53 protein-coding genes and 2 riboswitches (1 of these 55 only partly in view) are annotated in these 52,551 nt (G+C 52.7%); of the genes, 43 read left to right on the top strand and 10 right to left on the bottom strand.

Going from position 1 to position 52,551, the window contains the following annotated elements; genetic code table 11:
• On the top strand, positions 1 to 471 hold a 471-nt coding region (locus tag ULO1_RS13985; RefSeq protein WP_200806976.1), incomplete at its 5' end, for an L-serine ammonia-lyase, iron-sulfur-dependent, subunit alpha.
• Positions 468 to 971 carry a hypothetical protein gene (locus tag ULO1_RS13980; protein ID WP_079933778.1) on the top strand — a complete coding sequence of 168 codons (504 nt, stop codon included), beginning with the start codon at positions 468 to 470 and terminating at the stop codon, positions 969 to 971. The genes ULO1_RS13985 and ULO1_RS13980, both read left to right, overlap by 4 nt.
• A gap of 406 nt (positions 972 to 1,377) precedes the next feature.
• Here ULO1_RS13980 and ULO1_RS13975 read toward each other — a convergent pair whose 3' ends face one another.
• Positions 1,378 to 2,283, bottom strand: coding sequence for a radical SAM protein (locus tag ULO1_RS13975; RefSeq protein WP_079906594.1), 906 nt, complete (start codon positions 2,281 to 2,283; stop codon positions 1,378 to 1,380).
• Between ULO1_RS13975 and ULO1_RS14860 the strand changes: the two genes are divergently transcribed.
• The gene (locus ULO1_RS14860; RefSeq protein ID WP_159446558.1) at positions 2,276 to 2,413 is read left to right on the top strand and encodes a hypothetical protein; all 138 of its coding nucleotides are present in this window, start codon (positions 2,276 to 2,278) and stop codon (positions 2,411 to 2,413) included. The genes ULO1_RS13975 and ULO1_RS14860 overlap by 8 nt on opposite strands.
• Here ULO1_RS14860 and ULO1_RS13970 read toward each other — a convergent pair.
• Positions 2,376 to 2,915 (bottom strand): DUF362 domain-containing protein, encoded by a 540-nt coding sequence (locus ULO1_RS13970; protein ID WP_143311946.1) that lies wholly within the window; start codon positions 2,913 to 2,915, stop codon positions 2,376 to 2,378. The genes ULO1_RS14860 and ULO1_RS13970 overlap by 38 nt on opposite strands.
• Before the next feature lie 248 nt (positions 2,916 to 3,163).
• Here ULO1_RS13970 and pyrR point away from each other — a divergent pair, with 248 nt between their 5' ends.
• The 10 genes from pyrR to pyrE all read left to right on the top strand — a co-directional run bounded on the left by pyrR (position 3,164) and on the right by pyrE (position 14,863).
• Positions 3,164 to 3,712, top strand: a complete 549-nt coding sequence (gene pyrR / locus ULO1_RS13965; RefSeq protein WP_107753288.1) for a bifunctional pyr operon transcriptional regulator/uracil phosphoribosyltransferase PyrR — start codon at positions 3,164 to 3,166, stop codon at positions 3,710 to 3,712.
• A gap of 130 nt (positions 3,713 to 3,842) precedes the next feature.
• Positions 3,843 to 5,144 carry a uracil-xanthine permease family protein gene (locus ULO1_RS13960; protein WP_078664864.1) on the top strand — a complete coding sequence of 434 codons (1,302 nt, stop codon included), beginning with the start codon at positions 3,843 to 3,845 and terminating at the stop codon, positions 5,142 to 5,144.
• Positions 5,145 to 5,269: 125 nt separating this feature from the next.
• Complete coding sequence (locus ULO1_RS13955) at positions 5,270 to 6,205, top strand: aspartate carbamoyltransferase catalytic subunit (protein WP_078664863.1); 936 nt, start codon at positions 5,270 to 5,272, stop codon at positions 6,203 to 6,205.
• Positions 6,192 to 7,478, top strand: a complete 1,287-nt coding sequence (locus tag ULO1_RS13950; RefSeq protein ID WP_079933777.1) for a dihydroorotase — start codon at positions 6,192 to 6,194, stop codon at positions 7,476 to 7,478. The genes ULO1_RS13955 and ULO1_RS13950 overlap by 14 nt, the downstream gene beginning before the upstream one ends.
• Before the next feature lie 24 nt (positions 7,479 to 7,502).
• On the top strand, positions 7,503 to 8,582 hold the full coding sequence (carA, locus tag ULO1_RS13945) for a glutamine-hydrolyzing carbamoyl-phosphate synthase small subunit (RefSeq protein WP_079933776.1): 1,080 nt from the start codon (positions 7,503 to 7,505) through the stop codon (positions 8,580 to 8,582).
• Between the two features lies 1 nt (position 8,583).
• Positions 8,584 to 11,832 (top strand): carbamoyl-phosphate synthase large subunit, encoded by a 3,249-nt coding sequence (gene carB / locus ULO1_RS13940; RefSeq protein ID WP_079933775.1) that lies wholly within the window; start codon positions 8,584 to 8,586, stop codon positions 11,830 to 11,832.
• Positions 11,833 to 11,850: 18 nt separating this feature from the next.
• Positions 11,851 to 12,630: a dihydroorotate dehydrogenase electron transfer subunit gene (locus ULO1_RS13935; RefSeq protein WP_078664859.1), complete on the top strand. Its 780-nt coding sequence runs from the start codon at positions 11,851 to 11,853 to the stop codon at positions 12,628 to 12,630.
• Positions 12,623 to 13,552 carry a dihydroorotate dehydrogenase gene (locus tag ULO1_RS13930; protein WP_079933774.1) on the top strand — a complete coding sequence of 310 codons (930 nt, stop codon included), beginning with the start codon at positions 12,623 to 12,625 and terminating at the stop codon, positions 13,550 to 13,552. Before ULO1_RS13935 ends, ULO1_RS13930 begins: the two co-directional genes overlap by 8 nt.
• Positions 13,552 to 14,280 carry an orotidine-5'-phosphate decarboxylase gene (gene pyrF / locus ULO1_RS13925; protein WP_079933773.1) on the top strand — a complete coding sequence of 243 codons (729 nt, stop codon included), beginning with the start codon at positions 13,552 to 13,554 and terminating at the stop codon, positions 14,278 to 14,280. Before ULO1_RS13930 ends, pyrF begins: the two co-directional genes overlap by 1 nt.
• A 1-nt stretch (position 14,281) precedes the next feature.
• Positions 14,282 to 14,863, top strand: a complete 582-nt coding sequence (gene pyrE, locus ULO1_RS13920) for an orotate phosphoribosyltransferase (RefSeq protein WP_079933772.1) — start codon at positions 14,282 to 14,284, stop codon at positions 14,861 to 14,863.
• Positions 14,864 to 14,896: 33 nt separating this feature from the next.
• On the opposite strand, the gene ULO1_RS13915 is transcribed toward pyrE, so the two are convergent.
• From ULO1_RS13915 to ULO1_RS13895, 5 genes are all read right to left on the bottom strand, one after another.
• Positions 14,897 to 15,739: a MetQ/NlpA family ABC transporter substrate-binding protein gene (locus ULO1_RS13915; protein WP_078664855.1), complete on the bottom strand. Its 843-nt coding sequence runs from the start codon at positions 15,737 to 15,739 to the stop codon at positions 14,897 to 14,899.
• Positions 15,740 to 15,752: 13 nt separating this feature from the next.
• Positions 15,753 to 16,412, bottom strand: a complete 660-nt coding sequence (locus ULO1_RS13910) for a methionine ABC transporter permease (RefSeq protein WP_079906603.1) — start codon at positions 16,410 to 16,412, stop codon at positions 15,753 to 15,755.
• Positions 16,402 to 17,430: a methionine ABC transporter ATP-binding protein gene (locus ULO1_RS13905; protein ID WP_079906604.1), complete on the bottom strand. Its 1,029-nt coding sequence runs from the start codon at positions 17,428 to 17,430 to the stop codon at positions 16,402 to 16,404. Before ULO1_RS13905 ends, ULO1_RS13910 begins: the two co-directional genes overlap by 11 nt.
• Positions 17,431 to 17,493: 63 nt before the next feature.
• Positions 17,494 to 17,600, bottom strand: a riboswitch (SAM riboswitch).
• 70 nt (positions 17,601 to 17,670) lie between these two features.
• Positions 17,671 to 18,900 (bottom strand): glutamate 2,3-aminomutase, encoded by a 1,230-nt coding sequence (gene eam, locus ULO1_RS13900; RefSeq protein WP_079906605.1) that lies wholly within the window; start codon positions 18,898 to 18,900, stop codon positions 17,671 to 17,673.
• A 108-nt stretch (positions 18,901 to 19,008) separates the two neighbouring features.
• Positions 19,009 to 19,140: riboswitch (cyclic di-AMP (ydaO/yuaA leader) on the bottom strand.
• Between the two features lie 49 nt (positions 19,141 to 19,189).
• The gene (locus tag ULO1_RS13895; RefSeq protein ID WP_079906606.1) at positions 19,190 to 19,993 is read right to left on the bottom strand and encodes a hypothetical protein; all 804 of its coding nucleotides are present in this window, start codon (positions 19,991 to 19,993) and stop codon (positions 19,190 to 19,192) included.
• Between the two features lie 116 nt (positions 19,994 to 20,109).
• On the opposite strand from ULO1_RS13895, the gene ULO1_RS13890 reads away from it, so the two are divergent.
• Positions 20,110 to 20,811 carry a cytochrome c biogenesis CcdA family protein gene (locus tag ULO1_RS13890; RefSeq protein WP_078664850.1) on the top strand — a complete coding sequence of 234 codons (702 nt, stop codon included), beginning with the start codon at positions 20,110 to 20,112 and terminating at the stop codon, positions 20,809 to 20,811.
• A gap of 13 nt (positions 20,812 to 20,824) precedes the next feature.
• A complete protein-coding gene (locus tag ULO1_RS13885) occupies positions 20,825 to 21,823 on the top strand; it encodes a uroporphyrinogen decarboxylase family protein (protein ID WP_078664849.1) in 999 nt (332 codons plus the stop codon).
• A gap of 186 nt (positions 21,824 to 22,009) precedes the next feature.
• Here the strand turns inward: ULO1_RS13885 and ULO1_RS13880 are convergent, their stop codons facing one another.
• Positions 22,010 to 23,059 (bottom strand): hypothetical protein, encoded by a 1,050-nt coding sequence (locus tag ULO1_RS13880; protein WP_079933771.1) that lies wholly within the window; start codon positions 23,057 to 23,059, stop codon positions 22,010 to 22,012.
• A gap of 62 nt (positions 23,060 to 23,121) precedes the next feature.
• Between ULO1_RS13880 and ULO1_RS13875 the strand changes: the two genes are divergently transcribed.
• Genes ULO1_RS13875 through ULO1_RS13865 form a run of 3 tightly spaced genes read left to right on the top strand, consistent with a single transcriptional unit; the run spans position 23,122 to position 25,689 of the window.
• Positions 23,122 to 24,684 carry an alkaline phosphatase family protein gene (locus tag ULO1_RS13875; protein WP_079933770.1) on the top strand — a complete coding sequence of 521 codons (1,563 nt, stop codon included), beginning with the start codon at positions 23,122 to 23,124 and terminating at the stop codon, positions 24,682 to 24,684.
• The gene (locus ULO1_RS13870) at positions 24,681 to 25,094 is read left to right on the top strand and encodes a gamma-glutamylcyclotransferase (RefSeq protein ID WP_078664846.1); all 414 of its coding nucleotides are present in this window, start codon (positions 24,681 to 24,683) and stop codon (positions 25,092 to 25,094) included. The genes ULO1_RS13875 and ULO1_RS13870 overlap by 4 nt, the downstream gene beginning before the upstream one ends.
• Entirely contained in the window at positions 25,033 to 25,689 is a 657-nt protein-coding gene (locus tag ULO1_RS13865) for a methyltransferase (RefSeq protein ID WP_079906609.1), read from the top strand. Before ULO1_RS13870 ends, ULO1_RS13865 begins: the two co-directional genes overlap by 62 nt.
• A 12-nt stretch (positions 25,690 to 25,701) precedes the next feature.
• On the opposite strand, the gene lgt is transcribed toward ULO1_RS13865, so the two are convergent.
• Together lgt and ULO1_RS13855 are read right to left on the bottom strand one after the other, a co-directional pair.
• On the bottom strand, positions 25,702 to 26,445 hold the full coding sequence (gene lgt / locus ULO1_RS13860) for a prolipoprotein diacylglyceryl transferase (protein ID WP_079933769.1): 744 nt from the start codon (positions 26,443 to 26,445) through the stop codon (positions 25,702 to 25,704).
• Complete coding sequence (locus ULO1_RS13855) at positions 26,435 to 28,132, bottom strand: NFACT family protein (protein ID WP_159446913.1); 1,698 nt, start codon at positions 28,130 to 28,132, stop codon at positions 26,435 to 26,437. The genes lgt and ULO1_RS13855 overlap by 11 nt, the downstream gene beginning before the upstream one ends.
• 114 nt (positions 28,133 to 28,246) lie before the next feature.
• On the opposite strand from ULO1_RS13855, the gene dapF reads away from it, so the two are divergent.
• The 25 genes from dapF to rsgA form a co-directional block, all read left to right on the top strand.
• Complete coding sequence (dapF, locus tag ULO1_RS13850) at positions 28,247 to 29,095, top strand: diaminopimelate epimerase (protein WP_078664842.1); 849 nt, start codon at positions 28,247 to 28,249, stop codon at positions 29,093 to 29,095.
• 12 nt (positions 29,096 to 29,107) lie between these two features.
• Positions 29,108 to 30,283: an LL-diaminopimelate aminotransferase gene (locus tag ULO1_RS13845; protein ID WP_079906612.1), complete on the top strand. Its 1,176-nt coding sequence runs from the start codon at positions 29,108 to 29,110 to the stop codon at positions 30,281 to 30,283.
• Between the two features lie 190 nt (positions 30,284 to 30,473).
• Positions 30,474 to 31,700: a glycosyltransferase family 4 protein gene (locus tag ULO1_RS13840; RefSeq protein ID WP_079933767.1), complete on the top strand. Its 1,227-nt coding sequence runs from the start codon at positions 30,474 to 30,476 to the stop codon at positions 31,698 to 31,700.
• Complete coding sequence (locus ULO1_RS13835) at positions 31,669 to 33,846, top strand: amylo-alpha-1,6-glucosidase (RefSeq protein WP_079906614.1); 2,178 nt, start codon at positions 31,669 to 31,671, stop codon at positions 33,844 to 33,846. The genes ULO1_RS13840 and ULO1_RS13835 overlap by 32 nt, the downstream gene beginning before the upstream one ends.
• A 13-nt stretch (positions 33,847 to 33,859) precedes the next feature.
• Positions 33,860 to 35,314, top strand: coding sequence for a trehalose-6-phosphate synthase (locus ULO1_RS13830; RefSeq protein WP_079906615.1), 1,455 nt, complete (start codon positions 33,860 to 33,862; stop codon positions 35,312 to 35,314).
• Positions 35,280 to 36,020 (top strand): trehalose-phosphatase, encoded by a 741-nt coding sequence (otsB, locus tag ULO1_RS13825; RefSeq protein WP_079906616.1) that lies wholly within the window; start codon positions 35,280 to 35,282, stop codon positions 36,018 to 36,020. The genes ULO1_RS13830 and otsB overlap by 35 nt, the downstream gene beginning before the upstream one ends.
• A gap of 54 nt (positions 36,021 to 36,074) precedes the next feature.
• Positions 36,075 to 37,235: an MFS transporter gene (locus tag ULO1_RS13820; protein WP_079933766.1), complete on the top strand. Its 1,161-nt coding sequence runs from the start codon at positions 36,075 to 36,077 to the stop codon at positions 37,233 to 37,235.
• On the top strand, positions 37,198 to 37,917 hold the full coding sequence (locus ULO1_RS13815; RefSeq protein ID WP_078664835.1) for an AzlC family ABC transporter permease: 720 nt from the start codon (positions 37,198 to 37,200) through the stop codon (positions 37,915 to 37,917). Before ULO1_RS13820 ends, ULO1_RS13815 begins: the two co-directional genes overlap by 38 nt.
• Positions 37,893 to 38,195, top strand: coding sequence for an AzlD domain-containing protein (locus ULO1_RS13810; RefSeq protein WP_079906618.1), 303 nt, complete (start codon positions 37,893 to 37,895; stop codon positions 38,193 to 38,195). Before ULO1_RS13815 ends, ULO1_RS13810 begins: the two co-directional genes overlap by 25 nt.
• Positions 38,196 to 38,268: 73 nt before the next feature.
• Positions 38,269 to 39,147 (top strand): YicC/YloC family endoribonuclease, encoded by an 879-nt coding sequence (locus ULO1_RS13805; protein WP_078664833.1) that lies wholly within the window; start codon positions 38,269 to 38,271, stop codon positions 39,145 to 39,147.
• A gap of 13 nt (positions 39,148 to 39,160) precedes the next feature.
• On the top strand, positions 39,161 to 39,454 hold the full coding sequence (gene remA, locus ULO1_RS13800) for an extracellular matrix/biofilm regulator RemA (RefSeq protein WP_078664832.1): 294 nt from the start codon (positions 39,161 to 39,163) through the stop codon (positions 39,452 to 39,454).
• Between the two features lies 1 nt (position 39,455).
• Entirely contained in the window at positions 39,456 to 40,067 is a 612-nt protein-coding gene (gene gmk, locus ULO1_RS13795) for a guanylate kinase (RefSeq protein ID WP_107753309.1), read from the top strand.
• The gene (gene rpoZ, locus ULO1_RS13790) at positions 40,064 to 40,258 is read left to right on the top strand and encodes a DNA-directed RNA polymerase subunit omega (RefSeq protein ID WP_200806975.1); all 195 of its coding nucleotides are present in this window, start codon (positions 40,064 to 40,066) and stop codon (positions 40,256 to 40,258) included. Before gmk ends, rpoZ begins: the two co-directional genes overlap by 4 nt.
• On the top strand, positions 40,258 to 41,475 hold the full coding sequence (gene coaBC / locus ULO1_RS13785) for a bifunctional phosphopantothenoylcysteine decarboxylase/phosphopantothenate--cysteine ligase CoaBC (protein WP_078664830.1): 1,218 nt from the start codon (positions 40,258 to 40,260) through the stop codon (positions 41,473 to 41,475). The genes rpoZ and coaBC overlap by 1 nt, the downstream gene beginning before the upstream one ends.
• A gap of 3 nt (positions 41,476 to 41,478) precedes the next feature.
• The gene (metK, locus tag ULO1_RS13780) at positions 41,479 to 42,612 is read left to right on the top strand and encodes a methionine adenosyltransferase (RefSeq protein ID WP_078664829.1); all 1,134 of its coding nucleotides are present in this window, start codon (positions 41,479 to 41,481) and stop codon (positions 42,610 to 42,612) included.
• Between the two features lie 97 nt (positions 42,613 to 42,709).
• On the top strand, positions 42,710 to 42,874 hold the full coding sequence (locus tag ULO1_RS14855; protein ID WP_159071848.1) for a hypothetical protein: 165 nt from the start codon (positions 42,710 to 42,712) through the stop codon (positions 42,872 to 42,874).
• 88 nt (positions 42,875 to 42,962) lie between these two features.
• Positions 42,963 to 45,413 carry a primosomal protein N' gene (priA, locus tag ULO1_RS13775; protein WP_079933765.1) on the top strand — a complete coding sequence of 817 codons (2,451 nt, stop codon included), beginning with the start codon at positions 42,963 to 42,965 and terminating at the stop codon, positions 45,411 to 45,413.
• Between the two features lie 17 nt (positions 45,414 to 45,430).
• Positions 45,431 to 45,886: a peptide deformylase gene (gene def / locus ULO1_RS13770; protein WP_078664827.1), complete on the top strand. Its 456-nt coding sequence runs from the start codon at positions 45,431 to 45,433 to the stop codon at positions 45,884 to 45,886.
• Positions 45,887 to 45,898: 12 nt separating this feature from the next.
• Complete coding sequence (gene fmt / locus ULO1_RS13765) at positions 45,899 to 46,828, top strand: methionyl-tRNA formyltransferase (RefSeq protein WP_079906623.1); 930 nt, start codon at positions 45,899 to 45,901, stop codon at positions 46,826 to 46,828.
• Between the two features lie 16 nt (positions 46,829 to 46,844).
• Positions 46,845 to 48,158, top strand: a complete 1,314-nt coding sequence (rsmB, locus tag ULO1_RS13760) for a 16S rRNA (cytosine(967)-C(5))-methyltransferase RsmB (RefSeq protein WP_159446560.1) — start codon at positions 46,845 to 46,847, stop codon at positions 48,156 to 48,158.
• Positions 48,155 to 49,207: a 23S rRNA (adenine(2503)-C(2))-methyltransferase RlmN gene (gene rlmN / locus ULO1_RS13755; RefSeq protein ID WP_375804188.1), complete on the top strand. Its 1,053-nt coding sequence runs from the start codon at positions 48,155 to 48,157 to the stop codon at positions 49,205 to 49,207. The genes rsmB and rlmN overlap by 4 nt, the downstream gene beginning before the upstream one ends.
• The gene (locus ULO1_RS13750) at positions 49,204 to 49,599 is read left to right on the top strand and encodes an FHA domain-containing protein (RefSeq protein WP_079906626.1); all 396 of its coding nucleotides are present in this window, start codon (positions 49,204 to 49,206) and stop codon (positions 49,597 to 49,599) included. The genes rlmN and ULO1_RS13750 overlap by 4 nt, the downstream gene beginning before the upstream one ends.
• A 25-nt stretch (positions 49,600 to 49,624) precedes the next feature.
• Complete coding sequence (locus tag ULO1_RS13745; RefSeq protein ID WP_159446912.1) at positions 49,625 to 50,365, top strand: Stp1/IreP family PP2C-type Ser/Thr phosphatase; 741 nt, start codon at positions 49,625 to 49,627, stop codon at positions 50,363 to 50,365.
• Positions 50,366 to 50,370: 5 nt separating this feature from the next.
• Complete coding sequence (pknB, locus tag ULO1_RS13740) at positions 50,371 to 52,245, top strand: Stk1 family PASTA domain-containing Ser/Thr kinase (RefSeq protein WP_078664821.1); 1,875 nt, start codon at positions 50,371 to 50,373, stop codon at positions 52,243 to 52,245.
• A gap of 10 nt (positions 52,246 to 52,255) precedes the next feature.
• Positions 52,256 to 52,551: the beginning of a ribosome small subunit-dependent GTPase A gene (rsgA, locus tag ULO1_RS13735; RefSeq protein ID WP_079933764.1), read on the top strand. Its footprint extends 571 nt past the window's final position; only the first 296 of its 867 coding nucleotides appear in the window; the start codon lies at positions 52,256 to 52,258; its stop codon lies beyond the right edge, outside the window.

Raw genomic sequence — 52,551 nt, 5'->3', positions numbered from 1 at the left:
GAGGAACAGGTGGCGGCTCTTTTTACCGCTTCCGGCATCGGCATGGTAATTGCCAAAGTTGCGGGAGTTTCGGGAGCTGCGGGAGGGTGCCAGGCTGAATGCGGCAGTGCTTCAGCCATGGCGGCAGCGGCAGTGGTGGAAATGGCCGGGGGTACACCGGCCCAGGCTGCTCATGCCTGTGCCATCGCCCTGAAAAATATTCTAGGACTGGTCTGCGATCCGGTGGCCGGGCTGGTGGAGGTGCCCTGTATCAAACGCAATGCTGCCGGTGCAGCCAACGCCCTGGTGGCCATCGATCTGGCTCTGGCTGGGGTTAAGAGCGTTATCCCGGTCGATGAAGTGATTTCGGCTATGTACCAGGTAGGACAGGCCCTGCCGGCTAGCCTCAAGGAAACAGCTTTAGGCGGTCTGGCGGCCACTCCTACCGGCTGCCGGCTGGCCCGGGAGCTAAGAAAAGGGGGAGAAGAATGAAAAAGCACTGGAAAATTTTATCCATCGCTTTAGCCCTGCTGGCTGCCATAGCCATCATCTGGCGGCTGCCGGGCCAGAGCGCTGAGTCACAACAGGCGGAGCTGGTGCCACCGCAACTGGCGTGGCTGCCCCGGGTAAAACTGGTATCGGGGCCGCCGGCCATCCAGCAGATTGCCATGATGCACGGTAAACCTCTGCAACTGGCCGAGGGCTATATTGCCATCTACCAGAGCGGGGACAGTGAGATTATGCTGTGGTTATCAGTATCCAATAACGAGGAAGAGGCGCTGAAACTGTTCCAGCAAATGGATGAAAAGATGCCGGCCAGTCAGGTCTTTACCGGCCGGCAGGAGCTGAAAATCAAAGGCCAGCAGGTGATTCGGGTAGAGGGTATGGGTCAGGAACATTATTACTGGGTACAGGGTAAGTACAACTACTGGGTAGCGGCCAACGGGGTGGCAGGCAGACAGGCGGTGGAGGAGTTAGTTGAGATAAAATAAGTCATAAAATAATAACAAACAAATGTTTGAGTGTTTATTTGGAGTATGCTATAATTTTTTTGAGGAAGGAAATGGCATCATCTCCCTGGGGAGGGGGTGAAAGGATGTTTCCAAAGCGCAAAGAAACAAATATTAAAGGGAAAATACTTCTGATACTGTTATTGACTAGCATGTTGCTATCGATATTGAAAACAGGAATTCCCTTGACAATAAACATAACTCCTGCAGGGATTTATATCAAATTCAATTAAAACTATTTTATGTTTGAATCAACTTCAGCCATTTCCTTCCTCTTCTACCTTGAAATTTTTCTTGAACTATGTTATTATAGTTATGCGCTTTGGAAACATGTTGTCAAGGGAAGTGTTTTCCCGCAAAAGGCTGTTTGCACAGCCTTTTTTCTTTTTTAATCAATTAAACATAACCCCAAATCCAGTGCCCACTGGCGGGCCTGGGCCAGTTCGGTGCCGGTGATGCGTCGGCGCAGGGCCGGTTCCTGCCTGGCCTGAAAAGCAGGATAATATTGTCCCATGATATTGATGGCAGTATGGGGGGAGATTTCCTGAGCCAGGAATTCCACCACTGCCCTGGTACCGGCCAGATCCTCGGGCAGTACCAGGTGGCGAACGATGAGACCCCGGCGGGCTAGGCCCTGCCCATCCACCTCCAGGTCGCCAACCTGCCGGTGCATCTCCTTGATGGCCTTACGGGCAACGGCGAAATAATCCTTGGCATCGGCCAGGCGCCGGGAGACAGCGGGGGAGACAAATTTCAGGTCAGGCAGGTAGATGTCCACTACCCCTGCCAGCAGCCTGAGGGCGCTGACCTCATCATAACCGCCGCTGTTGTAAACCAGCGGGATAGTCAGGCCCCGGGCCGCGGCCAGCTCCACTGCTTCCAGGATGGGAGCGACGAAATGGGACGGGGAAACGAAATTGATATTGACACAACCCTGTTTTTGGAGATAAAGCATGATTTCCGCCAGCTCAGAACTTGAGACTTCTTCACCCGCATCCGCTTGACTGATGTCACAATTCTGGCAGAAAATACAACGCAAATTGCAGTTACTGAAAAAAATGGTGCCGGAGCCGCCCTGGCCGACCAGTACCTCTTCCTCGCCAAAATGGGGGGAATAGGAGGCGACCAGGGCCCGGGCGCCGGAACGGCAGTAGCCTTTCTGGCCTTCCAGTCGATTGACCCCGCAGTGGCGGGGACAGAGATGGCAGCTGGCCAGGGCAGCCCAGGCCTTTTCGGCCCGCTCTGCCAGCTGACCGCTGGCGTGCAGTTGCCGGTAGGAGGGCGCTATGTCCATAATGATCTCACCTCACATGGGGCGGTTTGATGCCTGCCGCATCAAGGGCGATTTCATAACCATAGGCGGCCTGGCTGAAAAGGCGCTCAGCTTCAACCTGGGCCGTGCAATTCGGCCGGAGGCCAGCTGAGGGCGATGTTCTTGAAGCCGAGGGTGACGGTGGCCTCCTGGTGAACCTTGATTTGGGCCAGGCTGATGATGACATCTGCCTCTGCCATCAGGCGGTTAACCTGCAGAACGGGTAAAAGGGGATGGTTCAATTTTAATTCTAGATAGGGCCCATAGTTTAAATCAACAAATTCCCCACCAGTTTCCTGAATGACATTGAGAAATCCCTGTTGTTGCAAAACCAGAGGAGTAGGGTCACCGCCCGAACCGGCCGCCACTACCAGGCGGGCAGGTTGAAAATCCTGCAGATACAGGAGCAAGCGCTGTAGAGTGCCGGCGGTGATGGTGCCACTGGCTGGAGGCTGGTTTTTAACCAGATTAGGTACTACTACCACTGTATCCCCAGGGCGGAAGAGCTGGGTGTGGGGCAACAGTTCCAGAGCCTGGATCAGAGCATCTCCTTCGTAAGGATGGCGGGTAATGGCGATAAAAGGCTGATGAACGCGACGACGACGCTGATTCATGTTCTCGACCTCCTTCATCAAAGTATAAGGTGGACAGATTGACCGGGGAAAATGTACATTTACCCCAAAGTTGTTCTTGCCAAACAAACAATGTTCTGGTAAACTATTAACAGTAAATCCTTTAAGTTAGCCCGGGAGGCTAGCAAGGAGCTGTTTAACAGTACATAAGCTTTTCTGGTACTGGGTAAACTGTGCCTGCTTGCTGAACTGGGCAAGCAGGCATTTTTGCTGGAGAGGAGGGAATCCTCGTGGAACTCAGGGAAAAGACCCAGCTCATGGATCCGGAAAGCATCCGCCGCGCTCTTACCCGCATTGCCCATGAAATAGTGGAAAGAAACAAAGGGGTGGAAAACCTGGCCCTGATTGGCATTCGCAGGCGGGGTGTGCCGCTGGCCGAACGGTTAGCAGCCAAAATTGCTGAATTCGAGGGAGTAGCTTTGCCGGTTGGATTGCTGGATATCACCCTTTACCGGGACGACCTGACCACCCTGGCCCAGCAGCCGGTGGTACATAAAACCCAGGTACCCTTTCAGGTAGAAGGAAAAAAAATTATCCTGGTGGATGATGTCCTATTTACCGGTCGAACGGCCCGGGCTGCGCTGGATGCCATCATTGATCTGGGCCGGCCCCGCTTTATTCAGCTGGCAGTGCTGGTGGACCGGGGACATCGGGAGCTTCCCATCCGGGCTGATTTCGTCGGCAAGAATGTTCCCACCTCCCGCAAAGAGGTCATTTCCGTATATCTGCAGGAAATTGACGGGGAAGATAAAGTAGTTTTACAGGAAATAGTGGAGTAGCCCTTTAAAACTGGTCCTGTGAGGCCGGCAAGGGTGGATATACTAACCGTTAATGTCGGGTTAGTCTGCCTTCCTGCCCTTTCAGGCCGGAAGGCTTTTATTTTACATATCAGAAGAGGAGGACTCATACATGAAGAAACGCTTTGATGTCCACGAAAGACCGCCAATAGGACAGGCCCTGGTCCTGGCCCTGCAGCATGTTTTCGCCATGTTCGGGGCGACGGTGCTGGTGCCTTTCCTGACCGGTCTGGATCCAGCAGTAGCCCTCTTTACTTCCGGGGTAGGGACTATCATCTTTCACCTCTTTACCGGCGGCAAAGTTCCTGCCTATCTTGGCAGTTCCTTTGCCTTTATTGCTCCTCTGGCAGCCTGGGTAACAGGGGCGAAAGACTTACCTGGCGCTATGGGTGGGGCTTTTGTGGCCGGTCTGGTTTATGTTCTGATGTTCTTTTTGATCCGTGCCTTCGGTACGGAATTCATTCACCGGCTGGTACCCAGTGTGGTGGTGGGTCCGGTAGTAATGATTATCGGTTTAAGCCTGGCAGGTGTAGCTGTCAACAACATGGCCTCCTTGCACTGGCCGACAGCCATCTTTACCTGTGTCATGGCTATCATTTTCAGCATCTTCGGCCGCGGTTTTATGAAAGTAATCCCTATTCTGCTCGGCATTATCTCTGGCTATATCTTCGCTATCGTTTGGAACATGGTGGAACCCACCACTATCGGTGAGAACATGAAACTGGTGGACTTTGCTCCCTTTGTCCAGTCGCTCAATCCTGATACATTGCTGGGTTATTTTCATCTGCCCCAGTTTGTTCTGCCCGGTTTCAAGATGGCGGCAATCTGGGCCATTGCACCTATAGCCCTGGTTACCATTATCGAGGACCTGGGCCATGTGCTGGTAATTGGCAATGTGACAGAACGGGATCTGATCAAGGACCCTGGTTTTGACCGGGTCTTGCTGGGGAACGGTCTGGCTACCTCCATTGCCTCACTGTTCGGTGGCCCGCCCAGCACTACTTACGGGGAAAATATCGGGGTACTGGCCATTACCCGGGTGTTCAGCTCCTTTGTTATCTGGTGTGCAGCCGGTATTGCCATCCTGTTGAGCTTTTTCAACCCGGTACGGGTGCTGATCAGCACCATTCCGGTGCCGGTGATGGGTGGAATTGTCATCCTGCTTTTCGGGATGATCGCTGCTGCTGGTATCCGCACCATGATTGAAGCTAAAACCGACCTGTCCAGTACCCGCAACCTGATTATTGTCTCCATCATCCTCATCCTCGGGGTAGGGCTGAAGGACCATGGGGTCAGCTATGCTACCCTGGCGGGGATTATCCTCAACCTGATTCTGCCCCAGGATAAAGTAGAAGATGATGCGGTTCTGACCTTAGAACCTGATACTGTAGAGGAAACAAAACGCCTGCATTAGGAAATACTCCTTTAAGGCAGTCCCGTGAGGCTGGCAAGGAGGGCAAAACAGGCGCGCTTGCTGCTGCCCTTCTCCGGCCTGCCGGGGGAGGGCGTTTTTTGTATAACCGGAAAGGAGGATGGACTATGGCCTGGCAACGCAAGGACCTGCTGGGTCTGGAGGACCTGAGCAGGGAAGAAATCGACCTGATCCTTGATACCGCTGACGCCATGAAGGATATCGTTCTACGCCCGATCAAAAAGGTGCCAACCCTGCGGGGGACGGTGGTACTGACTCTGTTTTATGAACCAAGTACCCGCACCCGTACTTCCTTTGAACTGGCGGCCAAGTATTTGAGTGCGGATACTGTCAATATTGCTACCAGTACCAGCAGTGTGACCAAGGGGGAATCCCTCAAGGACACGGTGCGGACCATCGAGGCTCTGGGTACGGATATTGTGGTTTTGCGGCACAGTGCCGCTGGCTCGGCGGCTCAGCTGGCTAGCTGGGTGAAGTGTTCGGTTATTAATGGGGGAGATGGTACCCATGAACATCCCACCCAGGCCCTGCTGGATATGTTCACAATCAAGCAGCGGAAAGGAACTATCGCCGGACTGACAGTGACCATTGTGGGGGATATCCTGCACAGCCGGGTGGCCCGCAGCAATATCTGGGGCTTGACCAAAATGGGAGCCAGAGTGCGGGTGGTAGGGCCGGCCACTCTGTTGCCCCGGGAGATCGAAAAACTGGGGGTAGAAGTCTATCATAGCCTGGAAGATGCTCTGCCCGGGACGGATGTCATCAATGTCCTGCGCATCCAGCGGGAAAGGCAACAGGCCGGCTTGTTCCCCAGCCTCAGGGAATATGCCTGTCTCTATGGTATCAACCGGGAGCGACTGGCCCTGGCACGACCGGATGTGCTGGTTTTGCATCCTGGTCCGATGAACCGGGGCGTGGAAATCAGTCCGGAGGTGGCGGAAGGGCCCTGGGCGGCCATTGAGGAACAGGTAACCAATGGGGTGGCTGTCCGCATGGCGGTTCTGTATTTGCTCAAGGGGGTGCATTCAGATGCTGCTCATTAAAGGAGCGGAAATAGTTAACCCGGCGGGTAGTTATAGCGGCAAAGGGGATATCCTGATTAAGGAGGGGAAAATAGCTGCCATTGGCCCGGAACTTCACCTGGAAGGGGTGCCGGTACTGGCTGCCGGGGGATTGCTGGCCTTTCCCGGCTTGATTGATGTCCATGTCCATCTCCGGGAACCGGGACAGGAGGCCAAAGAGACCATAGCCAGCGGAACCCGGGCAGCGGCGCGCGGTGGCTTTACCGCTGTAGTCACCATGCCCAATACCAGCCCCCCGGTGGACCGGGCCATTCTGGTGGAAGGGCTGCGGGCCAAAGCGGAACGGGAAGGGGTGGTACGGGTTTATCCCGTTGCCTGTATCACCAAAGAGCAGGCCGGAGAGGAGATCACAGAAATGGCCGACCTGGCGGCTGCTGGAGCAGTAGCCTTTTCCGATGATGGACGGCCGGTGCCTTCTGCGGCGGTGATGCGGCGGGCTTTGGAGTATGCTAAAATGGTAGGCAGGCCCGTTCTTTCCCACTGTGAGGAACCGACCCTGGCCCGGGGTGGGGTGATGCATGAAGGTTACTGGTCTACCCGCCTGGGGCTCAAGGGGATTCCGGCAGCGGCGGAGGAAATCATGGTGGCCAGAGAGATAATGCTGGCCCGGGAGACCGGGTGTCCTGTCCATCTCTGCCATCTCTCCACTGCTGGCAGTGTGGAGCTGTTGCGCTGGGCCAAAGCCCGGGGTATACCGGTAACAGCGGAAGTAACTCCCCATCATCTGACTTTAACAGCAGCGGCGGTAGCTGGTTATGATACCAGTACCAAAGTCAATCCGCCCCTCAGGGGGGAAGAGGATCTGACTGCTTTAAAACAAGCTTTGGCCGAGGGGATTATAGATATTATCGCTACTGACCACGCCCCCCACACCAGGGAAGAAAAGGAACAGGAATATGATCTGGCTCCCTTTGGCCTGGTGGGGCTGGAAACGGCGCTGGCCCTCTGCTGGCAGGAGCTGGTTGGAAAGGGCATCCTGACCCCGGCCCAGCTGGTAGAAAAAATGGCGGTCAATCCGGCCCGCCTGCTGGGCATTGAGGGAGGGCGGCTGGTGGAAGGAGCTGCGGCTGACCTGGTGCTCTTTGACCCGCGACGGGTAGAGACGGTAACTGACGAAAGCCTGGTCAGCAAAGGCAAGAATACCCCTTTTCTGGGCTGGACTCTGACTGGCTGGCCGGTTACCACTATTGTCGGAGGCAAACTGGTCATGCAGGAGCGCAAACTTTTGGTCTAATTCAGCAAGGGAAGGAGCTGGAGCATGGACGGCTTTTTGATACTGGAAAATGGCGCGGTATTTCAGGGCAAAGCTTTTGGCGCACCGGGGGAGAAAACCGGGGAAGTGGTGTTCAACACTTCTATGACCGGTTACCAGGAGATTTTGACTGATGCCTCCTATTGTGGTGAAATTGTAGTTATGACCTATCCCCTGCAGGGTAATTATGGCATCAATGCCGAGGATTTTGAGCATAAACAGTCCTTTGTCCGGGGCTTTGTGGTCCACGACCTCTGTGATGAACCCAGTAACTGGCGCAGCCAGTCCAGTTTGCACCGCTTTCTGGCCGAACGGGGGATTGTAGCCCTGCAAGGTATCGATACCCGGGCCCTGACCCGGATGCTAAGGCAGAAAGGCACTATGCGGGGCTTGATTACCACCAGCAAGGCGCCACTGGAAGAATGGTTGCAGACAGTGCGACAGGCTCCTACCCTTTCCATGGAGGAGCCGGTACCTACAGTTACCTGTGCCGCGCCTTATCAGGTGGAAGGAGGCGCAGGACCGCATATCGTGGTTATTGACTGTGGAGCCAAAGGCAATATCATCCGCTCCTTGCGGGAAGTGGGGGATTGCCGCATTACAGTAGTGCCGGCTCGTACCGGTGCGGAAACCATCCTGGCCTATCAGCCGGACGGGGTGCTGATTTCCAATGGTCCCGGCGATCCGGAACGGGTACCTTATGTGATCAAAACCGTACAGGAACTGCTGGGGAAAGTCCCCCTCTTCGGCATCTGTCTGGGCCATCAGATTCTGGCCCTGGCCTGCGGGGCCAGAACCTACAAGCTGAAATTTGGCCATCGGGGTGCTAACCACCCGGTACAGGATCTGGAAACAGGTCGGGTTTACATCACGTCCCAGAATCATGGCTATGCCGTAGCAGAGGATTCCCTGGCTGGCTTACCTCTGCGGGTGACCATGAAAAACCTCAATGATGATACAGTGGAAGGGATCAGGCACCTGCAATATCCGGCCTTCAGTATGCAATATCACCCGGAGGCTTCGCCCGGACCGCGGGATAACCTCTATCTTTTTGAACAGTTCTTGACTCTGGTGGGGAGGGGATAAGATGCCGAAACGGAAAGATATCAAGAAAATCATGGTGATTGGCTCCGGCCCCATCATCATCGGCCAGGCGGCGGAGTTTGACTATGCCGGCACCCAGGCCTGCCGGGCCTTGAAGGAAGAAGGCTATGAGGTGGTCTTGATTAACTCCAACCCGGCCACCATTATGACAGATAGCAATATGGCCGACCGGGTCTATCTGGAGCCATTGACTCCAGAGTTTGTGGAGGCAGTATTGCGCAAGGAACGGCCCCAGGGACTGCTTCCTACCCTGGGAGGACAGGTGGGGCTGAATCTGGCCCGCAGTCTGGCCCAGTCCGGGGTGCTGGAGGAACTGGGCGTGGAATTGCTGGGAACGCCCCTGGCGGCCATTGAAAAAGCGGAAGACCGGGAATTATTCCGCAGTTTGATGGCTGAGCTGGGGGAACCGGTTCCGGCCAGTGAAATTGTGGAGCAATGGGAAGAGGCCCGGGCCTTTGCCGAAAAGATTGGTTTTCCCCTCATCATCCGGCCTGCTTACACTTTGGGCGGCACCGGTGGCGGGATTGCGCATAACTGGGAACAGCTGGAGGAAATTGTCCGCCGGGGCCTGAAGCTGAGTCCTATCGGCCAGGTGCTGGTGGAACAGAGTGTGGCAGGCTGGAAAGAAATAGAATATGAGGTGATGCGGGATAGTGCCGATAACTGTATCACCATCTGTAATATGGAGAATATCGACCCTGTGGGTATCCACACCGGGGACAGCATAGTGGTGGCTCCCTCTCAGACCCTCAGTGACAAGGAATACCAGATGCTGCGGTCTGCGTCCTTGAAAATCATCCGGGCCCTGGGTATTGAGGGAGGCTGTAATGTCCAGTTTGCTCTGGACCCCCATAGTTTCCGCTATGTGGTGATTGAGGTAAATCCCCGGGTTAGCCGTTCTTCCGCTCTGGCCTCCAAGGCTACCGGCTATCCCATCGCCAAGGTGGCAGCCAAAATTGCGGTAGGATTGACTCTGGCGGAAATTCCTAATGCGGTAACGGGTAAAACCAAAGCCGCCTTTGAACCCGCCCTGGATTATTGTGTGATCAAGATTCCCCGCTGGCCTTTTGATAAATTCACCACAGCAGACCGCCATCTGGGCACTCAGATGAAGGCTACCGGCGAGGTGATGGCCATAGACCGTACTTTTGAAGGGGCCCTGCAAAAAGCGGTGCGCTCTCTCGAAATCGGGCTGGATGGCCTCTATCACCCCCGGCTGGCGGCAGCAGCAGATGCCACTCTCTGGCATAAAGTAGAAAATCCCGATGATGAGCGGCTATTTGCTATAGCCGAGCTCATCCGCCGCGGGATGGAAGTGGATGAGCTCCATCAGCGCAGCCGGATAGACCGCTGGTTCCTGCGCAAAATCCGCAATATTGTCAATTTCGAATTTGCTATCAGCGCCTGGCGGGGCAAGCCTCTGGATGACAGTCTGGCCCGGCTCTTGCAACAGGCTAAAGCCTGGGGGTTCAGCGATTTCCGGCTGGCCCGCTTACTGGGACTAAAGCCGGAGAAGATGCGGGATTTGCGCAAACTGCTGGAAGTAGCCCCTGTTTATAAAATGGTGGACACCTGTGCGGCGGAATTTGAGGCGGAAACTCCCTATTATTACTCCACTTATGACCAGGAAGATGAAGTAGAGAGCAGCCCGCGGCCGAAAGTGGCGGTGCTTGGCTCTGGCCCTATCCGTATCGGCCAGGGGATTGAGTTTGACTATTGTTCCGTACATGCCGTCTGGGCTTTGCGGAAAGCCGGTTATGAGGCGGTGATTATCAATAACAACCCGGAAACGGTTTCCACCGATTTTGATACTGGAGACGCCCTCTACTTTGAACCCCTGACGGTAGAGGATGTCCTCAATGTGCTGGAAAAGGAAAAGCCCCTGGGCGTGCTGGTGCAGTTTGGCGGGCAGACGGCCATTAACCTGGCCGCTCCCCTGGCCCGGGCAGGGGTGAAAATCCTGGGAACGACGGTGGAAAACATTGACCGGGCCGAAGACCGGAAGAAGTTCGATCAGGTTCTGGAAGACCTGGACATTCCCCGGCCCCCGGGCCGCACAGTCTTCTCCGTTGATGCTGCCGTCAGGGCCGCTGAGGAAATCGGTTATCCGGTACTGGTGCGTCCCAGTTATGTCCTGGGGGGCAGGGCAATGGAAATAGTCTACAACCAGGAAGAGCTGCTGACCTATATGGAATGGGCAGTGGAAGTCAACCCGGAACACCCGGTGCTGGTGGATAAATATGTGGTGGGCAAGGAAGTAGAGGTGGATGCCATCAGTGACGGGGAAACGGTGGTAATCCCCGGCATTATGGAACATATCGAGCGGGCAGGGGTACACAGCGGTGACTCCATTGCCGTTTATCCTGCCCTGCATCTGGGACCGGAAGTCATTCGGCGCATTGAGGATTATACCATCCGCCTGGCTCGCCATCTGGAAGTGAAAGGTTTATTAAACATTCAGTTTGTCCTGGATGGAGAGACAGTGTATGTAATTGAGGTTAACCCCCGTTCCAGCCGGACGGTGCCCTATCTGAGCAAGGTAACGGATGTACCAATGGTGGAACTGGCTACCCGGGTAGCCCTGGGAGAAAAACTGGCCGACCTGGGCTACCGGACCGGACTGGTACCGGCCAGGGATTTTCATGCCGTCAAGGCCCCGGTTTTCTCCTTTGGTAAACTGACCCAGGTGGAAACATCCCTGGGACCGGAAATGAAGTCCACCGGGGAAGTGCTGGGGGTTGACCATGAATATACCATGGCCTTTTACAAAGCCCTGCGGGCAGCAGGCTGGCAGCTTCCCCGGGAAGGCACGGTCCTGCTCACAATTGCCGATAAGGACAAGGAAGAAGCCCTGGAGCTGGCCCGCTCATTCCTGGATCTGGGGTATAAATTGCTGGCTACGGGTGGTACCTGGCGATACTTACAACAAGCTGGATTGCCGGTAGAAAAGGTCAACAAAATCCGGGAAGGCAGCCCCCATATTCTGGACTACCTGCGGGAGGATAAAATCCAGCTGGTAATCAATACCATGACCAGAGGCAAGGTGCCCCAGCGGGATGGCTTCCAGATTCGCCGGGCAGCAGCCGAATATGGCGTCCCCTGTGCCACTTCTCTGGATACGGCCCGGGAGATGCTAAAAGTGCTGGCTGACCTTACCCGGGGCCAGAAATGGCAACTGGTCGCCCTGCAGGATTACCCGCGCCTGGGCCGAGGAGAAAGACAGTGGTATTAAGGAAAGGAGGTCAGTCCAGTGGCCGGGACCGGAGTATATAACGGGAAAATCCTGGAACACCGCCATCTCAATGATTATTACAGTCTTTTAACCATAGAAGTACCGGAAATCGCCATGTATGCCAAACCGGGACAATTTGTCATGGTAGCTTGCCGGGAGCAGGGGAGTCTGGATCCCCTGCTGCGCCGGCCCTTGAGCTTGCATAATATCCTCGCCGATGATGGGCAGATCCAGCTGCTCTACCAGCTACGGGGTAAGGGAACAACCTGGTTATGGCAGCGTAGACCCGGGGAAACTTTAAGCCTGCTGGGCCCGCTAGGCCGGGGCTTTCGTCTGCCTCCTGAGGTTAACAAGGCAGTGCTGGTGGGAGGAGGAATTGGCAATGCTCCATTGCTGCCCATTGCCCAGGTGCTGGCCCAGTTTGAGCTGGAAAGCCGCTTTTTCACCGGCGCCAGAAGCGAGGCCCATCTGGTAGGGGTGGAACCCATCGCTGCTCTGGGCATTCCGGTACATATTAGCACTGAAGATGGTTCCGTCGGTCGGCAGGGCCTGGTTACCGAGGAGCTGGCAGTTTATCTAGAACGGGAAAGGCCGGACTATCTCTATGCCTGTGGTCCTTTGCCCATGCTTAAAGCGGTAGTTAAACTAGCCCGGCAATATGGTATGGCCGGACAGGTTTCCCTGGAAGAGACTATGGCCTGTGGCATTGGCATCTGCCTGGGCTGTGACTGTGGTGGCAAAAAGGTCTGTAAAGAAGGGCCGGTCTTTGCCATCGAGGAGGTGGTGCTGAATGACTGAGCCCAACCTCACTACCAGCCTGGGGGCTTTGCAGCTGGCCAATCCGGTACTGACAGCTTCCGGTACCTGCGGCTTCGGGCTGGAACTCACTCCTTTCGGAGATTTGAACCAGCTGGGGGGAGTAATCCTGAAAGGCACTACCCTTACTCCCAGAGCAGGCAATCCAACTCCCCGTCTGGCAGAAACACCGGCCGGGGTTCTCAACGCTATCGGACTGGAAAACCCGGGGATAGAAGGATTGTGCCGGGATGTCCTGCCTCGGCTCACAGCTTTTCAATGCTCTTTTCTGGCCAATATTTCCGGCAATACAGTAGAGGAGTACGGGGAGCTGGCTGCCCGCCTGGAGCGAGAAGCGGTGATTGCAGCTATTGAAGTCAATGTCAGTTGTCCCAATGTCAAACAAGGGGGCATTATGTTCGGCACCCAGGCTGAAGCCCTGGCCGAGGTAACCAGAACGGTTAAAGCCCATACCACCAAACCGGTGATAATCAAACTTACCCCCAATGTAACGGACATCGTGGCTCTAGCCCGGGCTGCTGCTGAAGCAGGGGCTGATGCCCTTTCCCTGATCAATACCTTGCAGGGAATGGCCATTGATATCCGGCGCCGACGGCCGGTACTGGCCAATATTTTTGGGGGTCTGGCCGGACCGGCCATCAAGCCGGTGGCTTTGCGCTGTGTCTGGCAGGTTCATCAGGCTTTACCGGAAATGCCTCTGCTCGGTGGCGGAGGTATTATGAGCGGGGAGGATGCCATCGAATTTTTCCTGGCCGGTGCCAGTGCGGTCAGCATCGGTACTGCTACCCTGGTGGACCCCCGGGCTCCCTGGCGGATCCTGGCGGAAATCGAGGAGTTCTGCCGCCGGGAAGGGGTCAGGGATTTGGGTGAACTCATCGGGGCCGCCCACAGGAAGGAGGAATAATGGCCGTGGAAAAACTGATTCTGGCCCTGGATGTAGATACACTGGCGGAAGCCCAGCGCCTGGTCAGCCTCACTGCCGACTATGTAGGTATGTACAAAGTGGGGATGCAGCTTTATTATAGCTGTGGCCCTGAGTTGCTCAGCTGGTTTCGCCAGAATAACCTCAGAGTCTTTCTCGACCTGAAACTGCATGATATTCCCAATACTGTGGAACAGGCCAGCCGGGTTCTGGCCAGCTATGGGGTGGAGATGTTCAATGTCCATGCCGCCGGGGGACCAATCATGCTGAAAGCAGCTCTGGCCGGGGCTCAGGCCGGTGCAGTAGCAGGCAAGCGGCCACTGTTGCTGGCGGTTACCGTCCTGACCAGTTTTAGCCAGAGCGAATGGGAAGCCACTCTGGGGCAAAAAGAGGAAATCGGCCAGCGCGTCCAGGCCTGGGCCCGCCTGGCCAGGCAATGCGGCCTGGATGGCGTGGTAGCTTCTTCCCGGGAACTGCCTTTAATACAGCAAGCCTGTGGCCCTGAGTTCGTTACTGTTATCCCCGGCATCCGTCCTCTTTGGGCGGCAGCAGGGGACCAGCAGCGCATCATGACCCCGGCCCAGGCTCTGCGGGCAGGGGCCCATTATCTGGTGGTAGGACGGCCGATTACCGGCAGTGCTGATCCTCGCGAGGCAGCGCGCCGGGTGGCAGAGGAAATGGCTGAGGCTCTAGCAGAGGGAGGTAGATGAGATGTTAAGTCAGGCTGATGTGATTGCCATTTTCGAGAAATGTGGTGCTTTACTGCAGGGACATTTTTTGCTGACCTCAGGAAAACACAGTGACCGCTACCTGCAATGCGCCCAGGTTTTACAATACCCTGAATATACCCGCATGATCTGTGCCAGTCTGGTGGAACAACTGGGGGAAGAACCGGAAATAGATGTGGTAGTAGGACCGGCTATGGGTGGAGTGATCGTAGCTTATGAGATGGGGCGGCAGCTGGGCAAACGGGCTCTGTTCACGGAACGGGAAGAGGGGAAAATGCGGTTGCGCCGCAATTTCAGCATCAGGCCGGGAGAACGGGTGCTGGTGGTAGAAGATGTTATCACCACCGGCGGTTCTGTTCAAGAGGTTATTGATGTGGTCAAAGCGGCAGGAGGAGAAGTGGTAGGGGTAGCCGTTCTGGTGGACCGCAGTAACGGCAGGGCTGATTTTGGCGTACCCCTCTACAAGGCACTAACTGTGGCAGCAGTGGCCTGGGAACCGGAAGTCTGTCCCCTTTGCCAGGCCGGGGAACCGGCAGTCAAACCGGGTTCGCGGGGTTTAAAATGAGAGAGAGGTCCCGGATTTGGGACCTCTTTTCCTTTACAGGGGCAGAACTGCTCCCTGATACTTCTCTTCAATGAATTTCTTGATTTCCGGGCTGAGCAGGACTTCACCCAGAGCCTTGATAGCTTCCTTGTTCTCGTCCCCTTTACGAACAGCGATAATATTGCCAAAGGTTTGGGCAGCCTCACTGTTTTTGTCTTCAGAAACCAGGGCATCCTTACCGGCGTTCAAACCGGCCTCGACAGCATAGTTACCATTGATGACTGCCAGATCCACATCAGGCAGGGAACGGGGAATCTGGGCGGCATCCAGTTCCTGGATTTCCAGCTGTTTGGGGTTTTCGATAATGTCCTGTTTGGTGGCCTTTAAGCCTACTCCGGGCTTGACTTTGATCAGACCGGCCTTTTCCAGCAGGAGCAGAGCCCGGGCTTCATTGGTGGGGTCATTGGGCACTGCGATTTTGGCCTTTTCCGGCAGTTGAGCCAGGTCTTTGACTTTACCGGGGTAGATACCCATCGGCTCGAAGTGAACTTTGACGGTATAAGTCAGATCCAGCTTGTTTTCCTTACTGAAGTCCTCCAGATAGGGGACGTGCTGGAAGTAATTGGCATCCAATTCACCATTAGCCAGGGCTTTGTTAGGCAAGATGTAGTCAGTAAACTCCACAATTTCCAGCTTGATGCCTTTTTTCTCCAGCAGCGGCTTGGCTGCTTCCAGAATTTCCTTGTGGGGAACGGGGGTGGCACCTACTTTAAGTACTACTGTTTCTTTGGCAGCGGGTTGTTCAGCTGCCTTTTCCTGCTGGCCGCCACAGCCGCTGATTAATCCTGCCAGCAGGGCCAGACCGGTGATGAGAGTCAGAGCTTTGCGTTTGAACATTTTTGTTACCTCCTTATTTATGTTTTTTATTGTATAGCTTGGCAAGATAGTTGCCAAAACTTTGAATGACTTGGACCAGAATAACCAGCACCGCGATGGTGGCCAGCATGATCTCGGTCTTATAGCGATAATATCCGTATTTGACCGCCAGGTCTCCCAGACCGCCGCCGCCGACAAAACCAGCCATGGCTGAATAACCGATGAGGGTAATGGCTGTAATGGTGGCACCCAGAATCAGTGAAGGGATGGATTCTGGCAACAGGACTTTAAAAATTATCTGGAGCGGGGTTGCTCCCATGGCTAAAGCTGCTTCCACCAGGCCGCGGTCCACTTCTTTGAGAGATGTTTCGACCATCCGGCCGACAAAAGGAACAGCACCAATGACTAGGGGCACTGTGGCAGCAGTAGTGCCAATAGATGTTCCCACCAGTAACCGGGTCAGAGGGATAACTGCCACCAGCAGGATAATAAAAGGGATGGAGCGGGTGGCATTGACGATAGCTCCCAGAGTCCGGTTGAGGAGAGGGCTTTCCCAGATGTGTCCTTTTTCAGTTGTTACCAGGATTACTCCCAAGGGCAAACCAAAGATATAGGATAGTACCAGAGCGATGCCGGTCATATACAGGGTTTCCCCCAGGCCTACCCAGAGCAGTTGCAATTCATTAGAACTCATATTCCAGCACCTCCACCTTTAGCCCGGTTGTGTGTAAGTAGCTAAGGGCCTTTTCCACTTCTAGGGAGTCACCGCTGATGTCCAGAGTCAGGATGCCCAGGGGTTGTCCCTTGATATAGTCGATATTGCCGGCCATGATATTTACTGTTACAGCGAATTTTTGCCCCAGGGTGGCCACTATCGGTTCAGCGGCATTGACGCCGGTAAAGACAAGCCGAACCAGGCGGTGAAAACCGGGCCGGTGGACAATCTGCCGGTAGAAGTCTGATGGCAGGTCCAGCTGATACAGGCTTTCGATAAAGGCTCTGGTGGTCTCCCGGGTGGGGTGGGCAAACACATCCAGTACCGGGCCGGATTCGATAATTTCTCCAGCTTCCATGACATAGACGGTATCACAGATTTCTTTGATCACATCCATTTCATGGGTGATAAGTAAAATGGTCAGTCCCAGCCGCTGATTGATATCCAGCAATAATTGCAGGATAGACCGGGTGGTGGCAGGGTCTAAGGCTGAGGTTGCCTCATCGCATAACAGGACACTGGGATTGCTGGCCAGAGCCCTGGCGATGCCAACCCGCTGTTTTTGGCCTCCACTGAGCTGGGCCGGATAGTTGTCGGCCCGATCGGTCAAGCCAACCAGCTCCAGCAATTCATCGACGCGCTTTTTGATTTCCGCCCGGGGTACACCGGCGATTTCCAGGGGGAAGGCGATATTTTCCCGCACGGTACGAGAAGAAAGTAAGTTAAAATGCTGAAAAATCATGCCCATTTTGCGCCGGGCCTGGCGCAGCTGTTCACCCCGCAAGCTGGTAATCTCCTGTCCATCGACGACAATGGTACCTGAAGTCGGAGTTTCCAGCAGGTTGACACAGCGGATGAGTGTACTTTTTCCGGCACCGCTGTAACCGATGATGCCGGCGATTTCCCCTTTGGATACAGACAGGTTAATATTTTTCAGGGCTTGTACCGGTCCATTGGGGCCTTGAAAAACTTTACTTAGTTCAGTAATTCTGATCATTGCTACCTCTCCTGTGCTAAAAATTAAAGGCACCCGAGAGGTGCCTTTTTATACAGGTTACCTCTCTTATCTCTCAGGCAGTTTGCCTGCAGGAATTGGCACATTTCCGTCTCATAGACGGCTGTTGCCGGGTTTCATCGGGCCAGTCCCTCCACCTCTCTGGATAAGAGTCTTATCCCTATGCGTTTATCGTAAGCCAACGATAAATAAATTATCAGGTATTACAGGAAGTGTCAAGAGTTAAAACTCAATTTTTATTAATTTATTTTCCCAGGTACGTAAAATGGCATGATCTTTGGCTATTACTTTAGCGTAGTCAGGACTAACAGGGATTTTACCAAGACCACCTGGTGCGTTTACGATATACTGGGGAACTGCCAGGCCAGAAGTTTGGCCTCGCAATTGGTCAATAATTTTTATTCCTGTGGTAATGGGGACACTGAAGTGAGCTGTACCCAGTACTTTTTTGGGATGGAAGATATAATAGGGACGGATTCGAACCTTGAGTAACTCCTGGTTCAGCTTTTTCATGACATGAGGATTATCATTAATACCCCTTAATAACACGGCCTGGTTGCCCAGCACCACTCCGGCCTTAATCAGGCGGTCAATGGCCTGTTTAGCTTCAGGGGTGACCTCTCGGGGATGGTTGAACTGGGTATTTATATATATAGGCGGATGCTTTTCTAATATAGCGGCCAGCTCTGGAGTAATGCGCTGGGGCAGGGTTACCGGTGCCCTGGTGCCGATGCGCTTGATTTCCACATGGGGAATCCGATCCAGCTCGGTTAATAACCAGTCCAGACGGGAATCGGAAAGCAACAGGGCATCACCGCCGGTAATCAGCACATCCCGGATTTCCGGGTTTTTCCGAATGTAATCCAGGGCCTGTTCCAGCTGATCCAGGGCCAGATGGCGATCGATTGTACCGATATTGCGTCTTCGCTGGCAATGCCGGCAGTACATGGCACACTGGTTGGTAACATTGATAATTAATCGATCAGGATAACGCCTGGTAATGCCGGGAGCAGGGGAAGAGTATTCTTCACCCATGGGATCAAGTTCTCCTTTTTCATCCTGCAGTTCCTGGATTTGAGGGATGGCTTGCAGACGCACCGGATCATCGGGGTTGTTCCAGTCCATTACAGCCAGGTAATATGGTGAAATGGCCCAGCGAAACCTTTTTCCAATGGTGTTTAAATCAGCTATCTTTTTTTCGGATAAAGGAATAAATTGCGCCAGTTGCTCCGCTGTAGTAATACGGTTACTGATTTGCCATTTCCAGTCCTGCCAGTTATGTTCTGAAGCTTGAAATGCTGTCAGGATACGTTCCTTTTGCTGAAGGAATTGTTCAAAAGTAGTGAACCCGGTTGGAATATGGTCTTTTATTTTCAGATAATCCTGGATGGTATCCTTTAGCTCACTGGCTCTGGACAGGGAAATGGACAACCTGGTATCCAGCTGTAACATAATTATCCCTCCTCTTCTAAAAATGTAAAATAAAAAACCCCGTAATTAACGGGGTTTTTGGCGCAGACAAAAGCTATCTAAACCACCTGTCAGTACTGACGGTGGCTGAAAACCTCTATCAACGCTTACGAAGTTAGCTGACGGATTCGGGCCGATAGCTAGCCCTACGCCAAAAGGCGATTCACCCCGAAAAAGTGGTTCCCCCGCTCTTCCATCAGGAAGATTCAGCGTTATCCTATTCAATTTTTTAATATTAATATATCTTAAACAAAGTGAATTGTCAATGTAATTAGTTGGCGACAGACAAGTCTGTCCGCTGAGCGATAGTCATGGCTACAGGTTGATTGATTATAATAGCACCTGCAGCTACTAGATCTTTTAGCGCTTGCTGGGTTGCCAGAGTCAACTCGCGCGGATGGTTAATCCGGGTAAAGATATTGATTGGGCCTGACTGGTTCAGGACCTGGCAGAGTCCAGCAGTAATGCGCTGGGGTAAGACTGCCGGGGTTCTAGTAACGATGCCGACAGAGCGGATATGGCTTATTTTCCTGATTTCCCTTAACAACCATTCCAGGCGGCGATCAGAAAGCAAGAGGGCATCACCGCCAACCAGGACTATTTCCCGGATTTTCTTCTGCTGAGCCAGAGCATTAAGGGTAGATTGTAACAAATCTAGAGCCAGATGCCGTTCAATCAAGCCCTGCTGACAGGTCAGGGTACAATAGCTGCAATAGATGGCACACTGATTGGTTACTGTCAGCAGATACCTGGTCTCCTTTTTATCCAGCCCGACAGGACAGCCAGCCACGGTTTTGTCCCGCCAGGGCAGAACTTGCAATTTGAGTGGGTCATCAGGCTGTTCCCAGTCAATGGCTGCCAGGTAATGAGGGGTGATGGCCCAGCGTCTATGGGCTGAAGCATTTCTAAGCAGAGAAATTTCCTTTTCAGTTAAAGGGAGAAAATGAGCCAGGTCAAGAGGACTGGAGATGCGGTTAGCCAGATGCCAGCGCCAATCCTGCCACTCAGCCTCGCTGGCCTGCAGGTGCTTAAGGATAATGGATTTTTGCTGCTGGTACTTCTGGTTTCGTTCCATCTTCACTCCTCCTTTCCAATCATTCTATATACATCAGGAATGGTCAAAAAGTCAATGCCTTTTTGCAATTTTTCTGGTATAATTAGATAGAAAACTTGAGCGAAGGGGTGTTAATCTTGACCAATGTATCGGGTTGGCTGGCTTTTGCCGCTGGTGTAGTTTCCTTTGCTTCACCCTGTGTATTACCTTTGATTCCCGCCTATGTAGCTTATCTGGCTGGCAGTACCCAAAATGCCACTCTTGCCGAGGGGAAACGGCTCAGACTTTTAACCAGGGCGCTTTTGTTTATTCTAGGTTTTTCATTGCTTTTCATTTTGCTGGGAGCATCTGCCAGTGCAGTGGGCAAACTACTGTTGCAATATAAAGACATATTACGCCGAATAAGCGGGGCATTGATTATCATTTTTGGCCTGTTTATGACAGGGCTGCTGCCACTGGAGATGTTCTACCGGGAAGTGCGCTGGCAGGCCACTCCCCGGGCTGGTGGATTAGGGGCTTTTTTGCTGGGCCTGGCCTTTGCGGCCGGCTGGACTCCCTGTGTGGGGCCTATCCTTTCGTCTATCTTGCTTTATGCCAGTACGGAGGCTACTGTCAATAAAGGCATTTATTTACTTTCCCTTTATTCTCTGGGACTGGGTTTACCTTTTCTGGTTACTGCCCTGGCTGTTGACAAATTTCAGTCGGCATTAAACAGGATGGCCAGGTTTTTGCCCGTGGTTTCCCTGGTGGCCGGGGTGATTATGATCATCCTGGGGATCCTGATTTTTACCAATAAACTGGGGCTGATTGCCGGATATTTTTCCTGGTTGGCCATCTAGACGGGGTGAGAGGATGGAAAAGAGGGAAATAGTTTTCCAGGTGTTACAAGGACTCAAACCAGAAGTAACTCCCTGGGGAGAACTGCTGGCTCCTGCTGACCTAACCGGTTCCACCTGGGAAGAGAAAAGTCAGTTCTGGCAACAGTACGGCGCTTTCCTGGTCGTGGAAGGGCCGGAGCGGCCAGCGCCTCAGGATACCGGGCTGGAAATCGAAGGCAGAAGAATCTGGCTGGATGAATGGGGACGTTTTTTCTTCTGGTGGGAAGATTGCCCCCTTTATGTGGAACCGGCGGTGGATTTTTTGCGCTGGGAAACTACCATTAACTGGCCGGAAGCGACTGCATACGATTACGGTTATTTCAGGCGCTGGCGGCAGGAGAGTGACCTGTTTGTCTTCGCCCTGCTGGATGGCCCATATCAGCTGGCCAGTACGCTGGTGGAGTATACCGCTTTCCTCAATGCCTGTGAAAACAATACGGAGAAGATGGGGCAGTTCTGGCAGGCCCTGGGGGAATACCAGCTGGAACTGGCCCGGCTGGCCATTCAGGCCGGGGCCCAGGGGATAATAATCGCCGATGATTTTGCCAATCAACTGGGCCCGGTAGTACCAGGCCATATTCTGGCGGTAGCTCTGTTTCCTGTTTATGATTTCCTGGCCCGGGAGTTAGAAAAGGATGGTATACCGGTATTATTGCATTGTGATGGGGACTTGCGTTCCATCTTGCCAGCCCTGACCCGTACCCGCTTACGGGGCATACAGGGACTGGAGTGGGCCTGTGGCCAGGATCTGGGCGATGCGGAACTGGTCAAGTTGCTAGGGAACCTGCTGGTGATGGGTAATCTGGATCCAGGCTGGCTGGAAGGGAATATCAGCCCGAAGGAATTTGAACAAAGGCTGGCGAAGGTCTGTGCTGCTGGTCGCACATTGCCGGGTGGGCATATTCTCGCCACCAGCAGCGGGTTAACCCGTAGAACCAGGAAGGAGTATCTGGATTTATTAAGCAAGAGATAAAAAAGGGGCAGGGCCAATTTCCGATCACCCTGCCTTTAAAAACATTACAAGAAAATATATGAGTTATGGGAGGTAAGAAGGGAGAAATAGCGTTGCGGAGGCAAGTGATAGTGAAGGTGTTCACTTAACCTCGACACAGTAATGATAACACTTATTTGCTCTTTTGGCAAGAGGTTGGCAAAAAATTTAATTTTTCAGAAAATGATAGGATAGGGCCAGCAGAAAAGCAAGTCCTGCATACCCTAGCAGGGGATAGAGGGTTTCTACCAGTAAGCTGAAAGGATAGTGGGAAAAGAGAATGGCTGCGGCCAGCAGGATGAAAGACCAGAAGAGGGGAGGTTCACCCCATTTATCCTGTAAACGGACAGCCAGACCAAAGAGATTGGCAATCATGGTAGTGAAGATTTCGGTCCACAGCACCAGGATAACAATCAGGCGGATAAAAAATGGGTGTGGCTTGACAATATACAGGATAGGGATTTCGAAGTCCAGGATCTGGGGAAAATGAACCAGCACCACCAGGGCAATCAAAACAGTAAGCAAGCCTATCCCGAGCGCACCCAGCCAGGCTCCCAGATAAAGGGGGCTGCTTTTTTGACTTTGGCCACCCAAAGGGGCTAAAATAGTGGCAGATAATATCAGATTATAGGAGAGGTATAAAAGGGAAGCCAGCAGCCAGTGGGGCGCTACTCCTGGGCTGGCGGGAGGTTGGGCCATTACTTCCCAGCTCAGGCCGTGATAAAAGAGGGAATAAAGGCTGATCCCCAGAACCATAAGGATCAAGAGGGGCACCAGCCAGGCATTGGCGGCCAGGATGCCGCGAACACCAAAAAAGAGAACCAGCAAGGCGAGCAAGGCAGCCAGAAGAATGCCCCACCAACGGGACAGGCCCAGATGTTCTTCAAAGACAGCTCCGGAAGCTGCAAGCATGATTAGCAGGGTGGAAAAAAGAAAGGCATTGAGCAGCCAGTCGAGAAAACTACCCAGCAGGGGGCCAAACAGCAGACGAAAGAGAGCAGCGTGGCTGCTGGCATTAATTTGCCAGGCAAAGCGCATGACCAGCATACCAAAAAAGCCAAAGCCGAAAGTGGCCAGTAAAATGCCCCAGAGGCCCTGGGTGCCGTAGGAAGAAAAAAACTGCAGGGTTTCCTGACCGGAGGCAAATCCTGCACCTACCATGGTACCAATATAGGTGGCGGCAATTTGCCAGGCAGAAAAATTTTCTTTTTTAACCATGCACTTACCTCCTGCTTCAGTGTACAATTAAAATATATGCAGGAGGGATAGGGGAGAAGAAGATGCAATCCATACCTGTTTCTGTCAGTAAACAGAAAAAGGTGATATTGATTATTATTGACTCCCTCAATCCGGCTGTGGTCAGGGATTGCCTGGAGCAGGGAATGGTTCCAGGACTGGAGTTTCTGGTCAGGCGGGGACGGATTTTTTACGATTGTGTCAGTGTTTTCCCCACCATGACCCCTACCTGTACCAGTTCCATTGTTACTGGTACCTACCCGGATTTACACCAGGTTCCCGGATTTGTCTGGTTCAGCCGCTGGGAGAAGCGGATGATTAACTATGGCGCCAGTTTTACGGCTATCTGGAAATTGGGCCTGCCTACAGTGATGCAGGACCTTATCTTTAACCTCAATGGGCGGCAGTTAAGCCGAAGAATAAAAACTGTGTATGAGCTGCTGGAAGATCAGGGATTAACGACTGCGGCCATAAATTTCTACATTTTTCGCGGCCGCCAGGTTTTTGAAACCAGAATTCCCTGGCTGATTAACCTCCTGACCAGATTTCGCCTGGCTGGCAGGTTAATGGGCCCCAGTCTGCTGGTACTGGGCGAAATCTGCCGTCCGGCCAGGTTGTTTAAAGATGATGAATTCTGGGCTCCGGCCGGGCCGCTGAATAAATTCGGTGTTAATGATGAATTTTCCGGGACAGTGACCAGCTATCTGATCAGCCATGGGCATCAGCCGCCCTTGATGCTGGTCTATTTGCCCGATAATGATGGATACTGTCATCGCCATGACCCCCTGACTGCCTATGAGAGCCTGATGCGGGCCGATCGGCAGATTTGTAAAATTCTGGATGCCTATCCCAGCTGGGAACAGGCTCTGGCTGAAACGGTATTTATCGTAACGGGAGACCACAGCCAAAGCAGGATATTAAACAGTCCGGTAGCTATTATTGACTTGCCCGCTTTGCTGGCTCCTCTGAAACAGGTTCCCCTGGGTCGCAAACTGGCATTGCCTGGGAAGGATATTGCCATTGCTCCCAATGAACGGGCGGCCCATATCTATATCCTGCGTCGTAAGCCCCTGAAACGGGCCCGGGTCATGCAAAAACTGCTGGAGCTCCTGGAAGGGGATAGCCGCATTGATCTGATTCTCTGGAAAGAGGAATGGCAGGGGATGACCAAATTCTGGATCAAAAATGGTAATCGGGCTCTCTGGTTTGTTAAAGGAGGCACTGGCCGAGATCTTTACGGTAATAGCTGGCACTGGGAAGGAGACCTGTCCGCTATCGATGCCAGGGTGGAAGGGCAGTATCTGAAGTTCGGCCAGTATCCCGATGCTTTTCGCCGTATTTCGGCCCTGCTGCGATCCCGCAATGCCGGGGATGTGGTCATTACTGCTGCGCCGGGTTATGAATTTGGTGGCCTGGGGTCACCTTTGCATCTGGGCTTTGGCAGCCATGGTTCTCTACATGCCGTCGATTCCCTGGTACCGTTGATTGTCTGTGGCGCTGAATGGCAGAAGGAACATCCCCGGCTGGTTGATCTGGTACCCTGGCTACTGAAATATTTTGGCATACCTTATCCTGATTATTTAGTGAATGAGGAGGGTCACAATTGAACCAGGGAATTAAAGTATTCGTTTATGGTACATTGCTGAAAGGCCAGTCCAATCACAGGCTATTGCACAGGGCACTGGCTGGTCCGGTGGCGGCTGAGGTATGGGGCTATGCCCTTTATCAGGTAACACCAGCCTATCCGGGAGCAGTACCGGATGAAGCAGGCAAAATCAAAGGGGAGATCTACTGGGTTGATGAAGAGCTGCTGCGGGAACTGGATGAACTGGAAGATTACGATCCAGATACCCATAGTGGCTTATATATCCGACAAAAAACCAGAACAGTGGATCAGCAGGAGGTATATATCTACGTCTGGACCGGACCGGTTCGACAGGAATGGGAGGTGCCATATGAACAGCAACCCTGGCACTCAGATTGGGCCGGTGATCAAAACCCGGGAACTGGAAATTGATCTGGGCGGCAAAGTCCTTAATTTTACTGTAGTGGCCAATAGTGAAGAAATTTTACCCCATACCCTGCCGGATGGAGAATCTCCCGTTTGGGTAGAGTTGTGGCCTTCGGCCCTGGCCCTGGCCCGCTGGTACTGGCAGGGGGAGGATTTGACCGGTAAAAAGGTACTGGAGCTGGGGGCAGGCCTGGGGTTGCCTGGAATTGTGGCGGCTCTCAAAGGGGCATGGGTTATCCAAACTGACTATATTCCTGCCGCCGTGGAGCTGGCCCGTCAGAATGCCCTCAAGAACGGGGCGGCAGCTAATATGGTTCAGCAAGTGGCAGACTGGCGTCAATTTAACATCCAGGAAAAGTTCCATATAATTACCGGTTCCGATTTTATCTATCAGCCGCTAAATCATCCGTATCTGGAGCAAATCTTTAATAACAATTTGCTACCAGGGGGGAAACTGGTTATTGCTGAATATGGCCGGGTGGATGCCCTGCGATTTCTGCAGCTTTTGGAGCAGCAGGGCTGGCAGGTCGAGCAGCAAATCTGGCCAGTGGAGCAGGGGGGCTATACTTATAAAATCAAAATTTTTCAGCTGCAAAAATAAAAGGCGCACCCCTTAGCGGGCTGCGCTTTTTTTTCTGCGCCAGAGAATTATCAAACCTGCAATGGTAAAGAGTACCACACTCATCACCTGGGCGGCGCGGAGAGGTCCGAGCATCAAACTGTCGGTGCGGAAACTTTCCACGATGAAACGGCCCACAGAATAGGCCATCAAATAGAGGAGAAAAACTTCTCCCTTCCGAATGACTGGTTTGCGCCGAATCCAGAGCAGGAAAAAGAAAACCCCTAAATCCCAGAGGGATTCATAAAGAAAAGTGGGATGGCGATAGGCGCCATCGATATACATGGCCCAGGGTAAATCGGTTTCATAGCCATAGGCTTCCTGGTTGAAGAAATTGCCCCACCGTCCGATGGCCTGGCCCATAATCAAACTGGGGGCGCAGATATCAGCCAGCTGCCAGAAATCCAGGCGGTAATGGCGGCTAAACCAGAGTCCCACCAGGATGGCAGTTAAGATGCCGCCGTGAATAGCCAGACCACCATGCCAGATTTTGGGGATTTCAGAGGGATTGGCACTATAATAATCCCAGTTGAAAATGACATAATAGAGACGAGCGCCTAACCAGCTGAGGGGGGCGGCGATCAAGGCCAGATCCAGGATGCGTTCTGGATCAATCCCCTGACGCCGGGCTTCCCGGGAAGCCAGCGTTACCCCGATAATAACAGCGATAGCCATGATCACCCCATACCAGCGGATGGTGAGGGGGCCAATTTGTAAAGCGATAGGATCAATCTTCATTTTCATCCTCCTTTGCTGTCGTCAAGCGGGTGAGTATTTCCGGGCCCGGATTGACGTACAGGGTTTTTTGCTGTTCATAGATAACAAATCCCGGTTTGGCACCACGGGGTTTTTTAACATTTTTGCGCTGGGTATAATCAACCGGGACCTGGGAAGAATGGCGGGCCTTGCTGAACCAGGCGGCCAGCAGGGCACCGGTTTGCAACAATTCAGCCGGAGGGGGGTCTGGACTGTTCCATTTTAAAATTACATGGGAGCCAGGGATATCTCTGGTATGAAACCAGTAATCTTCACTCCGGGCCAGACGCAAGGTCAGGTAATCATTTTGCCGGTTATTACGGCCGACAAGGAAAAGGTAGCCATCCCGGGTTTTGAAACGGGTGGGCTGGCTGATTTCTTCCGCCTTTTCTGGCTTACGCTGTCTCCCGGTTTGTTTCAAAAGCCCGGCTGCCGCTATTTCCTCCCGGATTTCTGCCAGCACTCTGGCATCCTCGGCATTTTCCAGATTAGTGGCAACACTTTCCCAGTACTGCAAATCCCTGATTATAGTTTCCAGTTGCTCTGTCGCCATGCGCTCAGCTGAACGCAGTTTGCCATACTTTTTGTAAAAGTGTTCTACCTGTTCAGAAGCTGTCAGTTCCGGCTGCAAAGGAATAGTCAGCGGTTTTAATTCCGGGTCATAGTAATTGGGTACCGTCAGTTCAGTAAGGCCGGGCTGCCACTGATAAAGATGGGCAGCCAGCAGGTCTCCAAAGAGCTTGTATTTTTCTCCTGAGGCCGCCTCGGCCAGGGCCTTTTCCTGAAATTCCCGCCGCTTTTGCAGGCGATTGATCTCCTCTTTGACCAGGCGCAGCAAGTTCTGACGCTGAGAGTGCAGAATTTCTTCCGCCTCTAATCGCTGATATTCCGCATCAGCCAGGTAATTGTAGTAAAGGGGATGAGGGCCTTTGCCCAGTTCAGCCAGCAAATCCTGCAGGGCTAACCAGGTTTTGGTCAGTTCATAGTTGCCCACCTGGTCCAGAGGGAAATCAGGGTCAAGACCTGCTTTCTTTACTAGATCGGCAGCCCGTTTGGGGCTAAAACCGGCGACTGTTTTCTGGAGCGCCTGGCTTAAAGTCAGATTTTCCCCGGCAGCCAGAAGCAAGGGCCCCCATTCCTCTTCCAGGATATGGCCAGGAATTGCTTTTTCCTGGGGTGGCGGGGGAAGGTAAGGACGGCCGGGAAGTACTTCCCGGTGACGGCTGACGGCGTGGGTATAGCGTTTGATGCCATCATAGATCAGGTTGCTGACAGGGTCTACCAGGATGATGTTGCTATGCTTGCCCATGATTTCTACCAGCAAACGGCGCTGGGCCAGCTGACCCAGTTCATCGGTATTTTCGATTAATATCTCTACCACCCGTTCAAAGCCTTCCTGATTAAATTGCAGAATTTTGCCTCCTTCCAGATGTTTGCGCATAACCATGCAGAACATGGGAGGGGAGAGAGGATTGATTTTTTGCCAGCGGCTTACATGTAGACGCGCCCATTTGGGATGGGCGGAAAGCAGAAGGCGGTAATTTTGACCTTGATTGCGTACCAAAAGGTGGATTTCCCAGGGGGTAGGCTGCTGGATTTTTTGAATGCGGCTGCCAGCCAGTACCTGATTCAACTCCGATACTATGGCAGCAATTGCGAAACCGTCCATGGTATGTAGACAAACCTCCTTGTATATTCCATATATATTGTATACAAAAAAGGTAGAGGTTGCAAAAGCATTGATGGTATTATAACATATTTTCCGTAGAGGAGGTAATCTGTGATGAATTTTACCAAAGTGCATGGACTGGGTAATGATTTTGTGGTAGTTAATGCCTTTCAGGAAGCCTTACCGGCTGACCTGGCAGCTCTGGCCCGGGCAGTCTGCGACCGGCATTTCGGAATTGGAGCAGATGGACTGGTCTTGCTTTTGCCAGCTGAAAACCCGGAAAATCATCTGCGCATGCGGATTTTCAACCCCGATGGTTCTGAACCGGAAATGTGCGGCAATGCCATCCGCTGTTTTGCCCGCCTGGCCTGGGAGGATGGTCTGGTAAAGGATACGGTGATCCGGGTAGAAACCCTGGCCGGGGTGATGGTACCGGAAGTGATTCTGGGGGAAAACGGACAAGTACGGGGAATCCGGGTGGATATGGGTGAACCCATCCTGGAACGAAATCTCATCCCCATGCAAGGTCCGGCTGGCACAGTGGTGAATGAACCTTTGCAGGTTGGGGAATATGCTTTACATATAACAGCAGTATCCATGGGCAACCCTCATGCTGTAACTTTTGTGGAGGATCTCTCCCATTTCCCCTGGCAAACTGTAGGACCGTTGCTGGAAAGCCATCCCGCTTTTCCCCGCAAAGTAAATGCTGAATTTGTCCAGGTGGTCAATCGCCAGGAAATGATCATGCGGGTGTGGGAGCGGGGAGCAGGGCCCACTCTGGCCTGTGGCACCGGGGCTTGCGCTACTCTGGTAGCGGCGGTTCTCAATGACCTAACAGAACGAAAGGCGACTATTCACCTGGCTGGTGGTGATCTGGAGATCGAATGGGATGCCAGCACCAACCATGTTTTTATGACAGGACCGGCGACAATTGTTTTTACAGGGAAATACCAGGTTCGATAGGAGGATGAAAAAATGGTAATGGAAGCTCAGCGTATTCGCCAGTTACCCCCTTATTTGTTTGCTCGCATCGAAGCTCAGATCGCTAAAGCGAAAGAAGAAGGAGTGGATGTCATCAGTCTGGGGATTGGTGACCCTGACCGGCCTACCCCTGACCATATCATTCAGGAACTGGTGAAGGAAGCCCATAATCCAGCCAACCATCAATATCCCTCTTCCGTGGGCATGCTGTCTTTCCGTCAGGCTGTAGCCGACTATTATCAGCGCCGTTTCCAGGTCAGCCTGGATCCCAAAACCCAGGTAGTATCCCTGCTGGGCTCTAAAGAGGGGATTGCCCATATGGCCTGGTGCTATCTGGATCCCGGCGATATTGCTCTGGTGCCCGACCCGGGTTATCCGGTCTATGGTATCGGAACCCTGCTGGCAGGGGGTACTCCGTACATCATGCCTTTGAAGGCGGAAAACAACTTTTTGCCTGATCTCAAGGCTATTCCTGAGGAGGTTGCCCGTAAAGCCAAGTTAATGTGGCTGAACTATCCCAATAACCCCACCGGGGCTATAGCTCCCCTGGAATTTTTCGAGGAAGTAGTGGACTTTGCCAAAAAGTATGATATAATCGTCTGCCATGATGCCGCTTATCAGGAGATTTCCTTCGATGGTTACCGGCCACCCAGCTTTCTGGAAGTGCCGGGGGCTATGGAAGTGGGGGTTGAATTCGGCTCCTGTTCCAAGACTTATAATATGACGGGCTGGCGAATTGGCTGGGCTGTAGGTCGGGCGGATGTCATCAACGCTCTGGGACGGCTGAAATCCAACATCGACTCCGGGGTATTTCAGGCTATCCAGTATGCGGCTATTACCGCTTTAACAGGCCCCCAGGATTGTGTCGAAGCCATGAGTAAAGTCTATCAGGAGCGGCGGGACATTGCTGTGGAAGGTCTGAATGCTATCGGCTGGAAGCTGGAAAAACCCAAATCCACCATCTATGTCTGGGCTCCGGTACCGAAAGGCTTTACTTCCATGTCCTTTGCGGAACACGTCTTTGAGAAAACAGGTGTGGTTATTACCCCTGGCAATGGCTATGGTGAACATGGAGAAGGCTTCTTCCGTATCGCTTTGACTGTGGAGAAAGAACGAATGCTGGAAGCTTTTGATCGAATCAAGAAAAACCTGGGTCCCTTTGAGTTTTAAGGTGTTGACAGGCAAAAAATATCCTGTCTATAATAGTCATAAAAGAGGAAATAAGGAAATAATGTAACTAATGGTTGATAAATGTCTCCCAGGTTCTTGGGTCGGCAGTTATTGACATTAGTTTCATTAGCAGCAAACAGGGCGGGAGACATCTCCCGCCTGATTTTTTTGAGCAAGGGAGGGAGAAAACATGCGAATTGCCCAAATTCACTGGGCCTTTCCGCCCATTATCGGCGGGGTGGAAAGCCATCTGGCCATGCTGGGCCCGGCTCTGGTGGAAAAAGGCTGTCAGGTGAGCCTGTTGACCGGAGCTGTTCCAGGAGAGCCTGAAATGGCTGAATATGAAGGGATGAAAGTTAAAAGAACCCCTTTACTGGATTTAAACAGCCTCAATCCTGAAATCATCGCCGCCAGGGCGGAAGAGATTCGGACAGAGTTCAAAAACTTTATCGAACAGTTCAAACCGGATCTGCTGCATGTCCATAACATGCATTACTTCAGCCCTGTTCATGCTGATATTCTTTTTGAATTAAAAAAGGAATATGGTATTCCCCTGATTTTGACCAGTCACAACGTCTGGGCTGATAGCGATCCCACCTGGCAGGAGATGAACAAACGGGCTCAGGCCTGGGATGCTATTATTGCTGTCAGTCACTATATTAAAAGAGAAATGATTCGTGTTGGCTATGAAGAGAAAAAAATCACAGTCATTCATCATGGCATTGACCTTAACCGCTTTGTTCCGCCTGGTAGCAAGGACCTGGCGGAAATTGAGCGGATTTATCCCCAGTTTAAGGGGCGGCGGGTTATTTTCCATCCTGCTCGCATGAGTCTGGATAAAGGCTGCCACATCAGTGTTCAGGCCCTGGCGGAAATCCGCAGGGAATTTCCCGGGGTTTTACTGGTCCTGGCAGGCACCAGTAAAACGGTGGACTGGGGCTCGCATCAGCAGAAACATGTGCGTCAGATCATGGATTTAATTGAGGAGCTTCAGCTGCAGGACCATGTTTTTGTGAAGTTGTTTGCCTGGTCGGAAATGCCCGTGGTTTACCAGGCAGCTGAGTTTTGTATTTATCCCTCCTGTTTTGAGGAACCTTTCGGTCTGGTCATGCTGGAAAGTATGGCTTCTGAGCGGCCCATCATCGTGAGCCGGGCAGGGGGCATGCCGGAAATTGTCAGAGACAGTATCAATGGCTATATCGTGCCCATGGGAGATGCCCGCGCCCTGGCAGAACGCTGTTGCCGCTTGCTGGCTGATCCTATTGCCTGCCGGCAGATGGGTAAGACCGGGCGCAGGATGGTGGAAAAGTTCTGGACCAGGGAAGTGATGACAGAAGCTACACTGGCCGTATATAAAAAAGTTAGCAGAGGCAAAGGGGTAGATTATGAACAGTTGCAACCTTACCAGGCAGGATGATTTTCGGATTGCCCCGGAGGATATTCGCAGCAGTGTGGAAATACTGAAGGAAGGGCAGATGTTCATGAACTCCCTGCCCGGGGGAGAAATCCCCTGTCAGGATACAGGCGGGCTGGGATTTTATTATGCTGATACCCGTTTTCTCAGCTGTCTGGAGCTGCGACTGAACGGAACAGAACCAATTTTTCTTTCCCGCTCTGTACGGGACAGCCATATTGCCCAGGTGGAATTGACCAACAAGGACTTTGTCAGCAAGGGCCAGCTGGTACCATTGCATACTATCCATTTGCGCTTGTTGCGGCTGGTAAGAGATGGGTTTTACCAGCGGTTACGTCTTATTAATTTCAACCAGTATCCTGTGGAACTAACCTTGCGCTTTCGCCTGGGGGCGGATTTTGCCGATATCTTTGAGGTCAGAGGAACCAGGCGGCAGGTTAGAGGGCAAAGACTAAAACCGGAGTTTTCCCACCAGGAAATCAGCCTTGGTTATCAGGGTCAGGATGGGGTAGTGCGTAAAACGCGCATATATTTTGCTCCTGCTCCCTCCAGGATAGGGGAAGAGGGTACTTTGGCCTGGGCTGAGTATAAGCTGGTGCTACAGCCCCAGAAAAAATACTACCTTTACCTGAAAATCCAACCCTGGCTGGAAGAAAGCCGCCGGCAGGAGGAGACTTTACCCCGGGATCTTGGGTTTAAGAAGGCAGCCGGTTTTTTAATCCAATCCTACCGGGACTGGATTCAGGATTGCATCAATATCATTACTGACAATCAGCGCTTCAACCAGATGCTGAGAGTAGGGATTACAGATTTACGGGCCCTGACGACCCATTATCCCGGCAAAGGGGCGGTACTGGAAGCGGGGATACCCTGGTATGCTGCACCTTTTGGCCGTGATTCCCTGATTACTGCCTGGCAAACACTGCTGGTCAATCCCTGGCTGGCCCGGGAAACTTTGCTTTTCCTGGCCCGCTATCAGGGAGAAAAAATTGACCCCTGGCGGGATGAAGAGCCTGGCAAGATTTTGCATGAATTGCGTCTGGGGGAAATGGCCCGGGCTGGAGAAATTCCCCATACTCCTTATTATGGTTCAGTGGATTCTACCCTCTGGTTTATCATCTTACTGGCGGCTTACTACCGCTGGACTGGTGAGCGGGAGCTGCTGGAAAAACTGCGGCCCAATCTGGAACGGGCAATCCACTGGTGTGAAGTTTACGGGGACAGGGACCAGGATGGCTATATCGAATATCAATGTCAGTCAGAAAGGGGCCTCATTAACCAGGGCTGGAAGGATTCCTGGGATGGGGTTATTGATTCTGATGGCCAGCTTCCCACCGGTCCCATTGCTCTGGTGGAGGTGCAGGGCTATTATTACCTGGCCCTGCGGGAAGCAGCTTTTTTGTACCAGCAGCTGGGAGTGCCTTCATTAGGAGAGCAGCTCCTGGCCAGAGCCCGGAGTTTGCAAGCTAAATTCCTGCAGGATTTCTGGTTGCTGGAGGAGGAATTTCTGGCCTTTGCTTTAGATGGCCAGAAACGGAAGCTCAAAACCATTGTTTCCAATCCTGGCCATTGCCTGTTTACCGGTATCCTGCCACCGGAGTATGCCGACAAGGTGGCAAGGCGCCTGTTTGCCCCTGACCTCTTTTCTGGCTGGGGAATTAGAACTATGAGTGACCGGGAGAAGGCCTATAATCCTATGAGTTACCATAATGGTTCAGTCTGGCCCCATGATAATGCCATTATCGGTTATGGCTTGCGGCAAGCCGGGCAACTGGAAAGACTGTGTTATCTGACGGAAACTCTCTTTGCTGCGGCCGAGTATTTTCCCCAGTCCCGTCTGCCGGAACTGTTCTGCGGCTTTACCCGCCGGGGCAATGCTGGCCCGGTCAAATATCCCATTGCCTGTGATCCGCAGGCCTGGGCGGTGGGCAGTATCTTTTTGCTCCTCAGGGCCTTACTGGGGGTAGAATGCCGTGGTAACCAGATTTTTGTCCGGCAACCCCTGTTACCAGATTTTCTGAAAACCTTGCGGCTTGAGAATATCAGAGTAGGAGAAGGCAGAGTAGACCTGGAGTTCACCCGCAGAAATGGTAAAACCTATTGTGGAGTCACTGGTACAACTGGCCAGGTGCAAGTGATTTTTGCCTAGGGGGTGAGAAACCATGGCTCAGCTGTCTTTTTCTGGTGGTAAGACGGGAGGTCGGTTGCTGGTAGTTTCCAACCGGGGGGCCTGTACTCTGCGTCAGACCCCGGGCGGATTGGAGATAATCCCGGCGGTTAGTGGCCTGGTTTCGGCAGTGGAGCCGATATTAAGACGGGAAGGGGGGATTTGGGTAGCCTGGGGTGGCCGTTGTGGCCAGGAGCCAGGCCACCTGTTACCCCTGCCGGAAGGAGAGAGTAAATATCTTTTTGCTGAAGTAGTTTTATCGTCAGAAGAAATTAAAGGCTTCTATGATGGATTTTCCAATAGCATTATGTGGCCTCTTTGTCATGGTTTTTTGGAAAAGGTTCAGTTTGAAGAAAACTACTGGCAGCTCTACCGCCGGGTCAATGAAAAATTTGCTCGTACTGTGGTCAAAATGAGCAGCCATAACGATCGGGTATGGATACATGATTATCATCTTACCCTATTGCCTGCACTGATCCGCAGGCAACGGCCGGTTCTTTCTATCTCCTTTTTCTGGCATGTGCCTTTTCCACCAGTGGAATTATTTGCAACATTACCCTGGGCGGGGGAAATCCTGCGCGGCCTGCTGGCCTGTGACCAGATAGGCTTTCATACTGAAAGTTATGTTCGCAACTTTCTGCAGGCGGTGGAGGAAATCCTCCGGGCAAGGGTGGATTATCTTAACTCCACTATTCACTGGGGAGGGCGGAAAATCAGGGTTATTGCTGCCCCTATCGGGATTGACTGGCGGGAATATCTGACTCTGGCAGCCAGGGAGGAGATCAAAGGCAAGGCAGAGCAAATTCGCCTCGCTCTGCAAAGCGACTATGTGCTGCTGGGTGTAGACCGACTGGATTATACCAAAGGTATACCCCAGCGATTGCAGGCCTTTTCTCATTTGCTGACAAATTACCCCTGGCTAAGGGGTAAAGTTGCTCTGTTACAGGTGGTTGTTCCCAGCCGGGTAGAGACAGCAGCCTATCAGAGCCTGCGGCAGGAAATCGAGAAACTGGTGGGAGAAATCAATGGGTTATTTACCACCGATTATCAGGTGCCGGTCCGCTATCTCTATCGTTCTCTGACCAGGCAGGAACTGGTGGCCCACTACCTGGCAGCAGATCTGGCTTTAGTCACTCCTCTCAGGGATGGGCTCAATCTGGTGGCTAAAGAATATGTAGCATCTAAAGCCCGAGGCACCGGGGGACTGTTACTCAGTCCTTTTGCCGGTGCTGCCTTGCAGCTAAAAGGTGCTCTGCTGGCCAATCCCTATCATCCCCGGGAGATGGCAGAACAAATTAAACGCGGTCTGGAAATGCCTCTGCCGGAACAGCAGCAGCGCCTAAGTAGCATGATGCGGATTATTAGAGAACAGGATTTAGAGTGGTGGTGGCAGCAGGTGAAAGGAATGAGCAACAATGCGGAGCAGCCGGAAGTTGCTGCTAATGACTGATTATGATGGCACTCTGGTTCCCTTGCGGGAAAAGCCAGAGCTGGCAGTACCGGACCAGCAGCTCCTGGACCTGCTCACAGAACTGACAGAAAAACAGGAGCAAATTATCGCCATCATTAGCGGCCGGGATTTGCAACAGCTTAAGCAGTTTTTTCCCATTCCTGGTCTTTGTCTGGTCGGTGGCCATGGTGGGCAAATCCTATGGCCCGGGGGAGAGGTGGAAAACTGCTTTGATTCTGCAGCCGTCTTAGCGGTGGCAGCTCGCATTGGGGAGATGGCAGACAAAATTATGTCCAGAGAATGCGGGTTTTTACTGGAGTATAAACAAACCGGGTTGGCTGTTCATTACCGGCTGGCACCGCCTCAGCTGGCTACAGAGAAAATACGGCAGCTGCTCAGCCAGGTCAGACAGTGGCTTCCGGCAGACTGGGAAGTATTATCAGGAAAAAAGGTACTGGAATTCAAACCTGCCTGTACCAGTAAAGGCAATGCCCTGTTACGCCTGCTTCAGCGCTGGCCCGATTTCTGGCCAGTTTACCTGGGAGATGATGTCACTGATGAATCAGCTTTCCAGGTTCTGGCCCGGCGGGGTACGGGTATTCTGGTAGCGGACCTGCCCCGGCCAACAGCAGCTCATTTTCGCCTGCGGGACTACCGGGAAGTACGCCAATTATTAAAGACAGGGATTTCCTGTCTTTTTTGTTGACAATTACCCCGGATAGATTTAGACTGATATCAAAAGCAATGGGCGGCGATTACAATGCAGAAAAAAATCCTATTCTTAACTAGTATCCTTAATTTCTTGTTAAATACGGCTATCCAGGGGTCGGTAATTTTTATCCCTTTGCTGGGTCAAAAGCTGGGAGCTACTGATTTTCAAGTTGGCCTGATTGGGGCTGCGTATGGTGGCGCTTATCTTGTTGCTTCCCTTGCCTCCGGTCAACAATCAGACCGCCGTGGCAAATTAATTTTTGTGCGCTGGGGCCTGTTTTTCAGCACTTTGATGTTTTTGGCCCAGCTACTGGCCCAGCGCTATCTGGTCTTGCTGCTGGTTCGGGCCGGGGTAGGGCTGGCTCTGGGAGTTACCACAGCCGCGCTGGTGGCCTATGCCTTTGAAGCAGGGGCCGATATGGGCAAGTTCAGCTCTTATGGCTCCCTGGGCTGGATTGGCGGAGCTGCAACAGCGGCGGTATTAAAAAGATTTGAGCTGATTTTTCTTAGCGGAGCCTTTTTTTGTGCCCTGTCCTGGCTCCTCAGCCTGTATCTGCCCCCGGGTGAGCAGCAAATCGGGAAAAAGGTAGAGAAGGACTCTTCCGGCTGGCTCAAGGTGTTGCGGCGGGAATATAAGGTCTATCTGGCTATTTTTTTACGCCAGCTGGGGGCGGCGGCGGTCTGGATCATCTTGCCTCTCTATTTCAACTCCCTCGGTTTGTCACCAACCTGGACCGGGATTTTGTGGGGGATTAATTTTACGGTACAATTTCTGGTAATGCGGCATCTTAATCATTATGATCCTGTCAAAATTTTTGCTTTTGGTCAAATCCTTTCTATTTTCGTTTTTTTAACTTATGGGCTGGTAACGCGGTTAGAGTTATTGATTCTGGCCCAGATTCTGCTGGGTATAGCCTGGTCAGGCCTGTATGTAGGAGCATTGTTGCTGGTACTCAGCTCCGGGCAGGAAAGGGGAACAGCCAGTGGCCTGTTCACGGCAACCCTTAACCTCTGCGGCACTCTCGGTCCCTTTCTCGGAGGTCTGGTGGCCCAGTTCTGGGGTTACAGAGGAGTGATGTTTCTGGCAGCTGCTTTATCAGCTGCTGGCATGCTGGTAGCGGTACCGCAGGCGGTGAAGGGAGAAAAAGAAAGAGAAAGAGTGGGAGATAGGAATGAAGGCAAACTTACTGACCTGGCGCGCCGGTTGTAAGGCGGGGCTGGCCATTGCGGTCGGCTATTTTCCGGTGGCGATGGCCTTTGGCCTTATGGCCAAAGCCATTAATGTCAGCGGCCTGGAAGCAACTCTTTTTTCCCTCCTGGTTTTTGCCGGGGCCAGCCAGTTTATGGCCCTTAACCTGATTAAGGCCGGGGTTTTTTCCGGAGAAATTATTCTGGCCACCTTGCTGTTGAATTTCCGCCATTTCTTGATGAGTGCGGCCCTTTCTACCCGATTGGAAGATCGCCGTTTCTGGCGGCTGGCCCTGGTGGCTTTTGGTATCACCGATGAAACCTTTGCCCTGGCTATGACTAGAGAGGGAAAGCTAAATTTTTCCTTTTTGCTGGGATTGGAAGGGACGGCTTATCTGGCCTGGGTACTGGGTACGGTAACGGGCTATCTGCTGGGAGATGGTTTGCCCCCGGCCTGGCAAAACAGTCTGGCTATTGGTCTTTACGCCATGTTTGCGGCCATTTTAGTACCGGAAGGGAAAAAATCTGCTCGCTTGCTGATGGTAGCTGCCCTGGCGGGGCTAATCAATACCGGTCTTTCATATCTGGGCAGATTGCCGGGGGGCTGGAATTTGATTATCGCAATGGTGGCAGCGGCAGCCTTTGCTCTGGTAATGGAAAGAGGAAGGGAGGAAGAGAGATGTCGGGCCACTACCTCTGGTTGATTATAGGCATGGCAGCAGTAACTTATTTGCCCCGGCTCTTGCCGCTAACCATCCTGACTGGAATCAGGTTGCCCCTATCTTTACAACGTTTTTTATCCTATCTACCATATGCTGCCCTTGGGGCCTTGCTGGCACCGGGGGCCTGGCAGGCTATACCCCAGCAACCGGCTGCTGGATTTCTGGGGGTTTTGGCCGCTGCCATCACTGCCTGGCTGGGAGGAAACCTGATGCTGGCAGTAACGGCGGGAGTGCTCACTACTTTTTTCTTAATTCAGTGAAGGATTTTAGTGATTTAAGTCGAACTATGTAGGCAAAACTATGGTTAAGATTGTATAAAAGGCGGTGCTGCGCTTGGTCAAAAGCATGACAGGCTACGGCCGAGGGGAAGGACTGGGAGCTGGCAAAAAATTTACAGTAGAAATGAAATCGGTGAATCATAGATTCTGTGAGGTGGTTGTTCGCTATCCCAGGGGCTGGGCGGCGATCGAAGATAAAGTCAGGTCGCTGGTCCAGTCAGGAGTGGCCCGGGGCCGGATCGATGTCTTCATCAATATAGAAGATACCGGGGAAGAGGCGAAAGGGGTAAAAGTTGACAAAGGATTGGCCCTGGCGTATTATAATGCAATGAGAGAGCTGGCTGGGCTTTTGGGGCAGCCTCTGGAATTCGATTGGACCCAGATTGCCCGCTGGCCGGATGTAATCACTCTGGACCAGGAGGAAGCGGATTTGGAACAGTTCTGGCCTTATCTGGCCCAGGCTGTAAATATAGCTCTGACCAATCTGGTCAGGATGCGGGAACAGGAAGGGGCCAAGCTGGTACAGGATCTGGAAGGAAAGTTCAGTGATTGTGAACACATAACCAATCGCATCAAGGAACGGGCTCACCTGGTGGTAGAGGAATACCGTCAACGCCTGCAACAGCGGGTGCAGCAACTGCTGGGCGAAGTACCAGTTGATGAAGCCAGATTGGCTATGGAAATCGCTTTGCTGGCAGAACGGGCAGCAATTGATGAAGAGCTGGTGCGCTTATTCAGCCATTACCAGGAGGCCCGGTTGTGTTTAAAGGCCCGGGAGCCGGTAGGGCGCAAACTGGATTTTCTTGTGCAGGAAATGAACAGAGAAGCCAATACCATTGGATCCAAAGCAGGGGATTTAACTATAAGCAAACTGGTAGTTGAATTGAAAACCGAGATCGAAAAAATCAGAGAACAGGTGCAAAACCTGGAGTAAGGAGGCTGTTGGCGTGGAGATTAAACTGGTGAATATCGGTTTTGGTAACATTGTCTCTGCCAATCGGATTGTAGCGATTGTCAGTCCGGAATCAGCACCCATCAAGCGGATTATCCAGGAAGCCCGGGATCGGGGCATGCTGATTGATGCCACTTATGGCCGGCGTACCCGGGCGGTGATCATTACTGACAGTGATCATGTCGTTTTATCAGCAGTACAGCCGGAAACGGTAGCTCATCGGCTGATGGCCAAGGAGGCCCCGGCAGCCATAGCTGATCTTGAAGATGATGAGACGGAGGAACAATAGGATGACCGGACAGGGCTTATTACTGGTGATATCCGGTCCATCCGGTGCCGGAAAGGGCACCGTTTGCCGGGCCCTGATGGCACGACATCCTGAAGTAGCGTATTCGGTTTCGGCTACTACCCGTAAACCGCGGCCGGGAGAGATAGACGGGGTTCATTATTATTTTGTCACCAGGGAACGTTTCGAAGAAATGATCGCTGCCGGAGAACTGCTGGAATGGGCCATGGTTTACGAAAGCGGCAACTACTATGGAACTCCACGCCAGGCCGTGCTGGATAATCTTGCCGCCGGTAGAGATGTGATTTTGGAAATCGATGTTCAAGGAGCGTTACAGATAAGGGAGAAGTTTCCTGAAGCTATTTTTATTTTTATTCTTCCTCCGTCAATGGAAGAACTGAAAAAACGCATTACCGGCCGGGGCACGGAGTCGGCGGAAAGTATTTCGAAACGCCTGGCCTGTGCTGCGACGGAACTAAGTTATGTCAAAAAATATGACTACTGTATTGTCAATGATCTGGTGGAAAAAGCTGTAGAAAAACTGGAAGCCATTATCATAGCGGAAAAATGCCGCGTACAACGCTTGACCTTACCGACTGGAGGTGGAGAATCATGAATAAACCTTCGCTGGATATTCTGCTGAAAAAGGTGGATAGCCGCTACACCCTGGTGGTAGCTGCAGCCAAACGGGCCCGTATGCTGACCTACCCGGAGAGCTCTGCTGGCACCAAGCCTGTTTCCAGAGCACTGGAGGAAATTGCAGCCGATAGGTTACAATATGAACGAACCAAGAGTGGGATCAAGTAATGTGGCAGGGGAAAAGAATAATTGTCGGCATCACTGGCGGGATCGCAGCCTATAAGGCGGCGGACCTGGTCAGCCAATTAGTGAAAGCAGGAGCTGAAGTCAGGGTTATTATGACCCCTTCAGCTCAAAAATTTATTACACCCCTGACCTTGCAGACCCTGTCCCGGCAGCCGGTTGGGTTGGATATGTTTGCTGAGCCAAAAGCCTGGGAAGTGCAGCATATCGCCTGGGCGGACTGGGCCCAGCTGGTGATTGTGGCACCAGCTACGGCCAATACCATTGGCAAGCTGGCCCATGGCCTGGCTGATAACCTGCTGACAGCGGTGCTGATGGCAACCAGGGCCCCCATTTTGCTGGCACCGGCCATGAATGTCCACATGTGGGAAAATCCGCTGGTTCAGGCTAATCTGGAAAAGCTGCAGGCAGTTGGGGTACGAATTGTTGAACCGGAAAGTGGTCGCCTGGCCTGTGGCTATGAAGGTAAAGGCCGGATGGCAGCGGTAAATACCATCCTCGAGGCGGCAGCCTTAATTTGCTGGGACCTGGAGGGCAAAAGAGACCTGACCGGGCGCAAAGTCCTGATTACCGCCGGTGGCACCAGGGAACCGCTGGATCCCGTTCGCTTTATCGCCAATCGCAGTTCCGGCAAAATGGGTTACGCTCTGGCTACAGAGGCGGTCAGGCGGGGGGGCCAGGTAGTTCTGGTTTCGGGACCGGTGGAGCTGGCTCCTCCTCCTGGACTGGCGGAATTCATCCGGGTGGAGCGGGCAGAAGAGATGGCTGAGGCCGTATTAAGTCGAGCCCCGGAGATGGATGTAATTATCAAGGCCGCTGCAGTAGCCGATTTTCGTCCGGTCCAGGTAGCAGAGCAGAAAGTGAAAAAGGGGGACGGGGACTGGGTACTGCATTTGCAGAAAAACCCCGATATTCTGGCCATACTGGGAGCCCGGAAACGGCCGGGACAGGTGCTGGTGGGTTTTGCTGCTGAAACCCATGATTTGCTGGCCAATGGAGCGGAAAAAGCACGGCGAAAAGGGGCGGATTTTATAGTTGCAAATGATGTCAGTCGCCCGGGCAGTGGCTTTGGCAGTGATACCAATGAGGTAACTTTTATTTTTCCCGATGGCGCAACCATTTCCTGGCCTTTATTAAGTAAACAGGAAGTAGCAGCCCGGATTTTTGACCAGATAGTTCAGCTCCTGGGAGAGGAGGAATAGAGAATGGCAAAAAGGTTATTTACTTCCGAGTCAGTGACCGAAGGACATCCTGATAAAATGGCTGACCAGATTTCTGATGCCATTCTGGATAGCATTCTAGCCCGGGACCCGGACGCCAGGGTGGCCTGTGAGACCATGGTGACCACCGGGCTGGTCCTGGTGATGGGTGAAATCACTACCGAGTGCTATGTTGATATCCCAAAGATCGTTCGGGAAACCATTAAAGATATTGGCTATACCAGGGCCAAGTTTGGTTTTGATGGGGATACCTGTGCTGTTCTCACAGCTATTGATGAACAATCGCCGGACATTGCCCTGGGGGTTGATCCCGGTGGGGCCGGGGATCAGGGGATGATGTTCGGTTATGCCTGTGATGAGACTCCGGAACTGCTGCCTGCCCCCATTGCCCTCGCCCACCGGCTGGCACGGCGTTTGGCCCTGGTACGCAAGGAGCGGCTGGTACCCTATCTCAGACCGGATGGCAAGACCCAGGTAACAGTGGAATATGATAATGATGAAGTAGTTAGAATTGATACCATAGTGGTTTCAGCTCAACACAAGCCCTCCATATCCCAGGAAACCATCCGGGAGGATATTATCCAGCAGGTTATTCGTCCGGCGATTCCCCCCCATCTGCTGGCTGATACCAGGATACTAGTCAATCCTACCGGCCGCTTTGTGGTAGGTGGGCCCCAGGGGGATTGTGGCCTGACGGGAAGAAAAATTATTGTTGACACCTATGGGGGAATGGCCCGGCACGGAGGTGGAGCTTTCTCCGGCAAGGATCCGACCAAGGTGGATCGCTCCGCTGCCTATTATGCCCGCTATGTGGCCAAAAATATTGTCGCAGCAGGACTGGCCCGGCGTTGTGAGGTACAAGTAGCCTATGCTATTGGCAGAGCCGAGCCTGTGGCTATAGATATAAATACTTTTGGTACCGGGCGAGTTGCAGAAGCAGAGCTAGTTGCTGCTGTTAAAAAAGTCTTTGATTTCCGGCCTACAAAAATTATTCAGGAATTAAATTTGCGTCGGCCTATTTATAAGCAGCTGGCTGCTTATGGTCACTTTGGACGCCTGGATTTGGACTTGCCCTGGGAAAAAACAGATAAAAAAGATTTGCTGCTTTCCCTGTTTTAATGCAGGATTTTGTCACTTTATGTCGAAAAGGAAATTTGATAGATAGATAAGTGCTTGTGATAACTTGTTGGGGGCATATCCGGGGAAGGTGATAGACATGCTATGGATTTTGGCGGGGGCAGCAGGACTTATCCTGGTCATTATCGTTATCTGGTTACTGCGCTCCATGGATCAACAGTTGCAGGAAGTCAAAAATAGTTTAGATGAATGCTTGGAAAGAGTCCAGGAGGACAAAAGGCCGCGACTATCCGAGCGGTCATGAGCAAGCCAGGAAATCTCCTGGTTTTTTCTTTATCGGTCGGATATGATATAATACAACTGGAAACGAGAGTCCGGAGAGAGGGCGAAAAATGGGGAAAAATCCTGTTTATGCCGAGGTATATATAGATAGACCTGTAAAAGAACTGGACCGCCCCCTGACCTACAGGATCCCGGACCAGCTCCAGGGCCAGGTGCGTCCTGGCATGCGCGTGCAGGTTCCGCTGGGCAGACAGGGGCGGGTACAGGCTTTTGTAACAGCCATCACCGACCAGCGCCCACCGGTACAGGTACGGGACATAATAGGACTAATAGACCGGGAGCCTATTATAGATGAGGAGCTGCTGGGTTTGGCCCGCTGGCTGGCAGACTATTATGTTTGTCCGCTGGTAACAGCAATTCATACCCTGGTTCCGCCGGGTAAAAAGAACTCTGGTGGTACTCTGGTGGCCCTTACTCCCAGGGGCTGGGCCTATTTAAATCAGCAGGATGATGAGGAAGAAGAGGCTGGACTGGAAATGCTGGAGTGGCTGGCTGCCCGGGGCGGCGAGGCTGATGCTCCTTCCCTGCGGGCGATGTTCCGGAGCCAGGGACAACAGGTGCTAAAAAAGTTGCAGGCAGCCGGCCTGGTTCAGGTGGAACAATTTAAAATGGTGGGCGAGAAAGGGACCGGCAAGCTCGGTATTTATCCAGCCTTTCCGCCGGAGGAGCTGGCAGTACATTTGCTCAGTCTTTCACCCCGGGCCAGCAAAAGCCGGCAGGCCTTAACGGTCGCCTGTGCTGTACCGGGCCTGACGGTAAAGGAGCTGGCGGCCCGGGCGGAAGTAACCGAGAGCGTAATTAGAGGCTTGCTGGACAAGGGGCTCCTCTGTCAAAAAGCTATTTCACTTCAAGCAGAGCAACCAGAACGCAAGGTAGTCTGGCCCCGGTTAACTCCGGCCCAGCAGGCCGCTTTTCAGGCTATAGAAGAGAGCATAGTAAAGGGCAGAAGGAAAAAATTCCTGCTTTTCGGAGTGACAGGCAGTGGCAAAACCGAGATCTACCTGCGTGCCATTGCTAGCTGTCTTGAAAGAGGCCAGACAGCGATTTGTCTGGTCCCGGAAATTTCCCTGACCCCGCAAATTGCAGCCCGTTTTAAGGAACGATTTGGAGCAGATGTAGCTGTTTTTCACAGCCGCCTGTCTTTGCGGGAACGGCATCTGGAGTGGCAAAGAATTAAAGAAGGCAAAATTAAAGTAGTAGTCGGGGCCCGCTCTGCTATCTTCGCTCCTCTGCAAAAACTGGGGCTAATCATAATCGACGAGGAGCATGAAACCAGTTACAAACAGGATGTTACCCCCCGTTATCATGCCCGGGAGGTGGCCCAGGAACGGGCCAGACGAACAGGGGCTACCCTGGTGCTGGGCAGTGCCACTCCGGCAGTTGAGACCTTTTATCGCGCCCAGCAGGGGGAATTCACCCTCTTGACCCTGGCGGAAAGAATCGATGATCGGCCTCTGCCGCCGGTGACTGTGGTGGATATGCGACAGGAACTGGCAGAGGGCAATCGCAGCATTTTTTCCCGGGAACTGCAGGAAGCTCTCCGACACACTCTGCAGCGGGGGGAACAGGCGATTCTGTTTTTGAATCGCCGGGGCTACAGTACTTTTGTATCCTGTCGCAGTTGCGGGTATGTGCTGCGCTGTCCTGCCTGTGATGTGACTTTGACCTATCATAGTTCGGACCAGACGGTACGCTGTCACTATTGTGAACACAGAGAACCTTCCCCGGCCCTTTGTCCCCGGTGTAATTCCAGGTATATCCGTTATTTTGGGGCAGGTACCCAGCGGGTGGCAGAGGAATTTGCCCGGGAGTTTCCAGGTGTGAGCTGGCAGCGGATGGATGTGGATACTACCAGTCGTCGGGGAGCCCATGAAACTATCATTCAGAATATGCTGGAAGAAAAAATTCAGGTTCTAATCGGCACCCAGATGATTGCTAAGGGCCTGGATTTTCCTAAAGTAACTCTGGTCGGTGTGATTTCTGCCGATACTTCCCTGAATGTTCCCGATTTCCGTTCAGGGGAAAGGACTTTTCAGCTCCTGACTCAGGTGGGCGGTCGGGCTGGCCGGGATGTCCTGCCGGGGAGGGTGATTATTCAGACCTATTCGCCGGAACATTACAGCATTTTACGGGCAGTAGAACATGATTATCCGGGTTTTTACCGGGAGGAGCTGGAGCTGAGGGAAATGCTGGGCAATCCCCCTTTCAGCTACCTGGTCCGTCTACTGCTTAGCGGGCCCAGGGAAGAGGAAGTAATCAGGGGCAGTCAGCTGATCTGTGACTGGCTGCAACCGGGATTGCAAGCGGATCAGTCCCTGCTGGGGCCCGCCCCGGCGCCTCTGTCCCGCTTGCGGGGCCAGTATCGCTGGCATCTGGCCATCAAGGGCCCGGAGCTGGAGGGATTACGCAGCCTGGGCCGGGAAGTGTTACAGAAATGGAGCAAGCAACGCAGTGGGGAAGTGCGTCTGGTTCTGGATATTGAACCAGTCAGTTTGCTATAAAGTGAGGGAGATAATTAATGGCAGTATTTAAAATAGTGGAGATTGGCGATCCTGTTCTGCGTCAAGTTGCCAAACCGGTAAAAGAGATTACCCCCAATATCATCAAGCTCCTGGAAAACATGGCTGACACTATGTATGATGCGGAAGGGGTAGGGCTGGCTGCTCCCCAGATTGGCATCAGCAAACGGGTGATAGTAGTTGATGTGGGTGAGGGACTGATTGAACTGATCAATCCAGAGATTATCCATTGTGAAGGCAAGGAAGTGGCGGTGGAAGGTTGTCTTTCTGTTCCCGGCAAACAGGGGGATGTGGAGAGATGGGCTAGAGTCAAGGTCCGCGGTCTCAACCGCCAGGGGGAACTGGTGGAATATGAGGCCGAAGGCTTGCTGGCCCGCGCCTTCCAGCATGAAATAGACCATCTTGATGGTATCTTATATGTAGATAAAGCAGAAAATCTGCGCCCCAGCAAATAGGAGGGATACAGCATGCGGATTGTCTTTATGGGAACCCCTGATTTTGCTGTGCCCAGCTTGCTGGCATTGGACCAGCCCGGCTGGCAGGTGGTAGGTGTAGTAACCCAGCCGGACCGACCGCGGGGGCGGGGACAGAAAGTTTCTTTCTCCCCTGTTAAAGAAGCGGCTCTAAGCCGGGGCTGGCCGGTTTTTCAGCCCTTGAAAGTTAAAGATGAAAACTTTCTGGCAGAGCTGGAAGAATTACGGCCAGATGCCATTGTGGTAGTAGCTTATGGTCAGATATTGCCGGAAAAGATCCTGCAATTGCCGCCCCTGGGTTGTATCAATGTCCATGCTTCTTTGCTGCCTCGCTACCGGGGAGCTGCCCCTATCCAATGGGCAATCATTAATGGTGAACAGGAAACCGGTATTACAACTATGTACATGAGCAGGGAACTGGATGCCGGGGATATGATTCTGAAAGCCAAAGTGCCCATTAAGGATACGGATACCTTTGGAACTTTGCATGACCGGCTGGCCACTCTGGGGGCAGAGTTGCTGGTGCAAACCCTGACCCAAATCGAGCAGGGCCAGGCGCCCCGGGAACCCCAGGACCATAGCCGGGCCACCTATGCGCCAATGCTGAATCGGGAAACAGAGCGGATTAACTGGGGGGCTGGCGGCCAGCAGATTGTCAACCTGATCCGGGGCCTAAACCCCTGGCCGGGGGCCTATACCCTCTGGGAAGGGAATCCCCTGAAAATCTGGCAGGCCAGGTTTGAACCTGGCACACCGCTGGCTGATCCGGGAACTGTAGTGGAATTGCGCACAGAAGGACCAGTGGTGGCAGCCGGAGATGGGCACCTGGTGCTAACCCAGTTGCAGCCAGCAGGAAGCAGGGCCATGACCGGGGCAGACTTCCTGAGGGGGCGCAAACTGCAGGCTGGAACTAAACTGGAATAAAGTTGGTGGAATAACTTTGAAAGAACCACGTCAAATAGCAGTAGAAATAGTGGAACAGGTATTATGGCAACAGGCCTATTCCAACCTGACTCTGAATAAAGCCGCCAGTGCCCTGGATAGCAGGGAACGCAAGCTGGTAACTGAACTGGTTTATGGTACTGTAAAATACTATTTAGCGTTGGCCTGGCTGTTAAATCAGTTTTTAAGTAAACCCCTGGAAAAGATGCCCCACAGATTGCAGGCTATCCTGCTGGTAGGTGCTTACCAGATTGTAAAAAGTGAAAGGATTCCAGGCCCGGCAGCAGTACATACCAGTGTGGAACTTGCCAAAAAGAACAAATTTACCGGGCTTGCCGGCCTGGTTAATGGGGTATTGCGCAATCTGTTGCGCAACCAAGGTAACTGGAGCTGGCCAGATCGGAATCAGGATCTAGTGGGCTACCTCAGTGTTTTTTACAGCTATCCTCGCTGGCTGGTACAATTGTGGCTAAAGGAACTGGGGGAAGAAGACACAGAAAAACTGCTGGCTGCCGGAAATAACATCCCCCCCTTGACTTTACGGACCAATACCCTGCGCCTGACCCGGGCAGAACTGGTGGAACGCCTGCAGGCGGCGGGCACTGGAGTAAAAGAACTGTCCTGGCCATCAGAAGGGGTAGAACTGACGGACTTTGACTTGCTCACCCGTATACCGGGTTTTGCGGAGGGCTGGTGGCTGGTACAGGACCAGGCATCCATGCAGGTGGCCCATGTGGTAGCACCCCTTCCGGGTATGAAGGTACTGGATACCTGTGCTGCACCGGGAGGCAAAACCACCCATCTAGCCCAGCTGATGTCTGACCAGGGGGAAATCGTAGCCTGTGATATTCATCCCCATAAGTTGAAGCTGATTGAGGACAATTGTTTGCGTCTGGGGATAAAATCCATCCACACGGTATTGCAGGACGCTACCGCTTTGCCATCTGCCTGGCATAACCGGTTTGACCGGGTGCTGGTAGATGCCCCTTGTTCCGGACTGGGGGTAATCAGGCGCAGGCCAGAAATACGCTGGCAAAAAGCTGCGGCAGATTTAAAGAGTCTCCCGGAGCTTCAAAAACGGATTCTACAGGCCGCTGCGGCCTGTGTAGCACCAGGAGGAATCCTGGTTTATAGTACCTGTACCATCAACCGCCAGGAAAATCAGGAGGTTGCTCGCTGGTTTGGGGAAAATTTTCCCGAGTTTCAACTTTTGCCCTGGGAGGGAGCGCCTGCCGGAGAAATACAGCTCTTGCCTCACCGGGAAAATAGTGATGGCTTTTTCCTGGCCCGCTGGCGGAAGGAGGATAAATAGGAACGATGATCAATTTAAAAACCCTTTCTTTGCCTGAGCTTACCTGCTGGCTAACCGCTGAACTGGGGCAGCCCGCCTTCCGGGCCCAGCAAATTTACCAGTGGATCTGGCAAAAAGGGGTTACGGATTTTGAGGCTATGACCAATTTGAGTAAAGAAATGAGGCAACAGCTGCGGGAAAAGGCAAAAATCGAGAGTCTGCAGCTGGTTACCAGCCAGCAGGCCAGGGATGGGACCATTAAGGCCCTCTTTGCCCTGCCCGATGGGCAGGCGGTGGAAACGGTGTTGATGGTGTATAATTACGGCACCAGTGTCTGCGTTTCCAGTCAGGTGGGTTGTCGTATGGGCTGTCGCCTTTGCGCTTCCACTCTTGGCGGTCTGGTGCGCAATCTGGAGGCCTGGGAGATTTATGATCAAGTGCTGGCTATGCAAAAACTGAGCGGATCCAGAGTAGGACGGGTAGTGGTGATGGGGACTGGCGAACCTCTGGATAACTATGATGAGGTAGTAAAGTTTTTGCGTCTGGTCAGTGATCGCCAGGGTCTAAATATTGGTCAGCGTCACCTGACAGTTTCTACCAGTGGTCTGGTACCTCGCATCTATGACCTGGCCCGGGAAGGACTGGCCATTACCCTGGCCATATCCCTTCATGCGCCCAATGATCAGCTGCGCAGTTACCTTTTGCCGATCAACCGCAAATATCCCTTGCAAAAGCTGCTGGCAGCCTGTGATTTTTACACTGAGCAGACCGGGCGCCGGATTACCTATGAGTATGCCCTGATCAAAGGAGTAAATGACAGTGAAAAACTGGCGCGGCAACTGGGCAGTTTATTGCGGGGTCGCCTGGCTCATGTGAATTTAATACCCATCAATCCAGTTCCTGAATATGACTGGGAGCGGCCTGAACAGCAGGAAATTGCCCGTTTTCGTAGAATAGTCGAAACATACGGGCTGGAGGTTTCCGTCCGGCGGGAACTGGGCCAGGAAATTGATGCCGCCTGCGGTCAATTGCGCCGCAGGGTAATGGCTGAGAGGAGCGGGAAAGGATGAGCTGGTGGAGAAGGCTATGGCGGCGTAAAACAGAGTTGATGAGTGGTCAGGATGGCACCATTGTGTTTGCTTTACCGGCCCAGTGTCAGGAAATAAGTTCAGCCGCAGCTGCGGCGTTAGTAATATTATCCGGGGAGGATACTGGCATGCGCCTTGCCCTGCCCCGGCAAACGGTGTACATAGGCCGAAGAGAGGACTGCACCATTACTATTAATCATCCAACGGTATCGAGACTCCATGCCAGGATTCTGCCGACTGACAGAGGCTGGGTTCTGCAGGACCTGGACAGTGCCAATGGTACTCTGGTTAACGGGCGACCGGTAACAGAAGTACTGCTTTCCCCGGGGGACAGGATTAAGATAGGACCCTGGGAAGCAGAGTTTTATCTCTAGGGAGAGTATGTGTGAGGTGGGAAAATTGCAGTTTGCGGTAGGTACCCATGTTGGTCTGGTCAGAAAAAACAATCAGGATGCTTTTATTTTGGCTCCTGATCTCAATTTATTCGGGGTAGCTGATGGGATGGGCGGTCATGCTGCAGGGGAGATTGCCAGCCAGATGGCCGGGGAGATAATAATCCAGGAGTTGGCCCGGAATCGGGAGCAATTAATAGGCCCTGGGATACTGGGACTTTTACGCCAGGCAGTGGAGAAAGCCAACCAGGAAATTTATCACCGCGGGCGGCTGGAAAATCAAAACCTGGGCATGGGTACTACCGTGACCTGTGGTTATTTCTCCGGGGACAGTAACCTGTTAGTTATTGCTCATGTGGGTGACAGCCGGGCATACCGCTGGCGGCGAGGAGAACTGAAGTTATTAACCCATGACCATTCCCTGGTCTATCAGCTTTACCAGAATGGCGGAATCAGTTTGGAGGAAGCCTTTAAACATCCCCAGCGTAATATCCTGACTAGAGCTCTGGGGATGGATCCGGCCGTAGTGGTGGATTTAACGGAACTAACCATAGAACCTGATGACCTGTATCTTTTTTGCACCGATGGTTTAAGCGGTCAGGTTAGAGATGAGGAAATGCTGGAATTGCTGCAAACATGGCAGGAAGATAACAGTGACTTACCTACCCTGGCAAACAGGCTGATAGAGGAGGCACTTGAGCGGGGTGGCAAGGATAACATCACGCTGGTGCTGGTAAAACCGAGGTGAGGACCATGGAACTGATAGGCAGAGTAATAGCAGGCCGTTATCATGTAGAGGAGCTGTTAGGTGGCGGCGGCATGGCAGTAGTATATCGGGCTCATTGTCGCTATTTGCAGCGGGATGTTACCATTAAAATCCTGCGCCCGCAGTATTCTGATGATGCTGATTTTGTAGAACGCTTTCGGCGGGAAGCCCAGGCGGTGGCCCGTTTGTCTCACCCCAATATTGTCAATGTCTTTGATGTAGGTCAGGACGGAATTATCCACTATATCGTAATGGAATATATTGATGGCATCACCTTGAAAAGATATATCCGGGAAAAGGGCCCGCTGGCACCGGTGGAAGCGGTAGATATAGCCCGGCAGATCTGTGCGGCTTTGGTCCATGCCCATGCCAGTGGGATTGTGCATCGGGATATCAAGTCAGGTAATATCCTCATTGCCAAAGATGGAAGGGTAAAAGTCACTGATTTCGGCATCGCCCGCTCCACAACCGATGTTACTGTGACCCAAACCGGGACGATTGTAGGCTCAGTCCATTATATTTCCCCTGAACAGGCTCGAGGAGAACCGGCCTCTTTTCAGTCTGACCTTTACTCGGTGGGGGTCGTGCTGTTTGAAATGCTGGCCGGGCGGCTGCCATATGAGGGAGAATCGCCAATTGCAGTAGCCATGAAACATATGGGGGATCAGCCTCCCTCTCTATCCAAGCTGAATCCTGCCGTTAGCCCGGAGCTGGAGATGGTGGTTCGGCGGGCAATGGCCAAAGACCGGGCGCGCCGCTATGCCAGTGCGGAGGAGATGCTGGAGGACCTGAGGACAGTCCTCATAGGCCAAATTAGTGAACAGACGAAAAAACTGATGCTGGATGAAAATCCAACCATGGTTTTGCCCCGGGATGAACTGAAACAGGCTCTGGGTAAGCAGCAGGCTGCCAGGGAAAAGAAAAATAAACGTAAACTCTGGGCCTGGCTGGCTATTCTGGTTACCCTGTTAATTCTCGGGGGAGCTGGCTATTTTCTGCTTTTACCCAAAACGGTGGAAGTGCCGGATTTGACCAATTTGACAGTAGAAGAGGCAGAACAGCGCTTAAAGCCAGCTCATTTGCAACTGGAAGTGCTGGGGCGGGAATATAGTGACACCATTGCGGAGAACCGGATAATCAGTCAACGGGAAAAGCCCGGGACTGAAGTGCGGGAAGGGCAGGCTATTGGTGTAATTGTCAGTGTAGGAGTGGAAAAGGTGAATGTGCCTGATCTTTCAGGCCAGGATAAGGAAGATGCTCGTCTGGCCCTGGAAAAGGCAGGGTTAGCTCTGGGGACGATTGATTACCAGTACAGTGATGAATATGAAAAGGATACAGTTATTTCCCAGAACCCGGCTGCTGGTGAACAAGTCCCCCGCCAGACTGCAGTAAATCTGGTGGTCAGCAAGGGTAAAAAACCGGTGTTGCTGAAAATGCCCAATGTTACCGGGTTAAGCCTTACTGCTGCCAGGGCAGCCCTGGAAGCCATGGGCCTGAAAGTACCGGAGGAAAATATTACTCAGGAAGCCAGTACGGACTTTTTCCCTGGGACAGTTATCAGTCAGGAGCCTCAGCCGGGGACAGAAACGGAAAAGGGTAGCAGTGTCAAACTGAAAGTAAGCGCCGGTCCTGGACCTCAGCCTCAGCAAATTTCTATTTCGGTAAACATCCCCGGGGCAGGTGAGCCCCACCAGGTCTCCATCAAAGTAGTGGATAACAAGAGCCCGGAAGGCAGACAGGAGTTTATTGGCAGTGGCACCGGGGGTTCCACTCTGGTGGTGCCGATCAGATACTACGGTAAAGCTAAAGCTTTGATTTTCATTGATGGACAAAAATCAGAAGAACAGGAACTAACCCCATAGGAGGACGGTTATGGAGACAGGAATAGTGCTGAAAGGGATAGGCGGCTATTACTATGTCCGCGTTGGAGATACTGTCTACGAATGCCGTCTGCGGGGCAAATTCCGCAAACTGCAACAAACGGCTCTGGTAGGGGATGAGGTAAAGATAACCTCTTTAAACCGGGAACAGGGGGTAATTGAGGAAATTTTGCCCCGCCGTAACGCTCTCATCAGGCCCCCTATCGCTAATGTAGATCAGGCTTTGCTAGTTTTTGCCGCCGCCAACCCTGACCCTAACCGCTTATTGATCGACCGCTTATTAGTACA

The organism is Carboxydocella sp. ULO1 (genome assembly GCF_002049255.1).
Lineage (GTDB): Bacteria > Bacillota.
The sequence above is the reverse complement of the archived record's forward strand: the minus strand, read 5'-3'. Positions and strand labels throughout refer to the sequence as shown.

Coding starts and splice junctions, on each gene's coding strand:
- ULO1_RS13980 (WP_079933778.1), top strand. CDS start 468: ATGAAAAAGCACTGGAAAATTTTATCCATCGCTTTAGCCCTGCTGGCT.
- ULO1_RS14860 (WP_159446558.1), top strand. CDS start 2,276: ATGTCCATAATGATCTCACCTCACATGGGGCGGTTTGATGCCTGCCGC.
- ULO1_RS13975 (WP_079906594.1), bottom strand. CDS start 2,283: ATGGACATAGCGCCCTCCTACCGGCAACTGCACGCCAGCGGTCAGCTG.
- ULO1_RS13970 (WP_143311946.1), bottom strand. CDS start 2,915: ATGAATCAGCGTCGTCGTCGCGTTCATCAGCCTTTTATCGCCATTACC.
- ULO1_RS13960 (WP_078664864.1), top strand. CDS start 3,843: ATGAAGAAACGCTTTGATGTCCACGAAAGACCGCCAATAGGACAGGCC.
- ULO1_RS13955 (WP_078664863.1), top strand. CDS start 5,270: ATGGCCTGGCAACGCAAGGACCTGCTGGGTCTGGAGGACCTGAGCAGG.
- ULO1_RS13950 (WP_079933777.1), top strand. CDS start 6,192: ATGCTGCTCATTAAAGGAGCGGAAATAGTTAACCCGGCGGGTAGTTAT.
- carA (WP_079933776.1), top strand. CDS start 7,503: ATGGACGGCTTTTTGATACTGGAAAATGGCGCGGTATTTCAGGGCAAA.
- carB (WP_079933775.1), top strand. CDS start 8,584: ATGCCGAAACGGAAAGATATCAAGAAAATCATGGTGATTGGCTCCGGC.
- ULO1_RS13930 (WP_079933774.1), top strand. CDS start 12,623: ATGACTGAGCCCAACCTCACTACCAGCCTGGGGGCTTTGCAGCTGGCC.
- pyrF (WP_079933773.1), top strand. CDS start 13,552: ATGGCCGTGGAAAAACTGATTCTGGCCCTGGATGTAGATACACTGGCG.
- pyrE (WP_079933772.1), top strand. CDS start 14,282: ATGTTAAGTCAGGCTGATGTGATTGCCATTTTCGAGAAATGTGGTGCT.
- ULO1_RS13915 (WP_078664855.1), bottom strand. CDS start 15,739: ATGTTCAAACGCAAAGCTCTGACTCTCATCACCGGTCTGGCCCTGCTG.
- ULO1_RS13910 (WP_079906603.1), bottom strand. CDS start 16,412: ATGAGTTCTAATGAATTGCAACTGCTCTGGGTAGGCCTGGGGGAAACC.
- ULO1_RS13905 (WP_079906604.1), bottom strand. CDS start 17,430: ATGATCAGAATTACTGAACTAAGTAAAGTTTTTCAAGGCCCCAATGGA.
- eam (WP_079906605.1), bottom strand. CDS start 18,900: ATGTTACAGCTGGATACCAGGTTGTCCATTTCCCTGTCCAGAGCCAGT.
- ULO1_RS13895 (WP_079906606.1), bottom strand. CDS start 19,993: ATGGAACGAAACCAGAAGTACCAGCAGCAAAAATCCATTATCCTTAAG.
- ULO1_RS13885 (WP_078664849.1), top strand. CDS start 20,825: ATGGAAAAGAGGGAAATAGTTTTCCAGGTGTTACAAGGACTCAAACCA.
- ULO1_RS13880 (WP_079933771.1), bottom strand. CDS start 23,059: ATGGTTAAAAAAGAAAATTTTTCTGCCTGGCAAATTGCCGCCACCTAT.
- ULO1_RS13875 (WP_079933770.1), top strand. CDS start 23,122: ATGCAATCCATACCTGTTTCTGTCAGTAAACAGAAAAAGGTGATATTG.
- ULO1_RS13865 (WP_079906609.1), top strand. CDS start 25,033: ATGAACAGCAACCCTGGCACTCAGATTGGGCCGGTGATCAAAACCCGG.
- lgt (WP_079933769.1), bottom strand. CDS start 26,445: ATGAAGATTGATCCTATCGCTTTACAAATTGGCCCCCTCACCATCCGC.
- ULO1_RS13855 (WP_159446913.1), bottom strand. CDS start 28,132: ATGGACGGTTTCGCAATTGCTGCCATAGTATCGGAGTTGAATCAGGTA.
- dapF (WP_078664842.1), top strand. CDS start 28,247: ATGAATTTTACCAAAGTGCATGGACTGGGTAATGATTTTGTGGTAGTT.
- ULO1_RS13845 (WP_079906612.1), top strand. CDS start 29,108: ATGGTAATGGAAGCTCAGCGTATTCGCCAGTTACCCCCTTATTTGTTT.
- ULO1_RS13840 (WP_079933767.1), top strand. CDS start 30,474: ATGCGAATTGCCCAAATTCACTGGGCCTTTCCGCCCATTATCGGCGGG.
- ULO1_RS13835 (WP_079906614.1), top strand. CDS start 31,669: ATGAACAGTTGCAACCTTACCAGGCAGGATGATTTTCGGATTGCCCCG.
- ULO1_RS13830 (WP_079906615.1), top strand. CDS start 33,860: ATGGCTCAGCTGTCTTTTTCTGGTGGTAAGACGGGAGGTCGGTTGCTG.
- otsB (WP_079906616.1), top strand. CDS start 35,280: ATGCGGAGCAGCCGGAAGTTGCTGCTAATGACTGATTATGATGGCACT.
- ULO1_RS13820 (WP_079933766.1), top strand. CDS start 36,075: ATGCAGAAAAAAATCCTATTCTTAACTAGTATCCTTAATTTCTTGTTA.
- ULO1_RS13815 (WP_078664835.1), top strand. CDS start 37,198: ATGAAGGCAAACTTACTGACCTGGCGCGCCGGTTGTAAGGCGGGGCTG.
- ULO1_RS13810 (WP_079906618.1), top strand. CDS start 37,893: ATGTCGGGCCACTACCTCTGGTTGATTATAGGCATGGCAGCAGTAACT.
- gmk (WP_107753309.1), top strand. CDS start 39,456: ATGACCGGACAGGGCTTATTACTGGTGATATCCGGTCCATCCGGTGCC.
- rpoZ (WP_200806975.1), top strand. CDS start 40,064: ATGAATAAACCTTCGCTGGATATTCTGCTGAAAAAGGTGGATAGCCGC.
- coaBC (WP_078664830.1), top strand. CDS start 40,258: ATGTGGCAGGGGAAAAGAATAATTGTCGGCATCACTGGCGGGATCGCA.
- metK (WP_078664829.1), top strand. CDS start 41,479: ATGGCAAAAAGGTTATTTACTTCCGAGTCAGTGACCGAAGGACATCCT.
- ULO1_RS14855 (WP_159071848.1), top strand. CDS start 42,710: ATGCTATGGATTTTGGCGGGGGCAGCAGGACTTATCCTGGTCATTATC.
- priA (WP_079933765.1), top strand. CDS start 42,963: ATGGGGAAAAATCCTGTTTATGCCGAGGTATATATAGATAGACCTGTA.
- def (WP_078664827.1), top strand. CDS start 45,431: ATGGCAGTATTTAAAATAGTGGAGATTGGCGATCCTGTTCTGCGTCAA.
- fmt (WP_079906623.1), top strand. CDS start 45,899: ATGCGGATTGTCTTTATGGGAACCCCTGATTTTGCTGTGCCCAGCTTG.
- ULO1_RS13750 (WP_079906626.1), top strand. CDS start 49,204: ATGAGCTGGTGGAGAAGGCTATGGCGGCGTAAAACAGAGTTGATGAGT.
- pknB (WP_078664821.1), top strand. CDS start 50,371: ATGGAACTGATAGGCAGAGTAATAGCAGGCCGTTATCATGTAGAGGAG.